The sequence below is a fragment of the Streptomyces sp. JJ38 genome (genome assembly GCF_019303475.1).
Lineage (GTDB): Bacteria > Actinomycetota > Actinomycetes > Streptomycetales > Streptomycetaceae > Streptomyces.
Map to the genome: position 1 here is coordinate 2304 of NZ_JABLSI010000009.1, position 57198 is coordinate 59501.

56 protein-coding genes and 5 tRNA genes (2 of these 61 running past the window's edge) are annotated in these 57198 nt (G+C 72.8%); 49 read left to right on the forward strand and 12 right to left on the reverse strand.

Features of this window, described 5'->3' with window-relative positions; genetic code table 11:
- The 3 genes from HPT28_RS06575 to HPT28_RS06585 all read right to left on the reverse strand — a co-directional run.
- A tRNA-OTHER gene (locus tag HPT28_RS06575) sits at positions 1-54 on the reverse strand (it extends 58 nt beyond the left edge of the window).
- Between the two features lies 1 nt (position 55).
- A tRNA-Cys gene (locus tag HPT28_RS06580) sits at positions 56-129 on the reverse strand.
- 37 nt (positions 130-166) lie between these two features.
- Positions 167-239: transfer RNA gene (locus tag HPT28_RS06585), tRNA-Gly, on the reverse strand.
- A 108-nt stretch (positions 240-347) separates the two neighbouring features.
- On the opposite strand from HPT28_RS06585, the gene HPT28_RS06590 reads away from it, so the two are divergent.
- Genes HPT28_RS06590 through HPT28_RS06600 form a run of 3 tightly spaced genes read left to right on the forward strand, consistent with a single transcriptional unit; the run spans position 348 to position 3093 of the window.
- Positions 348-1406 carry a chorismate-binding protein gene (locus HPT28_RS06590; protein ID WP_219089990.1) on the forward strand — a complete coding sequence of 353 codons (1059 nt, stop codon included), beginning with the start codon at positions 348-350 and terminating at the stop codon, positions 1404-1406.
- Positions 1407-1408: 2 nt separating this feature from the next.
- Positions 1409-2227 carry an aminotransferase class IV gene (locus HPT28_RS06595; protein ID WP_219090076.1) on the forward strand — a complete coding sequence of 273 codons (819 nt, stop codon included), beginning with the start codon at positions 1409-1411 and terminating at the stop codon, positions 2225-2227.
- A 38-nt stretch (positions 2228-2265) separates the two neighbouring features.
- Positions 2266-3093 carry a GNAT family N-acetyltransferase gene (locus HPT28_RS06600; protein WP_219089991.1) on the forward strand — a complete coding sequence of 276 codons (828 nt, stop codon included), beginning with the start codon at positions 2266-2268 and terminating at the stop codon, positions 3091-3093.
- Positions 3094-3179: 86 nt separating this feature from the next.
- On the opposite strand, the gene HPT28_RS06605 is transcribed toward HPT28_RS06600, so the two are convergent.
- Positions 3180-3698 (reverse strand): DsbA family protein, encoded by a 519-nt coding sequence (locus HPT28_RS06605; RefSeq protein ID WP_219089992.1) that lies wholly within the window; start codon positions 3696-3698, stop codon positions 3180-3182.
- 59 nt (positions 3699-3757) lie between these two features.
- Between HPT28_RS06605 and HPT28_RS06610 the strand changes: the two genes are divergently transcribed.
- Both HPT28_RS06610 and HPT28_RS06615 read left to right on the forward strand, forming a co-directional pair.
- Positions 3758-4213, forward strand: coding sequence for a hypothetical protein (locus HPT28_RS06610; RefSeq protein WP_219089993.1), 456 nt, complete (start codon positions 3758-3760; stop codon positions 4211-4213).
- A 68-nt stretch (positions 4214-4281) separates the two neighbouring features.
- The gene (locus HPT28_RS06615; protein WP_219090086.1) at positions 4282-4476 is read left to right on the forward strand and encodes a hypothetical protein; all 195 of its coding nucleotides are present in this window, start codon (positions 4282-4284) and stop codon (positions 4474-4476) included.
- 33 nt (positions 4477-4509) lie between these two features.
- Here the strand turns inward: HPT28_RS06615 and HPT28_RS06620 are convergent, their stop codons facing one another.
- Positions 4510-5070 carry a CGNR zinc finger domain-containing protein gene (locus HPT28_RS06620; protein WP_219089994.1) on the reverse strand — a complete coding sequence of 187 codons (561 nt, stop codon included), beginning with the start codon at positions 5068-5070 and terminating at the stop codon, positions 4510-4512.
- Positions 5071-5291: 221 nt separating this feature from the next.
- On the reverse strand, positions 5292-5705 hold the full coding sequence (locus tag HPT28_RS06625; RefSeq protein WP_219089995.1) for an SsgA family sporulation/cell division regulator: 414 nt from the start codon (positions 5703-5705) through the stop codon (positions 5292-5294).
- Positions 5706-5986: 281 nt separating this feature from the next.
- Between HPT28_RS06625 and HPT28_RS06630 the strand changes: the two genes are divergently transcribed.
- The 4 genes from HPT28_RS06630 to HPT28_RS06645 all read left to right on the forward strand — a co-directional run bounded on the left by HPT28_RS06630 (position 5987) and on the right by HPT28_RS06645 (position 9135).
- Positions 5987-6058: transfer RNA gene (locus HPT28_RS06630), tRNA-Val, on the forward strand.
- A 136-nt stretch (positions 6059-6194) separates the two neighbouring features.
- Positions 6195-6266: transfer RNA gene (locus HPT28_RS06635), tRNA-Val, on the forward strand.
- 176 nt (positions 6267-6442) lie between these two features.
- Positions 6443-8422, forward strand: a complete 1980-nt coding sequence (gene thrS / locus HPT28_RS06640) for a threonine--tRNA ligase (RefSeq protein WP_219089996.1) — start codon at positions 6443-6445, stop codon at positions 8420-8422.
- Between the two features lie 152 nt (positions 8423-8574).
- Positions 8575-9135: an HIT domain-containing protein gene (locus HPT28_RS06645; protein WP_219089997.1), complete on the forward strand. Its 561-nt coding sequence runs from the start codon at positions 8575-8577 to the stop codon at positions 9133-9135.
- A gap of 33 nt (positions 9136-9168) precedes the next feature.
- Here HPT28_RS06645 and HPT28_RS06650 read toward each other — a convergent pair whose 3' ends face one another.
- A complete protein-coding gene (locus HPT28_RS06650; RefSeq protein WP_219089998.1) occupies positions 9169-10836 on the reverse strand; it encodes a hypothetical protein in 1668 nt (555 codons plus the stop codon).
- Positions 10837-10929: 93 nt separating this feature from the next.
- Positions 10930-13128: an elongation factor G-like protein EF-G2 gene (locus HPT28_RS06655; protein ID WP_219090077.1), complete on the reverse strand. Its 2199-nt coding sequence runs from the start codon at positions 13126-13128 to the stop codon at positions 10930-10932.
- Positions 13129-13349: 221 nt separating this feature from the next.
- On the opposite strand from HPT28_RS06655, the gene pgsA reads away from it, so the two are divergent.
- From pgsA to HPT28_RS06730, 15 genes are all read left to right on the forward strand, one after another.
- Positions 13350-14084, forward strand: a complete 735-nt coding sequence (pgsA, locus tag HPT28_RS06660; RefSeq protein ID WP_219089999.1) for a phosphatidylinositol phosphate synthase — start codon at positions 13350-13352, stop codon at positions 14082-14084.
- Positions 14081-15001 (forward strand): phosphatidylinositol mannoside acyltransferase, encoded by a 921-nt coding sequence (locus HPT28_RS06665; RefSeq protein ID WP_219090000.1) that lies wholly within the window; start codon positions 14081-14083, stop codon positions 14999-15001. Before pgsA ends, HPT28_RS06665 begins: the two co-directional genes overlap by 4 nt.
- Positions 14998-16146: a glycosyltransferase family 4 protein gene (locus HPT28_RS06670; protein WP_219090001.1), complete on the forward strand. Its 1149-nt coding sequence runs from the start codon at positions 14998-15000 to the stop codon at positions 16144-16146. The genes HPT28_RS06665 and HPT28_RS06670 overlap by 4 nt, the downstream gene beginning before the upstream one ends.
- Before the next feature lie 11 nt (positions 16147-16157).
- On the forward strand, positions 16158-16742 hold the full coding sequence (locus tag HPT28_RS06675) for a hypothetical protein (protein ID WP_219090002.1): 585 nt from the start codon (positions 16158-16160) through the stop codon (positions 16740-16742).
- Positions 16743-16973: 231 nt separating this feature from the next.
- Positions 16974-17888 (forward strand): pyridoxal 5'-phosphate synthase lyase subunit PdxS, encoded by a 915-nt coding sequence (gene pdxS / locus HPT28_RS06680; RefSeq protein WP_308119112.1) that lies wholly within the window; start codon positions 16974-16976, stop codon positions 17886-17888.
- Positions 17889-17984: 96 nt separating this feature from the next.
- On the forward strand, positions 17985-18575 hold the full coding sequence (gene pdxT / locus HPT28_RS06685; RefSeq protein WP_219090004.1) for a pyridoxal 5'-phosphate synthase glutaminase subunit PdxT: 591 nt from the start codon (positions 17985-17987) through the stop codon (positions 18573-18575).
- A gap of 59 nt (positions 18576-18634) precedes the next feature.
- Entirely contained in the window at positions 18635-19387 is a 753-nt protein-coding gene (locus HPT28_RS06690) for a YebC/PmpR family DNA-binding transcriptional regulator (RefSeq protein WP_219090005.1), read from the forward strand.
- A 164-nt stretch (positions 19388-19551) separates the two neighbouring features.
- A complete protein-coding gene (ruvC, locus tag HPT28_RS06695) occupies positions 19552-20115 on the forward strand; it encodes a crossover junction endodeoxyribonuclease RuvC (protein WP_219090006.1) in 564 nt (187 codons plus the stop codon).
- A complete protein-coding gene (gene ruvA, locus HPT28_RS06700) occupies positions 20112-20735 on the forward strand; it encodes a Holliday junction branch migration protein RuvA (protein ID WP_219090007.1) in 624 nt (207 codons plus the stop codon). The genes ruvC and ruvA overlap by 4 nt, the downstream gene beginning before the upstream one ends.
- Before the next feature lie 36 nt (positions 20736-20771).
- A complete protein-coding gene (gene ruvB / locus HPT28_RS06705) occupies positions 20772-21890 on the forward strand; it encodes a Holliday junction branch migration DNA helicase RuvB (RefSeq protein WP_219090008.1) in 1119 nt (372 codons plus the stop codon).
- A 262-nt stretch (positions 21891-22152) separates the two neighbouring features.
- Positions 22153-22626 carry a preprotein translocase subunit YajC gene (yajC, locus tag HPT28_RS06710; RefSeq protein ID WP_219090009.1) on the forward strand — a complete coding sequence of 158 codons (474 nt, stop codon included), beginning with the start codon at positions 22153-22155 and terminating at the stop codon, positions 22624-22626.
- A gap of 112 nt (positions 22627-22738) precedes the next feature.
- Complete coding sequence (secD, locus tag HPT28_RS06715; protein ID WP_219090010.1) at positions 22739-24586, forward strand: protein translocase subunit SecD; 1848 nt, start codon at positions 22739-22741, stop codon at positions 24584-24586.
- Between the two features lies 1 nt (position 24587).
- Entirely contained in the window at positions 24588-25748 is a 1161-nt protein-coding gene (secF, locus tag HPT28_RS06720; protein WP_219090011.1) for a protein translocase subunit SecF, read from the forward strand.
- A complete protein-coding gene (locus HPT28_RS06725; protein WP_308119113.1) occupies positions 25745-26320 on the forward strand; it encodes an adenine phosphoribosyltransferase in 576 nt (191 codons plus the stop codon). Before secF ends, HPT28_RS06725 begins: the two co-directional genes overlap by 4 nt.
- A gap of 73 nt (positions 26321-26393) precedes the next feature.
- Positions 26394-28925, forward strand: coding sequence for a bifunctional (p)ppGpp synthetase/guanosine-3',5'-bis(diphosphate) 3'-pyrophosphohydrolase (locus HPT28_RS06730; RefSeq protein ID WP_219090012.1), 2532 nt, complete (start codon positions 26394-26396; stop codon positions 28923-28925).
- A 99-nt stretch (positions 28926-29024) separates the two neighbouring features.
- On the opposite strand, the gene HPT28_RS06735 is transcribed toward HPT28_RS06730, so the two are convergent.
- Positions 29025-30254 carry a DUF349 domain-containing protein gene (locus HPT28_RS06735; RefSeq protein WP_219090013.1) on the reverse strand — a complete coding sequence of 410 codons (1230 nt, stop codon included), beginning with the start codon at positions 30252-30254 and terminating at the stop codon, positions 29025-29027.
- A gap of 583 nt (positions 30255-30837) precedes the next feature.
- Positions 30838-31662 carry a peptidylprolyl isomerase gene (locus tag HPT28_RS06740; RefSeq protein WP_219090014.1) on the reverse strand — a complete coding sequence of 275 codons (825 nt, stop codon included), beginning with the start codon at positions 31660-31662 and terminating at the stop codon, positions 30838-30840.
- 147 nt (positions 31663-31809) lie between these two features.
- Between HPT28_RS06740 and HPT28_RS06745 the strand changes: the two genes are divergently transcribed.
- Genes HPT28_RS06745 through HPT28_RS06760 form a run of 4 tightly spaced genes read left to right on the forward strand, consistent with a single transcriptional unit; the run spans position 31810 to position 35928 of the window.
- Complete coding sequence (locus HPT28_RS06745; protein ID WP_219090015.1) at positions 31810-32523, forward strand: MBL fold metallo-hydrolase; 714 nt, start codon at positions 31810-31812, stop codon at positions 32521-32523.
- A gap of 11 nt (positions 32524-32534) precedes the next feature.
- Entirely contained in the window at positions 32535-33794 is a 1260-nt protein-coding gene (gene hisS, locus HPT28_RS06750; protein WP_219090016.1) for a histidine--tRNA ligase, read from the forward strand.
- A 59-nt stretch (positions 33795-33853) separates the two neighbouring features.
- Positions 33854-34510: a vitamin K epoxide reductase family protein gene (locus HPT28_RS06755; RefSeq protein WP_219090017.1), complete on the forward strand. Its 657-nt coding sequence runs from the start codon at positions 33854-33856 to the stop codon at positions 34508-34510.
- A 53-nt stretch (positions 34511-34563) separates the two neighbouring features.
- Positions 34564-35928, forward strand: coding sequence for a replication-associated recombination protein A (locus HPT28_RS06760; RefSeq protein ID WP_219090018.1), 1365 nt, complete (start codon positions 34564-34566; stop codon positions 35926-35928).
- An 85-nt stretch (positions 35929-36013) separates the two neighbouring features.
- Here the strand turns inward: HPT28_RS06760 and HPT28_RS06765 are convergent, their stop codons facing one another.
- Positions 36014-36727 carry a DUF2470 domain-containing protein gene (locus HPT28_RS06765; RefSeq protein ID WP_219090079.1) on the reverse strand — a complete coding sequence of 238 codons (714 nt, stop codon included), beginning with the start codon at positions 36725-36727 and terminating at the stop codon, positions 36014-36016.
- A 197-nt stretch (positions 36728-36924) separates the two neighbouring features.
- Here HPT28_RS06765 and rpsD point away from each other — a divergent pair, with 197 nt between their 5' ends.
- The 15 genes from rpsD to nusB all read left to right on the forward strand — a co-directional run bounded on the left by rpsD (position 36925) and on the right by nusB (position 51097).
- On the forward strand, positions 36925-37536 hold the full coding sequence (rpsD, locus tag HPT28_RS06770) for a 30S ribosomal protein S4 (protein WP_219090019.1): 612 nt from the start codon (positions 36925-36927) through the stop codon (positions 37534-37536).
- Between the two features lie 178 nt (positions 37537-37714).
- Positions 37715-38155 (forward strand): DUF948 domain-containing protein, encoded by a 441-nt coding sequence (locus HPT28_RS06775; RefSeq protein WP_219090020.1) that lies wholly within the window; start codon positions 37715-37717, stop codon positions 38153-38155.
- 7 nt (positions 38156-38162) lie between these two features.
- Positions 38163-38510: a DUF6167 family protein gene (locus tag HPT28_RS06780; protein ID WP_219090021.1), complete on the forward strand. Its 348-nt coding sequence runs from the start codon at positions 38163-38165 to the stop codon at positions 38508-38510.
- A complete protein-coding gene (gene alaS / locus HPT28_RS06785) occupies positions 38510-41188 on the forward strand; it encodes an alanine--tRNA ligase (protein WP_219090022.1) in 2679 nt (892 codons plus the stop codon). Before HPT28_RS06780 ends, alaS begins: the two co-directional genes overlap by 1 nt.
- Positions 41188-41652, forward strand: coding sequence for a Holliday junction resolvase RuvX (ruvX, locus tag HPT28_RS06790; protein ID WP_219090023.1), 465 nt, complete (start codon positions 41188-41190; stop codon positions 41650-41652). Before alaS ends, ruvX begins: the two co-directional genes overlap by 1 nt.
- 97 nt (positions 41653-41749) lie before the next feature.
- Positions 41750-43585, forward strand: a complete 1836-nt coding sequence (gene mltG, locus HPT28_RS06795; RefSeq protein WP_219090024.1) for an endolytic transglycosylase MltG — start codon at positions 41750-41752, stop codon at positions 43583-43585.
- Entirely contained in the window at positions 43582-44436 is an 855-nt protein-coding gene (locus HPT28_RS06800) for a shikimate dehydrogenase (protein ID WP_219090025.1), read from the forward strand. Before mltG ends, HPT28_RS06800 begins: the two co-directional genes overlap by 4 nt.
- Before the next feature lie 113 nt (positions 44437-44549).
- Entirely contained in the window at positions 44550-45734 is a 1185-nt protein-coding gene (gene aroC, locus HPT28_RS06805) for a chorismate synthase (RefSeq protein ID WP_219090026.1), read from the forward strand.
- A complete protein-coding gene (locus HPT28_RS06810) occupies positions 45731-46246 on the forward strand; it encodes a shikimate kinase (protein ID WP_219090027.1) in 516 nt (171 codons plus the stop codon). The genes aroC and HPT28_RS06810 overlap by 4 nt, the downstream gene beginning before the upstream one ends.
- Positions 46243-47337 carry a 3-dehydroquinate synthase gene (gene aroB, locus HPT28_RS06815; RefSeq protein WP_219090028.1) on the forward strand — a complete coding sequence of 365 codons (1095 nt, stop codon included), beginning with the start codon at positions 46243-46245 and terminating at the stop codon, positions 47335-47337. The genes HPT28_RS06810 and aroB overlap by 4 nt, the downstream gene beginning before the upstream one ends.
- On the forward strand, positions 47334-47813 hold the full coding sequence (aroQ, locus tag HPT28_RS06820; RefSeq protein WP_219090029.1) for a type II 3-dehydroquinate dehydratase: 480 nt from the start codon (positions 47334-47336) through the stop codon (positions 47811-47813). Before aroB ends, aroQ begins: the two co-directional genes overlap by 4 nt.
- A gap of 139 nt (positions 47814-47952) precedes the next feature.
- Positions 47953-48858, forward strand: coding sequence for an AAA family ATPase (locus HPT28_RS06825; protein ID WP_219090030.1), 906 nt, complete (start codon positions 47953-47955; stop codon positions 48856-48858).
- Positions 48859-48915: 57 nt separating this feature from the next.
- Positions 48916-50031: an aminopeptidase P family protein gene (locus tag HPT28_RS06830; RefSeq protein ID WP_219090031.1), complete on the forward strand. Its 1116-nt coding sequence runs from the start codon at positions 48916-48918 to the stop codon at positions 50029-50031.
- A gap of 71 nt (positions 50032-50102) precedes the next feature.
- Positions 50103-50669, forward strand: a complete 567-nt coding sequence (gene efp, locus HPT28_RS06835; RefSeq protein ID WP_219090032.1) for an elongation factor P — start codon at positions 50103-50105, stop codon at positions 50667-50669.
- Positions 50670-50671: 2 nt separating this feature from the next.
- Positions 50672-51097: a transcription antitermination factor NusB gene (nusB, locus tag HPT28_RS06840; protein WP_219090033.1), complete on the forward strand. Its 426-nt coding sequence runs from the start codon at positions 50672-50674 to the stop codon at positions 51095-51097.
- A gap of 257 nt (positions 51098-51354) precedes the next feature.
- Here the strand turns inward: nusB and bldD are convergent, their stop codons facing one another.
- Positions 51355-51855 (reverse strand): transcriptional regulator BldD, encoded by a 501-nt coding sequence (gene bldD, locus HPT28_RS06845; RefSeq protein ID WP_191208980.1) that lies wholly within the window; start codon positions 51853-51855, stop codon positions 51355-51357.
- A gap of 314 nt (positions 51856-52169) precedes the next feature.
- Here bldD and pyrR point away from each other — a divergent pair, with 314 nt between their 5' ends.
- The 6 genes from pyrR to carB form a co-directional block, all read left to right on the forward strand.
- A complete protein-coding gene (pyrR, locus tag HPT28_RS06850; protein WP_219090034.1) occupies positions 52170-52799 on the forward strand; it encodes a bifunctional pyr operon transcriptional regulator/uracil phosphoribosyltransferase PyrR in 630 nt (209 codons plus the stop codon).
- Positions 52800-52906: 107 nt separating this feature from the next.
- Positions 52907-53908 carry an aspartate carbamoyltransferase catalytic subunit gene (locus HPT28_RS06855; RefSeq protein WP_219090035.1) on the forward strand — a complete coding sequence of 334 codons (1002 nt, stop codon included), beginning with the start codon at positions 52907-52909 and terminating at the stop codon, positions 53906-53908.
- On the forward strand, positions 53905-55197 hold the full coding sequence (locus HPT28_RS06860) for a dihydroorotase (protein ID WP_219090036.1): 1293 nt from the start codon (positions 53905-53907) through the stop codon (positions 55195-55197). The genes HPT28_RS06855 and HPT28_RS06860 overlap by 4 nt, the downstream gene beginning before the upstream one ends.
- Complete coding sequence (locus HPT28_RS06865; RefSeq protein WP_219090037.1) at positions 55194-55805, forward strand: hypothetical protein; 612 nt, start codon at positions 55194-55196, stop codon at positions 55803-55805. The genes HPT28_RS06860 and HPT28_RS06865 overlap by 4 nt, the downstream gene beginning before the upstream one ends.
- Positions 55805-56947, forward strand: a complete 1143-nt coding sequence (gene carA, locus HPT28_RS06870; RefSeq protein WP_219090080.1) for a glutamine-hydrolyzing carbamoyl-phosphate synthase small subunit — start codon at positions 55805-55807, stop codon at positions 56945-56947. Before HPT28_RS06865 ends, carA begins: the two co-directional genes overlap by 1 nt.
- Positions 56940-57198 carry the 5' end (the start) of a carbamoyl-phosphate synthase large subunit gene (gene carB, locus HPT28_RS06875; RefSeq protein WP_219090038.1) on the forward strand. The gene runs 3056 nt beyond the window's last position, so only the first 259 of its 3315 coding nucleotides appear in the window; its start codon is at positions 56940-56942; the stop codon falls past the right edge of the window. Before carA ends, carB begins: the two co-directional genes overlap by 8 nt.

The following is a 57198-nucleotide window of genomic DNA, read 5'->3' on the forward strand; positions in this document are numbered from 1 at the left end:
AACCAGTGACCTCTTCCGTGTCAGGGAAGCGCTCTCCCGCTGAGCTAATCGTCCTTGGAGGTGGAGACGGGATTTGAACCCGTGTAGACGGCTTTGCAGGCCGTTGCCTCGCCTCTCGGCCACTCCACCAGGAGCCGTGGGGGCCAAAATACAGCCCCCACTGTCGAGCGGACGACGAGGCTCGAACTCGCGACCTCAACCTTGGCAAGGTTGCGCTCTACCAACTGAGCTACGTCCGCAGCGCCTCCGGGACCGTTGTTGCGGCCCGGCGACGTGTTGAACTCTAGCGGATTCCCGGGCCAGCTCAAATTCCGTTCACTCACCGTGCCCGTCCTAGACTCGAAGACGTGCTCGATTCAGCTCCACTCGCCCGCTTCGGCGGCCTCGTCGCCTCCGACCTGCGGGATGTCACCGACGACCCCGAGGCACTGGACTCCCGGGGCTGGTGGGCCGTCGTCGCCGACTTCGAAGGGCGGCTGCTGTGCGCCCGCTTCGGCGACGTGCGCCCCGACCCCGGCGCGCCCCCGGCGCTCTCGTGGCGCGGCCCGCACCGCGAGAGCTGGACGTCCTCCCTCGACCGGGCCGCCTACGTCGCCGCCGTGCGCCGCATCCGCGAGCACATAGCCGCCGGCGACGTCTACCAGGCCAACCTGTGCCGCGTGCTCAGCGCCCCGCTGCCCGAAGCCGGTGCCGCCGACATCGACGCGCTCGGCGCCCGGCTGGCCCTCGGCAACCCCGCGCCCCACGCGGGCGTCGTGCGGCTGCCGTCCCACGGCGTGGAGGTGGCCACCGCCTCCCCTGAGCTCTATCTGCGCCGCGCCGGCCGCATCGTGCACTCCGGCCCCATCAAGGGCACCGCCCGCACGCCGGACGGCCTTCTGGAGAAGGACTACGCCGAGAACGTCATGATCGTCGACCTCGTCCGCAACGACCTGGGCCGCGTGTGCGCCCCCGGAAGCGTCACCGTCCCCGCGCTCTGCGCCGTGGAGGAGCACCCCGGGCTCGTCCACCTGGTCTCCACGGTCCGTGGCGAACTGGCAGACGAAGCGGGCTGGGCCGGGCTGCTCGCCCACACCTTCCCGCCCGGGTCCGTCACCGGCGCGCCCAAGTCCAGCGCCCTGCGCGTCATCCGCGCGCTGGAACCGGCACCGCGCGGCCCCTACTGCGGCGGCCTCGGCTGGGTCGACGCGGACCGGGGCACCGGCGAGCTGGCCGTGGGCATCCGCACCTTCTGGATCGACCGCGACGCGCCCGGCGGCCCCGTGCTGCGCTTCGGCACCGGGGCGGGGATCACCTGGGGATCGGACCCGGAGGGCGAGTGGGCGGAGACGGAGCTCAAGGCGGACCGGCTGCTGGCGGTAGCGTCTGGGGTACACGAGCACGTCGAGGTGGGAGGTAGGCCGTGACGCTGATCTGGCTGGACGGCAGGCTGCGGGACGCGGACAGCGCACGGGTGTCGGTCTTCGACCACGGGCTGACCGTCGGGGACGGCGTCTTCGAGACGGTCAAGACCGTGCGGGGCCGTCCCTTCGCCCTCACCCGGCACCTGGAGAGGCTGACCCGGTCCGCGAGGGGGCTGGGCCTGCCCGACCCCGACCACGACGAGGTGCGCCGCGCCTGCGCCGCCGTGCTCGAGGCCAACCCCATGGAGCTCGGCCGGCTCCGGATCACCTACACCGGCGGCTTCTCTCCGCTCGGCTCCGACCGCGGCCAGGCGGGCCCCACCCTCGTCGTCGCCATCGGGGAGGTCCGGCGCCGCCCGGACACCACGGCCGCCGTCACGGTGCCCTGGGTCCGCAACGAGCGCGGCGCCCTCACCGGGCTCAAGACCACCTCCTACGCCGAGAACGTCGTCGCCCTGGCCCACGCCCACCGGGCCGCGGCCTCCGAGGCCCTGTTCGCCAACAGCGCCGGAGCCCTGTGCGAGGGCACCGGCTCCAACGTGTTCGTCGTCCTCGACGGCGAGTTGTTCACCCCGCCGGTGAGCTCCGGCTGCCTGGCCGGGATCACCCGGGCCCTCGTCGTGGAGTGGAGCGGCGCCAAGGAGACCGACCTCCCGTTCGACGCCCTGGACCGGGCCGAGGAGGTCTTCCTGACCTCCTCGCTGCGCGACGTGCAGGCCGTCCGCCGCGTCGACGGCCGCGAGCTGCCCGGCGCCCCCGGGCCCGTCACGGCCGAGGCCATGCGCACCTTCGAGGAGCGCTCCGGCGCCGATCTCGACCCCTGAGGGGTGCGGCCGGCGCCGCCAGCGGGTAGAAGACGTCGATGACGACCACGCTGCGCCCCACCGGGGCCGAGGAGCGGTCGGCCGACGGCGGCCGCTCGCGCACCTACGCCGTCTGTGTCAACGGGCGGCCCGTCGGCCGTCTCCGGCTGGCCGCGGAGGCTGTGCCACGGGCCCTCGGGCACCTGCGGGACCTCACGGTCGAGCCCGCCGAACGGCGCCGCGGCCGGGCCACCGTGGCCGCCCTGGCCGCCGAGGAGATCCTGCGCGGCTGGGGCTGCCGCCGTGTCCACTGCGAGATCCCGGCCGCGGCCGAGGCCGCCCGCCGCCTCGCGGTGGCGCTCGGCTACCGCGAGGGCCACCGCTATCTGGCCAAGGAGCCCGAAGCGTCCCCGCCGCCGCCCCCGGGCAGCGCCGCCCGTCCCATGTCGGACGCCGACTTCCTCCGTTGGCGGCCCGTCGAGCGCTCGGACCACGCCCGAACCTGGCAGGAGGAGGGGCTCTCGGCGGCGGAGGCGGCCGAGAGGGCCGAGCGCGACTACACCGCCCTGCTGCCCGAGGGACCGGCCACCGCGGGGGCCGTGCTGCGGGTCCTGGCCCACGACGGTGAGGACGTCGGCTGGCTGTGGCTCGGGCTGAACAGGCCCGGCACGAGGGGCGGCTATCTGTACACGGTCAGGGTGGCGCCCGAGCACCGGGGCCGCGGCCACGGCCGCACCCTGCTCCACCTCGCCGAGGACGCGTGCCTGGCCGCCGGGGCGCCGCTGCTCACGCTCAACGTCCGCACGGCCAACACGGTCGCCCGCGGCCTGTACGCCTCCTGCGGCTTCCGGCCCACCCGGCTCCACTTCGGCAAGGAGCTGCGTTAGGCCCGTGGGCCCCCGCGGCTGCGTCTGCGAGACCCCGGGCCGAACGTCCCGGGCGGGGGCGACGCGCGTCCGGTTCCGCGGCCGTCTCAGCCGCCCCGGGGCGCGCCCAGCAGCCGGTCCGTGATGGCCTCCACGCGCTCGCGCAGGCCCTCCTGGCTCCGGCCGCCGTCCAGCCGCTCGCCGCCGATCACGTACGTCGGCGTCCCCGTGACGCCCAGTGCCTTGCCCTCGGCCTGGTCGGCGTCGACCGCGAGCAGGTGGCGTCCGTCGATGAGCGCCGTCTCGATCTCCTCGCCGTCGACGCCCACGGCAGCGGCCACCTCCAGCAGCACCGGCTCGCCGCGCTCGCGCAGCTCGGCCGTGCGGGCCAGCAGCGCCCGGAGGTACTCCTCGCCCCGCCCCTGTTCGAAGGCCTCCTCGGCGGCCTGTGCCGCCGCGTACGCGTGCTTGTTCTTCGCCAGGGGGAAGTGCCGGAACCGGATCTCCAGCTCCGCCCCGTAACGCTCCCGGAGCCGGTCGACGTCTCCCAGCGCGGTGTGGCAGTCGGGGCACTGCAGATCGAACCAGACGTCGAGGACGGCGGCGGCCGCCGGAGTGTCAGTCATGCGCCCAGTCTCTCAGCCGGGCATGGCCTCGCCGTTCCCTCGGGGTGCAGGATGGATACATGCTGACGCTGACCGTGTGTGCCGCACTTTCCGCCGCCGGCCTGGCCGTGTCCTTCCTGACCGCCTGGCGCCGCCGCTTCGTCGCCGCCACCCGGCTCGCGGCCCTCTCGCTGCTGCCGATCGGTCTGGCGCTGTCCGGCCTGCTGGGCATGTTCGGCGACATCGCCCGCTCCGTCGGCTCCTGGGCCGCGGACCTCGTCATGGACCCGGAGGTGTGGGTCGGCTTCGGGGTGCTGGCGCTGTCCGTGGTGCTGTACGTCGTGGCCCGGCTCGCCGGGGCGCGTACCGCGCGCCGGCACACCGTCGAGGTCCCCGAGCGCGGCGGCGCGCCTGGGCAGGACGCCGGGCGCACCCCGCCCGCGGTCTCCGGGCGCCGCGAGAGCGCGCGGTCCAAGCCGGACGGCGGTGAGGACTTCTCGGACATCGAGGCCATCCTCAAGAAGCACGGGATCTGACGAACTGCCCCACTCGCCGGGCGTGTTGACCCGCGCACGGCCTGTGGTTGCGCCATGATCGCCGCGAGATGCCGTACTTCCCCCCGGGCACCGCCCACACCGCTCCACCCGAGTCCCCCGAGCAGCGCGCCGCGTCCGGCAGACCCGCGCCCGAGCCGCGTGGCTGCCTCTTCGCACTCTCGCAGCCGCCGCTGATGCTGTTCCTCGCGGTCATCGGCGCGCTGCTGCTGATCACCGCGGTGCACGACCTGTTCGTGCTCTGAGCCTCGTGCCCCGAACGCACCGGGGCCTGCCGCTCAGCCGCCCGCGGACTCGCGCTGTCGTGCCCGGTAGGCGGCGACGTGCAACCGGTTGCCGCAGGTGCGGCTGTCGCAGTAGCGGCGGGAACGGTTGCGGGAGAGGTCGATGAACGCCCGGCGGCAGTCGGGCGCGGCGCAGCGCCGCAGCCGTTCCCGCTCGCCCGCGACGAGCAGGAAGCCCAGCGCCATGCCGCCGTCGGCCGCCAGGTGGTCGGCCACGGAGGCGCCCGGCGCGAAGTAGTGGACGTGCCAGTCGTGCCCGTCGTGATCGGTGAGCTGCGGTGTGGTGCCCGCCTGCGCGACCAGGGCGTTGATCAGCTCGGACGCGGTGCGCACGTCGGGGGCCTCGAAGATCAGACCCAGCTGCTCCCGCACGTGGCGGATGGCCGCCACGTCCTTGTCGTCCAGCTCGTCGACCCCGCTGAAGTGGTTGCGTCGTACGTAGGCGCGCAGCTCGTCGACGTCACGCAGGGTGTCGGCCTGGCCGGTGTCGGGCGCGGTGTTGAGCAGGTCGACCACCACGTCGAGAGCGTGCCGGGTGTCGTGGTTGATCAGCACGGTCGGTCGCTCCCCAGGCCGGTGTTCAGGTCTGCTTCCATCGTCCGTCATCGTCCGTCGGACGCGACGGGCGATGCCGCTGCGTCATCGCCCGGAGACTCTAGCTGGTTCCCGACACGCCGATGCCGCCCCCACGTGACCGTGGCGGCGGCATCGGCGTACCGCGTGGGTGAGGGGTCCGAGCCGTCGCCCCGAGTCGGACGGCACGGAGTTCGAAGGGCTCAGCTCTCCGCGAGGATCTGCGAGAGCTCGGTGTCGAGGTCGAAGTGACGGTGTTCGGTGCCGGGGGGCACGGCGGAGTCGGTCCGCTTCAGGAACGACTCCAGGGCCCGTGCGGGGGCCTCCAGCAGAGCCTCGCCCTCCGGGGAACTGAGGGCGATGCACACGACGCCCTGCCCGTGGCTTCGGGAGGGCCACACGCGGACGTCGCCGGTACCGGTCGGGCGGTGGAGGCCCTCGGCCAGGAGATCGCGGGCGAAAACCCACTCGACGGTCTCCTCGGCACCGGTGTGGAAGGTCGCATGCACGGCGTAGGGGTCGGCCGTGTCATACCGCAGGCCCGCGGGTACAGGCAGGGAGGACTCGCTCGATACAACGAGGCGCAGGTGCAGCTCGCAGCTGACCGTGGTGTTCATAAGCGCCAGGGCCTTTCGCTCAGTGTGCGCTCGGGGGTTCGCACGTCGGCGAAATCGACATGCCACCTACCAGCCGGTTGTAAACCCCTCTGACCGATTTGTTCCGCTTCAAGTCGTTCGCCTAGCGGATCGGCTCCTGTGCGGGTTCGTCCAACCCGGTGAACGCACCCCTCGGCGCGGGAGCCGTGCGCTGGTCACACTGCGTGTCCGCGCTCCCGCCGCCCTCCGCCGACCATGGTCATCGGGCCCGCCGGGATGGGGTAGTGTTGGCGCCGCACCGCGGGCGATTAGCTCAGTGGGAGAGCGCTTCGTTCACACCGAAGAGGTCACTGGTTCGAACCCAGTATCGCCCACCGCGTTGCCCGGGCCCGGAACCACTGGTTTCCGGGCCCGTGGTGTCTGCGTCTCACGGCCGCCCGGGCGGCGTATTCCGGTTTGGTGGAAGTCCGGAGCCGCCTGTATGGTTCTCTCCGTGCCGCAGGGCACAGGGGGCGATTAGCTCAGTGGGAGAGCGCTTCGTTCACACCGAAGAGGTCACTGGTTCGAACCCAGTATCGCCCACTTCCACACCAGCCGGTCCGGCACAGCGGCGGACCGGCTTTCGTGTTTTCCGGCACCCCGTGCCGCCCAGCGGACCTCGCCGGAATCCGTTTCGCGCCGCACCCCGCGGGCTCGGTACGATTCGGGTCCGTCCAGGCGCCCGCCCGGCGGGCCCTCACAGTCAAGGGAGAGTTCCGGTGTCCGATGTCCGTGTGAACATCCAACGCGATTCCGAGTGGGAAGAGCGCGTGGTGACCACGGGTACGACGGCCGCCGCGCTCTTCGAGGGCGAGCGCACCGTCGTCGCCGCCCGTGTCGGTGGACAGCTGCGGGACCTGGCCTACGAGCCGGCCGACGGTGAGACCGTCGAACCCGTCGAGATCTCCAGCCCCGACGGTCTGGACATCCTGCGGCACTCCACCGCCCACGTCATGGCGCAGGCGGTGCAGGAGCTCTTCCCCGAGGCCAAGCTCGGCATCGGCCCGCCCATCCGGGACGGCTTCTACTACGACTTCGACGTCGACCAGCCCTTCCACCCCGACGATCTCAAGCGCATCGAGAAGAAGATGCAGGAGATCATCAAGCGCGGTCAGCGCTTCTCGCGCCGCGTCACCAGCGACGAGGACGCTCGCGAGGAGCTCGCCGGCGAGCCGTACAAGCTGGAGCTGATCGGGCTCAAGGGCTCGGCCGCGGAGGCGGCCGAGGGCGCGTCCGCCGAGGTCGGCGCCGGCGAGCTGACCATCTACGACAACCTCGACCCCAAGACCGGCGAACTGTGCTGGAAGGACCTCTGCCGCGGGCCGCACCTGCCCACCACCCGCACCATCCCGGCCTTCAAGCTGATGCGGTCCGCCGCCGCGTACTGGCGGGGCAGCGAGAAGAACAAGCAGCTCCAGCGCATCTACGGCACCGCCTGGCCCTCCAAGGCCGAGCTGAAGGAGCACCTGGAGTTCCTGGCCGAGGCCGAGAAGCGCGACCACCGCAAGCTCGGCGCCGAGCTCGACCTGTTCTCCGTCCCGGAGGACATCGGCTCCGGTCTTGCCGTCTTCCACCCGCGCGGCGGCGTCATCCGGCGCGTCATGGAGGACTACTCGCGGCGCCGGCACGAGGAGTCGGGCTACGAGTTCGTCTACACCCCGCACGCCACCAAGGGGCAGCTCTTCGAGAAGTCCGGTCACCTGGACTGGTACGCCGACGGCATGTACCCGCCCATGAAGCTCGACGAGGTGCACGACTACTACCTCAAGCCGATGAACTGCCCCATGCACAACCTGATCTTCGACGCCCGGGGGCGGTCCTACCGCGAACTGCCCCTGCGGCTGTTCGAGTTCGGGACGGTGTACCGGTACGAGAAGTCCGGGGTCGTGCACGGCCTGACCCGAGCCCGCGGCTTCACCCAGGACGACGCGCACATCTACTGCACCAAGGAGCAGATGGCGGACGAGCTCGACTCGCTGCTGACCTTCGTGCTCAACCTCCTGCGCGACTACGGCCTGGAGGACTTCTACCTGGAGCTGTCCACCAAGGACCCGGAGAAGTACATCGGCTCCGACGAGAACTGGGAGGAGGCCACCCGGACGCTGCGCGAAGCGGCGGAGAAGCAGGGGTTGGAGCTCGTTCTGGACCCGGGCGGCGCCGCCTTCTACGGCCCGAAGATCTCCGTCCAGGCCAAGGACGCCATCGGCCGGACCTGGCAGATGTCCACGATCCAGGTCGACTTCAACCTGCCGGAGCGGTTCGAGCTGGAGTACACCGCCGCCGACGGCTCCCGGCAACGTCCGGTGATGATCCACCGCGCCCTCTTCGGCTCCATCGAGCGGTTCTTCGCCGTCCTGCTGGAGCACTACGCCGGTGCCTTCCCGGCGTGGCTGGCGCCCGTCCAGGCCGTCGGCATCCCGATCGGCGACGACCACGTGCCCTACCTGGAGGAGTTCGCCGCCGAGGCGAAGCAGCGCGGCCTGCGCATGGACGTGGACTCCTCGGCCGACCGGATGCAGAAGAAGATCCGCAACGCCCAGAAGGCCAAGATCCCCTTCATGGTCATCGCCGGTGACGAGGACATCGCGAACGGAGCCGTCAGCTTCCGCTACCGCGACGGCTCGCAGAAGAACGGCATCCCGCGCGAGGAGGCCCTCGCGGAGATCGCCCGCGTCGTCGCCGAGCGCGTGCAGGTCTGACCGCGCGCGCCGGCGGCGAGAGCGCCGAGCGTACGACGGCCGTGGGGCCCCGTAACCTGCGACGGGGCCCCACGGCCGTCGCGGACCGGACGGCTCCGGGGCCGGAGGCAGCGCCCGGGGCCCGGCGACACGCCGGGCGGCGGGTACGCCATATGCTGGCACGCATGAGCAGCGAGCCGGAACAGCAGATCGGGGTGGGGGCGCCGGACGCCTTCCAGCGCTTGTGGACGCCGCACCGGATGGCGTACATCCAGGGCGAGAACAAGCCCTCGGGCCCGGAGCCCTCCGACGGGTGCCCGTTCTGCGTGATTCCGGAGAAGAGCGACGAGGACGGACTGGTCCTGGCCCGCGGTGAGCACGTCTACGCCGTGCTCAACCTCTATCCGTACACGGGTGGTCACTGCATGTCCGTGCCCTACCGGCACGTCGCGGACTACACCGAGCTGACGGCGGCAGAGACGGCCGAGCTGGCCGAGTTCACCAAGCGGGCCATGACGGCCCTGCGCAAGGCGTCGGGCGCGCACGGCTTCAACATCGGGCTCAACCAGGGCACGGTGGCCGGCGCGGGCATCGCCGCCCACCTGCACCAGCACGTGGTGCCGCGCTGGGGCGGGGACACGAACTTCATGCCCGTCGTGGGCCACACCCGCGTCCTGCCGCAGTTGCTGGCCGACACCCGGCGCATGCTGGCCGAGGCGTGGCCCGCGGGCTGAGGCGGGCCACGCTCACTGAGCCCTCCGGCGGGCTCAGACGGTGTACTGGTCGGCGTTGCCGGGCGCCGGGGCCTGCACCTGCCCGCTGAGGAAGGCCGAGCGGGCGCCGAACTTCTCGGTGTCCACGCCGTTCTCCTCCAGCACCTTGATCGCCGCGGAGTGCACGACCCGCAGCACCGGGGTGGCCGCGCGCAGGGCGTCGTCGGCCATGAAGCGGTGCCGCCAGGGCTGGTTGGCCCACGTGTGGCGCAGCCCGAAGGGCTCGGGCAGGGTGAGCTTGCCGCCGAGGAAGTCCAGGACCGGCGGGAACCACGTCAGCGGCGCCCGGGCCGCCAGCCGGACGACCTCCTTGGTCTCCACCAGCGGCAGCGGCACCGACTTCGTCTCCCAGAACTTGACGGGCCGGGCGACCTCCTTCGACTTCGGCGAGGGCTTGGTCGTGAACAGCGGGTGCACCGGGCCGAGGGCGTGACCGGTGACCTCGATGCGCAGGGTGTGGTGCAGCACCGTCACGGTGATCATCATCGTGAGGATGAGCTGGCCGTCCCACAGGACGAACTGCACCCCCAGGTAGTGCCGGCTGCCGCTGCCGAACTGCTGCTCGTTGCAGATCCGCTGGATCTCGAAGTCCTTCACCTGGAAGGACTCCACCTCCTGCCCGTCCGGCCGGGAGACCGCCGAGGCGCCCTCGCCCACGGGGGAGACGATCCAGTGCCGTATCGAGGGCTTGGGGAAGCCGCCGGTGTGCAGCGGGGTCCGCTCCAACAGCCGCAGCTTGGCCTCGATGGCCCGCACGACGTCCCAACTGCGGAACGGGTTGATGTCGTCCATGCCCGCTGCGGGTTTGAGGTCCTCGGCGAGGTGCCAGCTGCCCCAGCGGGTACCCATGCCGAGTATGCCCTTGGGGCCCGCGTAGAAGACGACGTTGCTGTTCTGCTCGGCCGCGACCTTGGTCAGCGCCTGCCGCAGTTTCTCCGCCTCCCGGTCGTGCGGGTTCTGCGGGACGGCCTCCGGGATGCGCGCACCGACGCCGCCGCCCCCCAGCAGGGAGGACCAGAAGCCGCGCAGGTCCTTGGCGTACGTCTCACAGATCCGCTTCGCCCACAGCCAGCCGATCACCGGAGCGGCGAGCATGGCGAGCAGGTAGACGCCGAGGAGGCCCCCGACCGGCAGCGCGACCCCCACCACCAGGACGAGCGCGGCGAAGGCCAGCAGCGCGGCCACCCCCAGGGCGCCGGCGCGGCGGTTCTGCGCCCCGGCCATGGTGCGGCGCAGCTGGAAGCCGGCGAGCCACAGCAGCACACCGGGCAGGAACAGCAGCCCGCAGACGGCCATCACCAGTGTCAGCTTGGCGTCGCGCGCCTTGCGGATACGGCCCGCCGCCAGGCAGTGGTCGACGACGGTCATGGCGTCGGTGCCGAAGGACTGGATGAGCGCGGCGCGGCCCCCGCCCAGCATCCGCACCCGCACCGCACGGGAGAAGGCCTCGCCGAGATTGGGCTCGAACAGGGAGAGTTTCGGCTCCTTGACCTTCGTGGCCTCGTTGGCCTTGACGAGGTCGGTCACCGGGCCGTCCCGGTAGGCGGCCGAGGCCAGGGCGTAGGTGGTCGTCGTCTGCCCTGAGCCGCCGCTCAGCGGGATCTGCGCACCCGGACTGAAGTCCACCTCCACGCCGTGCTTGCGGTCGTCGAACCCTGCCACACGTGCCCCCACTCCTGTCCGCGCCGGGCCACCGACCCGATCCCCGCCGGACCGGGCTGCGAAACGTCTGTCGGAGTGTCAGGGTATCGGTGCTCAGCCCCCGTTCTCCTCCGCTTCGCGGATCCTGTCCGCGATCTGTCCGGGCATGGCCTCATGCCGGACGTAGGCGCGGGAGAACCGGCCGCTGCCGTGGGAGAGGGAGCGCAGGTCCACGGCGTAGCGGCTGATCTCCAGTTCGGGGGCCTCCGCCCGCACCAGGGTGGTGGAGCCGGCGCTCTGCTCGGTGCCGAGGACCCGTCCGCGGCGCCCCGCGAGGTCGCTCAGCACCGCTCCCACGTAGTCGTCCGGCACCTGGATCGTCAGCTCCGCGTAGGGCTCCAGAAGATGGATCGAGGCAGCGGCCGCGGCCTCGCGCAGGGCGAGGGCGCCGGCGGTCTGGAACGCGGCGTCGGAGGAGTCCACCGAGTGGGCCTTGCCGTCCAGGAGCGTGATCCGCACGTCCACCAGCGGGTGGCCCGTCGTCACCCCCTTCGCGGCCTGCGCCCGCACGCCCTTCTCCACCGAGGGGATGAACTGCCGCGGCACGGCGCCGCCCACCACCTTGTCGGCGAACTCGATGCCGGTGCCCACCGGCAGTGGCTCGACGCTGATCTCGCAGATGGCGAACTGCCCGTGCCCGCCGGACTGCTTGACGTGCCGCCCACGCCCCGAGGACGGCGCGGCGAACGTCTCCCGCAGGGCGATGCGGTGCGGTTCGGTGTCCACCCGCACCCCGTAGCGCGAGCGCAGCCGCTCCAGCGCCACGTCCCGGTGGGCCTCGCCCAGGCACCACAGCACGACCTGGTGGGTGTCGGGAGACTGCTCCAGACGCATCGTCGGGTCCTCGGCGACGAGCCGGGCCAGCCCCTGGGAGAGCTTGTCCTCGTCGGCCTTGCTGTGGGCGCGGATGGCCACGGGCAGCAACGGGTCCGGCATCCGCCAGGGCGTCATCAGCAGGGGGTCGTCCTTGCCGGAGAGCGTGTCTCCGGTCTCGGCCCGGGTCAGCTTGGCCACGCAGGCCACGTCCCCGGCGACGGCGTGGGCCAGGGTGCGCTGCTGCGCCCCGAAGGGGGAGGTGAGGGCGCCCACGCGTTCGTCGACGTCGTGGTCCTCGTGGCCGCGGTCGGCCAGCCCGTGCCCGGAGACGTGCACGACGCTGTCGGGCCGCAGGGTGCCCGAGAAGACCCGCACCATCGAGATCCGGCCGACGTACGGGTCGGAGGTGGTCTTGACGACCTCCGCCGCCAGCGGCCCGGCGGGGTCGCAGCGCAGCGCCGGGCGAGGGGCCCCGTCCGGGCTGGTGACCGCGGGGAGCGGATGCTCCTCGGGCGTGGGGAAGCCCCCGGTGACCAGTTCCAGCAGCTCCAGGGTGCCGAGCCCGTGGCGGGCGCCGGGCGCGGCGGGAGCCGCGGCCAGGACCGGGTGGAAGGCACCGCGGGCGACGGCCTTCTCCAGATCCGAGACGAGCGTCTTGACGTCGACGTTCTCGCCGCCGAGGTAGCGGTCCATGAGGGTCTCGTCCTCGCTCTCGGCGATGATGCCCTCGATCAGGCGGTTCCTCGCCTCCTCGATCACCGGGCCCTCGCCGTCGTCCGGCTCCCGGTCGGCGCGCTCCGGGCCCGAGTAGTCGAAGACCCGGCGGGACAGCAGGCCGTACAGGCCTCTCACCGGGGCGTGGCCGTCCGCTCCGGGCGGCCCGTGCAGTGGCAGGTAGAGCGGGAGGACGGCGTCCGGGTCGTCTCCGCCGAAGGCATCCTGGCAGCGTCGCGTCATCTCCGAGAAGTCCGCGCGCGATGCCTCCAGATGGGTGATGACGATGGCCCGGGGCATGCCGACGTCCGCGCACTCCTGCCAGATCAGCCGGGTGCCCGCGTCCACGCCGTCCGCCGCCGAGACGACGAAGAGGGCGGCGTCCGCCGCCCGCAGCCCGGCCCGCAGCTCCCCGACGAAGTCGGCGTACCCGGGGGTGTCGAGGACGTTGATCCGGATGCCGTCCCACTCCAGGGGCACGAGCGACAACTGCACCGAGCGGTGCTGGCGGTGCTCGATCGCGTCGTAGTCCGACAGGGCCGCCCCGTCCTCCACCCGCCCGGCCCGCTGTACGGCTCCCGAGGCCAGGGCCAGCGCCTCGACCAGCGTTGTCTTCCCGGATCCGCTGGGGCCGACCAGCACCACGTTGCGCAGTGCGCTGGGGTGGTCGGCCGCCCTCGCCCCGCCGGGGGCTCCCGAGGGTGTACGCGCCTTGTCGCCCATGACATCCCGCCTCTTCAGCTCGAAGGTCGGCAGCGTGCTGTCCGCGGTGCAGTTCGAGCTTTGCACCGGGATCACCCCGCGTCCATACGGCGTACTCCCGCCCCGGGCGCTACCGGTCGGTACCGGGGGTGATCCGGGCGTCCCGTGGGCGTCCGGCGTGACTACGATGGGTCGGCCGGTGGCAGGAGGCCGCCGGGCCCGCACCGACCTCCGGGACGACCATGCTGAACAAGTACGCGCGTGCGTTCTTCACGCGTGTCCTGACCCCGTTCGCCGCGCTGCTGCTGCGGTGGGGGGTGAGTCCTGACGCGGTCACCCTCGTCGGCACGGCGGGTGTGGTGGCCGGTGCCCTGGTGTTCTTCCCGATGGGAGAGTTCTTCTGGGGCGTCGTCACCATCACGCTGTTCGTCTTCTCCGACCTCGTCGACGGCAACATGGCGCGGCAGCTGGGCCGCAGCAGCCGCTGGGGCGCGTTCCTGGACTCCACACTGGACCGGGTCGCCGACGCGGCCGTGTTCGGCGGCCTCGCGCTGTGGTACGCGGGCGACGGCGACGACCTGCTGCTGTGCGCGGTGGCGCTCTTCTGCCTCGCGAGCGGGCAGGTCGTCTCCTACACCAAGGCCCGCGGCGAGAGCATCGGCCTGCCGGTGAACGTCAACGGGCTGGTCGAGCGCGCCGAGCGGCTGGTGATCACCCTCGTCCTGACCGGTCTCGCCGGCCTGTCGGCGTTCGGCGTCCCGCACATCGACGTCCTGCTGCCGCTCGCGCTGTGGATCGTCGCCGTGGGCAGCCTGATCACGCTCGTGCAGCGCATGGTGACCGTCCGCCGGGAGGCCGCGGAGGCGGATGCCGCCGATGCCGCCGGCACCGAGGGGGCCGACGGGGCGGACGGCGCGGGCGGGCCCGCCCACCCGGCGGCGAACGGCACGGACCAGTCAAGGGGGAACCCGGCATGAGGGAACGGCTCACCGACGGGCTGTACGGGCTCGGCTGGGCCGCCGTCAAGCGGCTCCCGGAGGGCGCGGCCGTCCGGCTCGGGCAGCGCATCGCGGACACGGCCTGGAAGCGCCGCGGCCGGGGGGTGCTGCAGCTGGAGGCCAACCTGGCCCGGGTGGTGCCGGACGCCTCCCCGGAGCGGCTCGCCGAGCTCTCCCGCGCGGGTATGCGCTCGTACCTGCGCTACTGGATGGAGAGCTTCCGGCTCCCCGCCTGGAGTGAGGAGCGGATCGCGAACGGGATACAGGTCAAGGACCTCCACCGGCTCACCGATCCGCTGGAGCGCGGCCAGGGCGTCGTCCTGGCCCTGCCCCACCTGGCCAACTGGGACCTGGCCGGCGCCTGGGTCACCACCCGTCTGAAGGCACCGCTGGCCACCGTGGCCGAGCGGCTGAAGCCGGAGTCGCTCTACGACCGCTTCGTCGCTTACCGCGAGTCGCTGGGCATGGAGGTGCTCCCGCACGACGGCGGCACCCCGTTCGGGGTGCTGGCCCGGCGGCTGCGGTCCGGGGGCGTCGTCGCCCTTGTCGCCGACCGCGACCTGTCCGCCTCCGGCGTCGAGGTCGAGTTCTTCGGCGAGACGGCCCGCATGCCCGCCGGTCCCGCCCTGCTCGCCCAGCAGACCGGCGCCGTGCTGCTGCCCGTCAGCCTCTGGTTCGACGACTCGCCCGTCCTGCAGTGCCGGGTGCACCCCGCGGTCGAGGTGCCGAAGGAGGGCACCAGGAGGGAACGGACCGCCGTCATGACGCAGCACCTGGCCGACGCCTTCGCCGAGGCCATCGCCGCCCACCCCGAGGACTGGCACATGCTCCAGCGGCTGTGGCTCGCCGACCTGCCCGCGTCCGCCCCCGGGCGCCCGGGAACGGAGCACCGGTGAGGATCGGCATCGTCTGCCCCTACTCCTGGGACGTCCCCGGGGGCGTGCAGTTCCACATCAGGGACCTGGCCGAGCATCTGATCCGGCTCGGCCACGAGGTGTCGGTGCTCGCTCCGGCCGACGACGACACCCCGCTGCCGCCGTACGTCGTCTCCGCCGGCCGGGCCGTACCCGTCCCCTACAACGGCTCGGTGGCGCGGCTCAACTTCGGGCTGCTGTCGGCCGCGCGCGTGCGCCGCTGGCTGTCCGACGGCGACTTCGAGGTGCTGCACATCCACGAACCGGCCGCGCCCTCCCTGGCCCTGCTGGCCTGCTGGGCGGCGCGGGGACCGATCGTCGGCACCTTCCACACCTCCAACCCGCGCTCGCGGGCGATGATCGCGGCCTACCCGATCCTCCAGCCCGCGCTGGAGAAGATCAGCGCGCGCATCGCGGTCAGCGAGTACGCCCGCCGCACGCTGGTGGAGCACCTGGGAGGGGACGCCGTCGTCATTCCCAACGGCGTCGACGTCGGGTTCTTCGCCGACGCCGAGCCGAAGGCGGAGTGGCAGGGCGAGACGATCGGCTTCATCGGCCGCATCGACGAGCCCCGCAAGGGGCTGCCCGTGCTGATGCGCGCTCTGCCCGCCATCCTGGCGGCCCGCCCCGGGGCCCGGCTGCTGGTCGCGGGCCGGGGGGACGAGAAGGAGGCCGTCGCCGGGCTGCCGCCCGGTCTGCGGGACCGGGTGGAGTTCCTCGGCATGGTCAGCGACGAGGACAAGGCGCGGCTCCTGCGCAGCGTCGATGTCTACGTCGCCCCCAACACCGGCGGGGAGAGCTTCGGCATCATCCTGGTCGAGGCGATGTCCGCGGGTGCCCCGGTGCTGGCCAGCGACCTGGACGCCTTCGTGCAGGTGCTCGACGGCGGCCGGGCGGGCGAGGTCTTCGCGAACGAGGACGCCGACGCCCTCGCCCGGGGCGCGGTCACCCTCCTCGCGGACGGGCGGCGCCGCCGTGAGCTCACCGAGCGGGCAGGCCGGCACGTGCGCCGCTTCGACTGGACGACGGTGGGCGCGGACATCCTGGCCGTCTACGAGACGGTCACCGAGGGGGCGGGCGCCGTGGCGGCGGAGGAACGCCCCCGCACGTTCCGGCTCCGCGGATAGGGTGAGCCCCCGTGACCCTCCTCGCCTGGATCATCTGGACCACCGTCGCGCTGGTGCTCGTCGGCGTCTACCTGAGCTGGACCGCCGGCCGACTGGACCGCCTCCACGCCCGCATCGACGCGGCCCGGGCAGCGCTGGACGCGCAGCTGCTGCGCCGCGCCTCCATCGCCCAGGAGATCGCCACGGCCGGGGTGTTCGACCCCGCCGCCTCGATGCTCCTCTACCAGAGCGCCCACGACGCCCGCTCGGCCCCTGAGGAGCAGCGGGAGGTGGCCGAGAGCGAACTGAGCCAGGCGCTGCGCGCCGTGCTCGGCGACACGGAGCAGGTGGCGGCCGTGCGCGGGGTGCCCGGGGGAGAGGAGTCGGCCGCGGAGCTGGCCGAGGCGGTCCGCCGGGTGCCCATGGCGCGCCGCTTCCACAACGACGCCGTCCGGGCCGCGCGGGCGCTGCGGCGGCACCGTAAGGTCCGCTGGCTCCGCCTCGCGGGGCACGCGCCGTTCCCGCTCGCCTTCGAGATGGACGACGAACCCCCCAAGGCCCTGGTGGACCGGGCGAACGGCGATGACCGCGTCACCGGGCGCGGACCGGGCCACTGACCGCGGACCGGGCCACTCGCGCCGGATTGGACCTTTGCCGGTCACCTGGCGGCAGGGTTTTATCAACCGTGGAGCATGATCGGTCACGAAGTGGACTTCGTGGCCGATCCGGGTGAGCAGGGCGGCGGGCCTACGATGGGTCCGTCGGACTGTATGCCGCCATAGCCCGGTATACGGCCCTCGTCATCCGCTGCCGTTTCTGTCGTCTTTGAACGTCGAGTGAGGTCAACCGTGTCCAGCACGTCTCCCAGCACATCCACCGGCCCCGAGACCGGCACCGCGCGCGTCAAGCGCGGTATGGCCGAGCAGCTCAAGGGCGGCGTGATCATGGACGTGGTCACGCCCGAGCAGGCGAAGATCGCCGAGGACGCGGGCGCGGTCGCCGTCATGGCGCTGGAGCGCGTCCCGGCCGACATCCGCAAGGACGGCGGCGTGGCCCGCATGTCCGACCCGGACATGATCGAGGGCATCATCGACGCCGTCTCCATCCCGGTGATGGCCAAGTCCCGCATCGGCCACTTCGTGGAGGCCCAGGTCCTCCAGGCCCTCGGCGTGGACTACATCGACGAGTCCGAGGTGCTCACCCCGGCCGACGAGGTCAACCACAGCGACAAGTTCGCCTTCACCACCCCCTTCGTCTGCGGTGCCACCAACCTGGGCGAGGCCCTGCGCCGTATCGCCGAGGGTGCGGCGATGATCCGTTCCAAGGGCGAGGCCGGCACCGGCAACGTCGTCGAGGCCGTGCGCCACATGCGCCAGATCAAGGGCGAGATCGCCCGGCTGAAGGGCCTGGACAACCATGAGCTCTACGCCGCGGCCAAGGAGCTGCGCGCCCCCTACGAGCTGGTCGCCGAGGTCGCCGAGCTGGGCAAGCTGCCCGTCGTGCTCTTCTCCGCCGGCGGTGTGGCCACCCCGGCCGACGCGGCGCTGATGCGTCAGCTCGGCGCCGAGGGCGTCTTCGTCGGCTCCGGCATCTTCAAGTCCGGTGACCCGGCCAAGCGTGCCGCCGCCATCGTCAAGGCCACCACCTTCTTCGACGACCCGAAGATCGTCGCCGACGCCTCCCGCAACCTGGGCGAGGCCATGGTCGGCATCAACTGCGACACCCTGCCCGAGGCGGAGCGCTACGCCAGCCGCGGCTGGTGACACCCGTCCCGGCCCCCGTGTCGTGACCACCGCAGCGTGACCGGGCGGCCCGGGCCAACGGCCCCGGCCGCCCGCCGCTCGTCAGAGAGGTATCCCGTGAGCAATCCCCACATCGGCGTCCTCGCCCTCCAGGGCGACGTCCGCGAGCACCTGGCCGCCCTCGACGGCGCCGGTGCCACGGCGCGCCCCGTCCGCCGTGCGGAGGAGCTGGCCGCGGTGCACGGCCTCGTCATACCGGGTGGCGAGTCCACCACCATGTACAAGCTCGCCCACGTCTTCGGCCTGCTGGAGCCGCTGCGCGAGCGGGTCCGGGAGGGCCTGCCGGCCTACGGCTCCTGCGCCGGCATGATCATGCTGGCCGACAAGATCCTCGACCCGCGCTCCGGCCAGGAGACGATCGGCGGGATCGACATGATCGTGCGTCGCAACGCCTTCGGGCGGCAGAACGAGTCCTTCGAGGCGGCTCTCGACGTCACCGGGGTCGCGGGTGGTCCGGTGCAGGGCGTGTTCATCCGGGCGCCCTGGGTGGAGTCCACCGGCGCGGACGTGGAGACGCTCGCGCGGATCGACGGCCACCCGGTGGCGGTGCGCCAGGGCAACCTGCTGGCCACGTCGTTCCACCCCGAACTGACCGGCGACCACCGGGTACACGGGCTGTTCACCGCGATGGTGCGCGCGGCCCATTGACGCGCTGGCGGTAGGATCGGCGCGTTGGAACCTGTTGGTGACTTTGAAGGAGCGAGGCTGTGTCCGGCCACAGTAAGTGGGCAACCACCAAGCACAAGAAGGCCGTGATCGATGCCAAGCGCGGCAAGCTCTTCGCCAAGCTGATCAAGAACATCGAGGTGGCGGCGCGGCTGGGCGGGGCGGACCCGGACGGCAACCCCACGCTCTACGACGCCATCCAGAAGGCGAAGAAGCAGTCGGTCCCCAACAAGAACATCGACAGCGCGGTCAAGCGCGGTGCCGGCCTTGAGGCGGGCGGCGCCGACTACGAGACGATCATGTACGAGGGCTACGGCCCCAACGGCGTGGCCGTGCTGATCGAGTGCCTGACGGACAACCGCAACCGGGCCGCGTCCGACGTCCGCGTCGCCATGACCCGCAACGGCGGCTCCATGGCGGACCCGGGCTCGGTCGCCTACCTCTTCAACCGCAAGGGCGTCGTCGTCGTGCCCAAGGGCGAGCTGACCGAGGACGACGTGCTCGGGGCCGTGCTCGACGCGGGCGTCGAGGAGGTCAACGACCTGGGCGAGTCCTTCGAGGTGCTCAGCGAGGCGACGGACCTGGTGGCGGTGCGCACCGCCCTCCAGGAGGCCGGCATCGACTACGACTCCGCCGACGCCAACTTCGTCCCCACCATGCAGGTGGAGCTCGACGAGGAGGGTGCGAAGAAGATCTTCAAGCTGATCGACGCCCTGGAGGACAGCGACGACGTGCAGAACGTCTTCGCCAACTTCGACGTCCCCGACGACGTCATGGCCAAGGTCGACGCCTGACGGCCGGGGAACCGAGCCTGCCGTACGACGGGCCGCACCGGGGATGACGACACTCCCCGGTGCGGCCCGTCGCGTTGTCGGAGGCGGCGGATAACCTGCCGTACAGCCGACCGAAGATCCACCGGGGATCCACCGGGGCCGAAGTGCGAGAGGGGTGTGGCGCGTTGCGCGTGCTCGGCGTGGACCCGGGGCTCACACGGTGCGGCGTGGGCGTCGTCGAGGGGACGGCGGGCCGGCCGTTGACGATGGTCGCGGTGGGCGTCGTCCGCACCCCCGCCGAGGCCGAGGTGCCGCAGCGCCTGGTGGAGATCGAGCGCGGGCTGGAGCGGTGGCTCGACGAGCACCGGCCCACGGCCGTCGCCGTCGAGCGGGTCTTCAGCCAGCACAACGTGCGCACGGTCATGGGCACCGCCCAGGCCAGCGCCGTCGCCATGCTGTGCGCCGCCCGCCGCGGCCTGCCGGTCGCCCTCCACACCCCCAGCGAGGTCAAGGCGGCCGTCACCGGGAGCGGTCGGGCCGAGAAGGCGCAGGTCGGTGCCATGGTGACGCGGCTGCTGCGGCTGTCGGAGGCGCCCCGGCCCGCCGACGCCGCCGACGCCCTCGCCCTGGCCATCTGCCACATCTGGCGCGCCCCCGCCCAGGGCCGCCTCCAGCAGGCCCGGCGCCTGCACGCCGCGCCCCCACGCTCAGCGCCGCCCCCGCACTCCCTGAAAGGCCCCCGCCGATGATCGCGTTCGTCCAAGGACCCGTCGCCGCCCTCGCGCCGGACACCGCCGTCATCGAGGTCGGCGGCGTCGGCATGGCCGTCCAGTGCACGCCCGCCACCCTGGCCGGGCTCCGCACGGGCGAGGAGGCGCGGCTGGCCACCTCACTCGTCGTCCGGGAGGACAGCCTCACCCTCTACGGCTTCGCGGACGACGACGAACGCCAGGTGTTCGAACTCCTGCAGACCGCCAGCGGCGTGGGGCCCCGGCTGGCCCAGGCCATGCTGGCCGTCCACCGTCCCGACGCCCTGCGCCGCGCGGTGGCCGCGGGGGACGAGAAGGCCCTCACGGCGGTGCCCGGCATCGGCAAGAAGGGGGCGCAGAAGCTCCTGCTGGAGCTGAAGGACCGGCTCGGAGCCCCCGTCGGAGCGGCTCCGGCCCCCGCCGCCGGATCCGCGGCGCCCGCCCCCTGGCGGGATCAGCTCCACTCCGCGCTGCTCGGCCTCGGCTACGCCGCCCGCGAGGCGGACGAGGCCGTCTCCGCCGTGGCGCCGCTGGCCGACGAGCAGTCGGCCGGGGGAGGCCGGCCGCAGGTCGCCGCGCTGCTGCGGGCCGCCCTGCAGACCATGAACCGCACCCGCTGACGCGCCCGCCGCCGAGGCCCGACGAGAGATCCGAGCATGACCTGGGACGACCACAGCGCACAGGACCACGGCCACGAGCCGCCGGGCGAGGGGACGCCGCACGGCGGCGAGCGGCTCGTCGGGGCCGGCGCCGACACCGACGACACCGCGGTCGAGGCGGCGCTGCGCCCCAAGACGCTCGCCGAGTTCGTCGGTCAGCCCAAGGTGCGCGAGCAGCTCGACCTCGTGCTCCGCGCCGCCCGGCAGCGCGGCGCCACCGCGGACCACGTGCTCCTCTCCGGTGCCCCCGGGCTCGGCAAGACCACCCTCTCCATGATCATCGCCGCCGAGATGGGCGCCCCCATCCGGATCACCTCCGGCCCCGCCATCCAGCACGCGGGCGACCTCGCGGCGATCCTCTCCTCCCTCCAGGAGGGCGAGGTGCTCTTCCTGGACGAGATCCACCGCATGTCCCGTCCCGCCGAGGAGATGCTGTACATGGCGATGGAGGACTTCCGGGTCGACGTCGTCGTCGGCAAGGGGCCGGGGGCCACCGCCATTCCGCTGGAGCTCCCGCCGTTCACCCTGGTCGGCGCCACCACCCGGGCCGGGCTGCTGCCGCCGCCGCTGCGCGACCGCTTCGGCTTCACCGCGCACATGGAGTTCTACGAGCGCCCCGAGCTGGAGCGCGTCCTCCACCGCTCCGCGGGGCTGCTGGACGTCGAGGCGGACGCCGAGGGCGCGGCCGAGATCGCCTCCCGCTCGCGGGGCACCCCGCGCATCGCCAACCGGCTGCTGCGCCGCGTGCGCGACTACGCCCAGGTCAAGGCCGACGGCGTCATCACCCGGGAGATCGCCGCCCAGGCCCTGGCCGTGTACGAGGTCGACGAGCGCGGCCTGGACCGGCTGGACCGCTCGGTGCTCCAGGCGCTGCTGAAGCTGTTCAACGGCGGGCCCGTCGGCGTCTCCACCCTGGCCGTCGCGGTGGGGGAGGAGCGGGAGACCGTCGAGGAGGTCGCCGAGCCCTTCCTCGTGCGGGAGGGCCTCCTCGCCCGTACGCCCCGGGGCCGCGTCGCGACCCCGGCCGCCTGGGCACACCTGGGGCTGACCCCGCCCACGCCCGCCGCCGGGTCGCCGGCCGCCCCTCCCGGTCAGGGCGGGCTGTTCGACGGTTGACGTCGCCCCGGGCGCCGGCGTGCGTCAGGACGGGTGAAGCGGCGGCCGCCCCCGCAACCGGTTTCGGTGGCGGTTTTTCCCCGGACATCCGGCAGCGGAAGCGCCCGGTATTCGTGGTTCGCGGAACCGGGGTGCCATGCTGGACGTTGTTCCACCGGTGGGGCCTCCCTTAGACTCCGCCGATGCCGTCCCTGTGGCCGGCTCACCCATCCTCATACACCCCCCAGGTCGCTCGCGGCCTTGCAAAGGACATCTTTCCGCCGTGGATATCGCATTTCTCCTTCCTCTCCTCATCCTGATCGGCTTCATGTTCCTGATGACGCGATCGGCCAAGAAGAAGCAGCAGCAGGCCATGCAGATGCGTGATCAGATGCAGCCGGGTACGGGTGTGCGCACCATCGGTGGCATGTACGCCCGGGTCAAGGAGGTCGGCGACGACACGGTGACCCTCGAGGTCGCCCCCGGCGTGCACGCCCTCTACGCCAAGAACGCCGTGGGCGCGGTGCTGGAGGACGAGGAGTTCGACCGCATCGTCCACGGCGCCCACGCCGAGGGCGACGACGCCCCTGTGGTGCCCGACGACGCCTCCACTCTGACCGGTCCGGTGGGTTCCGCCGACGAGGACGGCGATGGAAAGATCGGGCTCAGCAAGGAGAGCGGCCCGGCCCCCGCCGACAACGCGGACGGGGAGTCCGAGGACACCGAGCGCGACGGCGAGGACGGCCAGAAGAAGTAGGCCCCCGTGCCGCCGGGCCTACCGGTCCGGCGGCGACGCACGTTCGCACACCACTTCGCGCGCCACGCGGCGACCACCGCGCGCGGGCGGCCGGACAGGGAGAAACGACAAGGTGGCAACACCGAAGAAGCGCCGGAGGGTCCCTGGGGCGCAGGGGAAACCGTGGCGGGCGCTGACGCTGATGCTGGCGCTGACCGCCGTCCTCACGGGCGGGATGTTCCTCTCGGGGGCGACGACGCCCCGGCTGGGCATCGACCTCGCCGGCGGCACCAGCATCACCCTCGCGGCCGTGGACCGGCCTGGCAAGGAGAGCGCGGTCAACGAGGCCAACATGAACACGGCGGTCTCGATCATCGAGCGCCGTGTGAACGGGCTCGGCGTCTCCGAGGCCGAGGTCAAGACCCAGGGTGACCGCAACATCATCGTCAACATCCCGAAGGGCACGGACGAGGAGCAGGCCCGGGAGCAGGTCGGCACCACCGCCGAGCTGGGCTTCCGGGCGGTGCTGAACGCCGTGCCCGCCGGCGCGCCCGTACCGGACCCGGCCGAGTCCCCGGAGACGGAGGACGGCGCCGCGGAGGACGGCGAGGAGAAGCCCGAGGACGGCGAGGAGAAGCCGGAGGACGACGGCGCCGCGGGCGAGGACAAGCCCGAGACCGCGCCCTCCGGGGACGCCGGTGAGTCGAACCAGCCCGACGCCCAGGGCGGCCGGCTCGGCCCGGTGACCGACGAGTCGCCCTCGCCCGACCCGAGCGCCACCGCCGACGCGGGCGAGGAGGGCGCCGCGGGCGAGAAGAAGCCCGAGCAGGACCCCGAGGATTCTCCGGAGCCGCCCGCGGCGGACGAGGGCGCCGCGGCCCTGATGCAGCAGCTCCAGCAGCTCGACTGCTCCACCAGGAAGGGCCGGGCCCAGGCCAGCCAGGCGGTGGCCGCCGCCGAGCCCTCCGAGCAGGTCGTCGCCTGTGACCAGGACGGCGCCTACAAGTACGTGCTCGGCCCCGTCGAGGTGCCCGGCACCCAGGTCGAGGGCGCGGACGCCGCCTTCGACCAACAGCGCGGCATCTGGCTCGTGACCATGGACTTCACGGACGGCGGCGGCAAGAAGTTCGCCGACGTCACCGGCCGCATCTCGGCGCTGCCGCAGCCGCAGAACCAGTTCGCCATCACCCTGGACGGCCAGGTCGTCTCCGCACCGTCGGTGTCCTCGCGGATCGCCGGCGGCCAGGCCGAGATCACCGGCAGCTTCAACCAGGACTCCGCCGCGGACCTGGCCAACGTACTGAAGTTCGGTGCGCTGCCGATCACGTTCGAGGAGGCCAACGTCCTCACGATCTCGCCGTCCCTGGGCGGCGAGCAGCTCAAGGCCGGGCTCATCGCCGGCGCCATCGGGCTCGCCCTCGTGGTGGTCTACCTGTTCTTCTACTACCGGGCGCTGTCGCTCGTCGCGATCGCCAGCCTGCTCGCCATGGGCGGTCTGACGTACGTGATCATGTCGCTGCTCGGCCCGGCCATCGGCTTCGCGCTGAGCCTGCCTGCCGTGTGCGGCGCCATCGTGGCGATCGGCATCACCGCCGACTCGTTCATCGTCTACTTCGAACGCATCCGGGACGAGGTCCGCGAGGGCCGCTCCATCCGCCCGGCCATCGAGCGGGCGTGGCCCCGCGCCCGGCACACGATCCTGATCTCGGACGTCGTCTCGTTCCTGGCCGCCGTGGTGCTGTTCTTCGCCGCGGTCGGCTCGGTCCAGGGCTTCGCGTTCGTCCTCGGCCTGACGACGCTGCTCGACGTCCTCGTGGTCTTCCTGCTCACGAAGCCGCTGACGAGCATCCTGGCGGCCCGGCCGTTCTTCTCCAGCGGTCACCGCTGGTCCGGGCTGGACCCCAAGCGGCTGGGAGCCCAGCCGCCCATCCGCGGGCGCCGTCGCGCGCCGTCCACCACGGCCGAGCCGAAGGAGGCCTGAGATGTCCCGTATCGGCGAACTCGGTGCCAAGCTGTACCGCGGCGAGGCCGCCTACGACTTCGTGGGCCGGCGCAAGATCTGGTACCTGGTCTCCGTCATCATGATCGCCATCTCGCTGGCCGGTCTGGGCGGCAAGGGCCTGTTCATGGGCGTGGAGTTCCAGGGCGGCGCCGTCTTCACGACGCCGCCGACCCAGGTGTCCATCGAGGACGCCCGGTCCATGGCCGAGGAGGCGACGGGCAACGACGCCCGGGTGCAGCGGCTCGGCAACGACGCCCTGCGCATCACGATCACGGGTCTGGACACGGAGACGTCCAACGCCGCCCGCGGCGAGCTGGCGCAGGACCTGGGCCTGGAGACCGGTGAGCTGAACGCCGAGCTGGTCGGCCCGAGCTGGGGCGACCAGATGACGAGCAAGGCGCTCACCGGCATGGTGATCTTCCTGGTGCTCGTCAGTGTGTACCTGGCGATCACCTTCGAGTGGCGGATGGCGCTGGCCGCCCTCGCCGCGCTCCTGCACGACCTCGTCATCACCGTCGGCGTGTACGCCCTGGTGGGATTCGAGGTCACCCCGGGCACGGTGGTGGGCGTCCTGACGATCCTCGGCTACTCGCTCTACGACACCGTGGTCGTCTTCGACAAGGTCAACGAGAACACCCGCACGCTCAACAAGCAGAACCGCTGGACGTTCGCGGAGCTGGCCAACCGCGGCCTGAACGCGACGCTGATCCGTTCGGTCAACACCTCGGTGGTCGCCCTGCTGCCCGTCGGCGGTCTGCTGATCATCGGCGCCGGGCTGCTCGGCGGCGGCATGCTCAAGGACATCGCGCTGTCGCTGTTCGTGGGTCTCGCCGCGGGTACCTACTCCTCGATCATGCTCGCCACCCCGATCGTGGTCGACCTGAAGAAGGGCCAGCCCGAGGTCAAGCGCCACGACCGTCGGGTCCTCTCCAAGCGCGCCAAGGCCGACCCGGGCGATGCCGAGGGCCGGGACGCCGTGGACGAGGACGGGGCCGAGGGCGCGGCGCACACCGCGGACGCCCAGGACGACCCGGAGCCCGCGGAGGTCGCCCCGGCCGGGGCCGCAGCCGCGACCGCGTCCCGTCCGGGCGGTCCCCGCACCGGGCGCGCCCGCGGCGGCTCGGCGGGGAGGCGCCGGTGACCGGCGTGACCGGCCCGGTGCCGCCCCAGCGCACCGAGGACCTGACGGGCCTGCTGCTGAGCCGCATCCGGGACGTGGCCGACCACCCGAAGCCGGGGGTGGTGTTCAAGGACATCACCCCGCTGCTGGCGGACCCGGTGGCCTTCGCCGCCCTCACCGAGGCCCTGGCCGCCCGGTGCGCGGAACTGGGGGCGACGAAGATCGTCGGGCTGGAGGCGCGCGGCTTCATCCTCGGCGCCCCGGTGGCCGTCCGCGCCGGGGTGGGCTTCGTGCCCGTCCGCAAGGCCGGAAAGCTCCCCGGGGCCACCCTGGGGCAGGCGTACGACCTCGAGTACGGCAGCGCCGAGATCGAGATCCACGCGGAGGACCTCCGTGACGGTGACCGGGTGCTCATCATCGACGACGTCCTGGCCACCGGCGGCACCGCCGAAGCCGGTGTCCACCTCGTCCGGCGCTCCGGCGCCGAGGTGGCCGGCATGGGCGTCCTGATGGAGCTGGGCTTCCTCGCGGGCCGTCCGCGCGTTGAGACGGCCCTGGCCGGAGCCCCGCTGGACGCCCTGGTCACGGTCTAGGGCGGTTCTCCCCGGCAGGGCTCGATACCATGGCAGTCCAGCCGTTTCCGGCCGGACCGTCCAAGGAGAGCTCTTGCCAGACGAGGCCCAGCGACTGACCGCCGCCGAGCGAGAGGACACGGGCGCCCCGGCGCGGCCGGGCGCCGGTTCCGCGCCGCGGGCGGAAGGGGCTGCCCCGACCGCCCGCGGCGCGGACACCGGGCCCGCCGCGCGGCCCGCCCCGTCGAAGGGCGACGGGTCCGGTTCGGCGGCCCCCGTCCGTGGCGCTACTCCGACGCGGGCCATCTCCGGCGTCTCCGGCCGCTACGGCTCGTCCAACCGCGTGCGGGCCCGGCTGGCCCGGCTCGGTGTGCAGCGCTCCAGCCCCTACAACCCCGTGCTGGAGCCCCTGCTGCGTATCGTGCGCGGCAACGACCCGAAGGCCGACACAGCCACGCTCCGCCAGCTCGAGCGCGCCTACCAGGTGGCCGAGCGCTGGCACCGCGGCCAGAAGCGCAAGAGCGGCGACCCGTACATCACCCACCCGCTCGCCGTGACCACGATCCTCGCCGAGCTGGGCATGGACCCGGCGACGCTGATGGCCGGCCTCCTGCACGACACCGTCGAGGACACCGAGTACGGCCTGGACACCCTCCGCCGGGACTTCGGCGACCAGGTGGCCCTGCTCGTCGACGGCGTCACCAAGCTGGACAAGGTCAAGTTCGGCGAGGCCGCGCAGGCCGAGACGGTCCGCAAGATGGTCGTCGCCATGGCCAAGGACCCGCGTGTGCTGGTCATCAAGCTCGCCGACCGGCTGCACAACATGCGCACCATGCGCTTCCTGCGCCGTGAGAAGCAGGAGCAGAAGGCCCGCGAGACGCTGGAGATCTACGCGCCGCTGGCCCACCGGCTGGGCATGAACACCATCAAGTGGGAGCTGGAGGACCTCGCCTTCGCGATCCTCTATCCCAAGATGTACGACGAGATCGTGCGGCTCGTCGCCGAACGCGCCCCCAAGCGGGACGAGTACCTGGCCACCGTCGTCGACGAGGTGCAGGGCGACCTGCGCGGCGCGCGCATCAAGGCCACCGTCACGGGGCGGCCCAAGCACTATTACAGCGTCTACCAGAAGATGATCGTGCGGGGCCGTGACTTCGCCGAGATCTACGATCTGGTGGGCATCCGCGTCCTCGTGGACACCGTCCGCGACTGCTACGCGGCCCTGGGCACCGTGCACGCACGGTGGAACCCGGTGCCGGGGCGGTTCAAGGACTACATCGCGATGCCCAAGTTCAACATGTACCAGTCGCTGCACACGACGGTCATCGGGCCCGGCGGCAAGCCGGTCGAGCTCCAGATCCGCACCTATGACATGCACCGCCGCGCCGAGTACGGCATCGCGGCGCACTGGAAGTACAAGCAGGAGGCCGTCGCCGGCGCCTCCAAGGTCCGCAGCGACACCGCGGGACGCGGCAAGGGCGGCGGCAAGGAAGCCGTCAACGACATGGCCTGGCTGCGGCAGCTCCTGGACTGGCAGAAGGAGACGGAGGACCCGGGCGAGTTCCTGGAGTCCCTGCGCTTCGACCTCTCCCGCAACGAGGTCTTCGTCTTCACACCCAAGGGCGACGTCATAGCGCTCCCCGCCGGGGCCACCCCCGTCGACTTCGCCTACGCCGTGCACACCGAGGTCGGCCACCGCACCATCGGCGCCCGGGTGGGCGGGCGGCTCGTCCCGCTGGAGTCGACGCTCGACCACGGCGACACCGTGGAGATCTTCACCTCCAAGGCGCCCGGCGCCGGCCCCTCCCGGGACTGGCTGAGCTTCGTCAAGTCACCGCGGGCCCGCAACAAGATCCGCGGCTGGTTCTCCAAGGAGCGCCGCGACGAGGCCATCGAGCACGGCAAGGACGCCATCGTCCGGCAGATGCGCAAGCAGAACCTGCCGATCCAGCGCATCCTCACCGGGGACTCGCTGGTCACCCTCGCCCACGAGATGCGCTACCCCGACATCTCCTCGCTCTACGCGGCCATCGGCGAGGGCCACGTCACCGCGCAGAACGTCGTGCAGAAGCTCGTGCAGGCCCTCGGCGGCGAGGAGGCCGCCAACGAGGACATCGCCGAGACCGAACCGCCGATGCGCCGCCGCACCAAGCGCCGCAGCAGCGCGGACCCGGGCGTCATCGTCAAGGGCACCGACGACGTGTGGGTCAAGCTCGCCCGGTGCTGCACTCCGGTCCCCGGCGACCCGATCATCGGCTTCGTCACCCGTGGCAGCGGCGTCTCCGTCCACCGTGCCGACTGCGTCAACGTGGACGCCCTCTCCCGGGAGCCGGAGCGCATCCTGGAGGTCGAGTGGGCGCCCACCCAGTCCTCGGTCTTCCTCGTCGCGATCCAGGTGGAGGCGCTCGACCGCTCCCGGCTGCTGTCCGACGTCACCCGCGTGCTGTCGGACCAGCACGTCAACATCCTGTCCGCAGCCGTGCAGACGTCCCGCGACCGGGTGGCGACGTCCCGCTTCACGTTCGAGATGGGCGACCCGAAGCACCTGGGCCACGTCCTCAAGGCCGTCCGCGGCGTGGAGGGCGTGTACGACGTCTACCGCGTCACCTCGGCCCGCCGCCCGTAGGCTCCGACGCCGCGCCCCGCACCGCCCGGAACGACGAAGCGCCCGGGGCGCGGCGAGCCGAAGCCACCGCGCCCCGGGCGCACGACCCGGCGTCGGCCGTCAGCCGCCGAGCTCCTCCATGCCCTTGAGGGCCTGGTCGAGCAGGGCCTTGCGACCCGCCAGCTCCTTCTCCAGCTTCTCCGCCTTCGCGGAGTTGCCCGCGGCGCGGGCCGCCTCGATGTCGGCGCGCAGCTTGTCCACGGCGTCCTGCAGCTGACCCGTCAGCCCCGCGGCCCGGGCCCGGACCTCCGGGTTCGTGCGGCGCCACTCGGCCTCCTCGGCCTGCTGGATCGCCTGCTCCACCGTGCGCATCCGGCCCTCGATGCGGGAGCGCGCGTCCCGGGGCACGTGCCCGATCGCGTCCCACCGCTCGTTGACGGACCGGAACGCCGACCGCGCCGCCTTGAGGTCGGTCACCGGCAGCAGCTTCTCCGCCTCGGCGACCAGCTCCTCCTTCCGCGCCAGGTTCTCCCGCTGCTCGGCGTCGCGCTCGGCGAACACCTCACTGCGGGCCTGGAAGAACACGTCCTGGGCGGCGCGGAACCGCTGCCACAGGTCCTCCTCGTGCTCCCGCTGCGCCCGGCCGGCCGCCTTCCAGTCCTGCATCAGCTCGCGGTAACGGGCCGCCGTCGCGCCCCAGTCCGTCGAGCCGGACAGCGCCTGCGCCTCGGAGACGAGCTTCTCCTTGCGCTGCCTGGCCTCCTCCCGCTGGGCGTCCAGCGCGGCGAAGTGCGCCTTGCGCCGCTTGGAGAACGCCGAGCGGGCGTGCGAGAAGCGATGCCACAGCTCGTCGTCCGACTTGCGGTCCAGCCGCGGTAGCCCCTTCCAGGTGTCCACCAGGCCGCGCAGCCGCTCGCCCGCGGCCCGCCACTGGTCGCTGCGGGCCAGCTCCTCGGCCTCGGCGACCAGCTCCTCCTTGGCCCGCCGCGCCTCCTCGGCCTGCCTGGCCTTCTGCGCCTTGCGCTCCTCCTTGCGAGCCTCCACCCGGGTGGTCAGCTCGTCCAGGCGCTTGCGCAGCGCGTCCAGGTCACCGACCGCGTGGTGCGCGTCCACCTGCTCCCGCAGGTGCTCGATCGCGGTCATGGCGTCCTTGGTGGACAGGTCGGTGGTCTTCACTCGTCGTTCCAGGAGGCCCACCTCGACGACCAGCCCCTCGTACTTCCGCTTGAAGTACTCGAGGGCCTCCTCCGGGGAGCCGGCCTGCCACGATCCCACGACCTGCTCGCCGTCGGCCGTCCGCACGTAAACGGTCCCCGTCTCATCGACGCGGCCCCACGGGTCGCTGCTCACAGCGCCTCCTCCACATGACACCGGCGGGGCACCACACGCCCCCGGCATCGTCCACGGTCTCGTCCGGCATCCGATGTTCACCGTGCTGGTCACCTGGCCGGAGCAGGCTCCCTGCACACCGCCAACATACCGGGGGCGGGGTCCGGCGTCTGTGGTTCGGTGACGGGGATGTGCGGGTCGCCGTCTTCCGTCTCCGGGCGCGTCGTCGCTCTGTCGGGCGCGGCCCGGGCTGGTCGTGCGGAGTCGGGTACCGCAGCGCGCGGGGGCGGGCCGGAGGGACGCGTGGTGCGGGGTGTCCGGGGCGGCCTGGTGGGCGGGTGCGGGGTCCGGCGTCCCGGGTACGGGGGTGGCGAGTGTGCGGGTGGTCGTCTTCCGTCTCCGGGCTCGTTGTCGGCGTGTCGGCTGCGGTGTCTGTCGGTGCGCAGCGGGGTGCCCTTCGGGGGCGGGGGAGCGGCCGAGTCCGTGGTGCGCAGGGACTCACCGGGGTGCCGACGGCGGCCGGGGTGGGCCGGGGCCTGTGGCACGGTACGCCCGGCTGCCCGCGGGCGGTGGGGTCACCGGGCGCGGACAGCCGGGGGCGGGGCTACTTCTCGGCGACCGTGGCCTTGTCGATCACGACGGTCGCGTTGGGGACGGTGGCCTGGATCTGCGGGTCCACCGTGGAGCCCGCGTCGGCGATCTTCTTCAGGACGTCCATGCCCTGGGTGATCTGCCCGAACGGCGTGTAGTCCGGTGGCAGTTTGCTGTCCTCGTAGACGAGGAAGAACTGGCTGCCGCCGGTGTTCCGGCCCTCGTCGAGCTGGGCGTTGTAGGTGTTGGCCATGGCGACGGTGCCCGCCGGGTAGACGCCGTCCTGGACCGCCGGGTCCTTCAGGTTCTCGTCGGGAAGGGTGTAGCCGGGCCCGCCCTTGCCCGTACCCGTCGGGTCGCCGCACTGGAGCACGAAGATGCCCTGGTCGACGAGACGGTGGCAGGGGGTGTGGTCGAAGTAGCCCTCGCCGGCGAGGAAGCTGAAGGAGTTGACCGTGCGCGGCGCCTTCTCGGCGTCCAGGGCGATCTCGATGTCGCCGCAGGTGGTGGCCAGGCTCATGGTGTAGGAGGCCGAGGCGTCGATCGCCATCTCCGGCTCCTCCTCCCACCGCTTGTCGCCCGGCTCGCCCTTCGCGGGCTCGGCGCAGGGGTCGGGAGCCTGCTGGGCGGTGTCCTCGGCGGGCTTGCCCGTGTCCGCCTCGCCCTCGAAGGCGCCGACGGCGGCGGCCACCCCGCCCGCGCCGAGCGCGACCACCAGGGCGGCGGCGATGATCCCGTTGCGCAGCCGGGCCTTGCGACGGGCGGCCTCGTGCCGCTGCTGCCGTCGCAGGTGCTTCTGCCGCGCGAGCTGCTTGCGCCGCTGCTCCTTGGTGACCACCGTCTCCTCCTTTGGCCCGCACCGCCTCGGTGCGGCTGCCTGCTGCTGTGACGTGCCCCGTACCGTATACGGGTTCGCGACGGGACCGGCGGCGCCGGTAGGCTCTGGTCGGACACCTCATCACCGTCGGACGACTGAAGGACGATCGTGCTCATTGCCGGGTTCCCCGCCGGGGCCTGGGGGACCAACTGTTATCTGGTCGCCCCCGCCGCCGGTGAGGAGTGCGTGATCATCGACCCGGGCCACCAGGCCACCCAGGGCGTCGAGGAGACCATCGCCAAGCACCGGCTCAAGCCGGTCGCCGTCGTCCTGACCCACGGGCACCTCGACCACGTCGCCTCCGTCGTCCCCGTGTGCGGCGCGCACGACGTCCCCGCCTGGATCCACCCGGACGACCGCTACATGATGAGCGATCCGGAGAAGGGCCTCGGGCGGGCCATCGGGCAGCAGCTCCTGGGCGACCTGACCGTCGGCGAGCCGGACGACGTCCACGAGCTGACCGACGGCGCCAGGCTGCCGCTGGCGGGCCTGGAGCTGACCGTCTCGCACGCCCCCGGCCATACCCAGGGGTCGGTGACCTTCTCGCTGCCGGAACAGGCCGACATCCCGCCGGTGCTGTTCTCGGGCGACCTGCTGTTCGCCGGCTCCATCGGACGCACCGATCTGCCCGGTGGCGACCCCGCCGAGATCCTGCGGTCGCTGGCGCGCGTCTGCCTGCCGCTGGACGACTCGACGGTGGTCCTGTCCGGGCACGGCCCCCAGACCACGATCGGCCGTGAGCGTGCCGCCAACCCGTTCCTGCGGGAGGTCGCCGCCGGCCGCGGAGCCGATGGCTTCATCGCTCCACGACGAGGAATGTGACGAAGACTTCCGTGAGCACCTTTTCCGCCCCCAAGGGCACGTACGACCTGATCCCGCCGGACTCGGCCGACTTCCTCGCCGTCCGCGAGGCGATCTCCGCGCCGCTGCGGCGCGCCGGGTACGGGTACGTCGAGACGCCGGGCTTCGAGCAGGTGGAGCTGTTCGCCCGCGGTGTCGGAGCCTCCACCGACATCGTCACCAAGGAGATGTACACGCTCACCACCAAGGGCGGCGACGAGCTGGCCCTGCGTCCCGAGGGCACCGCCTCCGTGCTGCGGGCGGCCCTCCAGGCGAACCTGCACCGCGGGGCGCTGCCGGTGAAGCTGTGGTACTCCGGCTCCTACTACCGCTACGAGCGTCCGCAGGCGGGCCGCTACCGGCACTTCTCGCAGGTCGGGGCCGAGGCGCTGGGCGCCGAGGACCCGGCGCTGGACGCCGAGCTGATCATCCTGGCCGTGGACGCCTACCGCTCGCTGGGGCTCAGCGACTTCCGGCTGCTGCTCAACTCGCTGGGCGACGCCGAGTGCCGTCCCCGCTACCGCGCCGCGCTCCAGGACTTCCTGCGCGCCCTCGACCTGGACGAGGCCACCCGCGAGCGCATCGAGATCAACCCCCTGCGGGTGCTCGACGACAAGCGGGAGGCCGTGCAGCGGCAGCTCGCCGGGGCGCCGCTCATGCGCGACCACCTGTGCGAGGGCTGCAAGTCCTACCACGAGCAGGTGCGGGAGCTCCTGACGGCGGCGGGTGTGGCCTTCGAGGACGACCCGAAGCTCGTGCGCGGGCTGGACTACTACACGCGGACCACCTTCGAGTTCGTGCACGACGGGCTTGGCGCGCAGTCGGCGATCGGCGGCGGCGGGCGGTACGACGGGCTCTCCGAGATGATCGGCGGCCCCGCCCTTCCCTCGGTGGGCTGGGCGCTCGGGGTGGACCGCACGGTGCTGGCCCTGCGGGCCGAGGGCGTCGCGCTGGAGACCCGGTCGTCGACGGACGTCTACGCCGTGCCCGTGGGCGAGGAGGCGCGTCGCGTGCTGTTCGGCGTGCTCACCGAGCTGCGCCGCTGCGGGATCGCCGCCGACTTCGCCTACGGTGGCAAGGGGCTCAAGAACGCCATGAAGTCCGCCGGCCGGTCCGGCGCCCGTTACGCCCTGGTGCTGGGCGAGCGGGATCTGGCCGAGAGCGTCGTCCAGGTCAAGGATCTCGACAGTGGTGAGCAGTCACCGGTGCCGCTGTCTTCCGTCGTCGAGGTCGTCCGGGCGAAACTGAGCTGACCCCTGACTCGTTGGGCCACAATGGACCAGCAGACCCGGACGATGGGACGACGAGCGCGATGATGACCCACACGGCACCCTCCGCCGAGAGCAGCGATGCCACCGAGGACGCGGAGCGGTCGCCGCTCACGCTGGCCGCGAGCCGGGCCTTCGCCTGGATGCTCGTCGTCACCGGCTTCGCGGGTCTGCTCGCGGCCTGGGTCATCACGAACGACAAGTTCAACCTTCTCGAGGCCAGGGTCGCGGGGAACGAGTACACCCCCGCCTGCAGCCTCAACCCCATCGTCTCCTGCGGCGACGTCATGGAGAGTGACCAGGCCGAGGCGTTCGGCTTCCCGAACCCGATGCTCGGCCTGGTCACCTACGGGGTGGTCATCGCGATCGGTGCCGGGCTGCTGGCCGGGGCGCGCTACCGGCCGTGGTTCTGGCGCAGCCTGCTGGGCGGCACCTTCTTCGGGGTGTCCTTCTGCACCTGGCTGATGTACCAGTCGCTGTACAACATCAACGCGCTGTGCCTGTGGTGCTGCCTCGCCTGGGTCGCGACGCTGACGATGTTCTGGTACACGCTCTGGTTCAACCTCAGGCACCGGCTCGTCCCGGCCCCGGAGGGGCTGCGCAAGCTGTTCCTGGAGTTCCACTGGGTCTTCCCCGTGGCCCACGTGGGGATCATCGGCATGCTGATCCTCACCAAGTGGTGGTACTTCTGGGTCGGCTGAGCCCGGTGCCCGGCGTGCGGGCGCTGTCAGTGGCGTGACCTAGGGTTGCGGCCGTGGAGCCCGATCTGTTCACCGCCGCCGCCGAGGAACGCCAGTCCAAGGACCCCGCCGCGAGTCCGCTCGCCGTGCGGATGCGTCCGCGCACCCTGGACGAGGTGGTGGGCCAGCGGCATCTCCTGCGCCGTGGCTCCCCGCTGCGCAGGCTGGTGGGGGAGGGCGACGGCGGCCCGGCCGGGGCGTCCTCGGTGCTGCTGTGGGGCCCGCCGGGCACGGGGAAGACGACGCTGGCGTACGTCGTCAGCCGAGCCACGGACAAGCGCTTCGTGGAGCTGTCCGCCATCACGGCCGGGGTCAAGGAGGTGCGGGCCGTCATCGACGGCGCCCGCCGCTCGTCCGGTGCCTACGGCAAGGACACCGTCCTCTTCCTCGACGAGATCCACCGCTTCTCCAAGGCCCAGCAGGACTCCCTGCTGCCCGCCGTGGAGAACCGCTGGGTCACGCTCATCGCCGCGACCACGGAGAACCCGTACTTCTCGGTGATCTCCCCGCTGCTGTCCCGCTCACTGCTGCTGACGCTGGAGCCGCTGACCGACGACGACCTGCGCGGGCTGCTGCGCCGGTCCGTCGCGGACGAGCGCGGGCTGGCGGCCTCCGTCACCCTGCCCGAGGACGCCGAGGCCCATCTGCTGCGCATCGCGCAGGGCGACGCCCGTCGGGCGCTGACCGCCCTGGAGGCCGGTGCCGGTGCCGCGCTGGCCAAGGGGGAGTCGGCCGTCACCCTGGCCACGCTGGAGGAGGCGGTCGACCGGGTGGCGGTGACGTACGACCGCGACGGTGACCAGCACTACAACGTGGCCAGCGCCCTCATCAAGTCGATCCGCGGCTCGGACGTGGACGCGGCGCTGCACTACCTGGCCCGCATGATCGAGGCCGGTGAGGATCCACGGTTCATCGCGCGGCGGCTGATGATCTCCGCCAGCGAGGACATCGGGCTCGCCGATCCCACGGCCCTCCAGACGGCCGTGGCCGCCGCCCAGGCGGTCGCGATGATCGGCTTCCCCGAGGCGCGGATCACCCTCAGCCAGGCGACGATCGCCCTCGCGCTCGCCCCCAAGTCCAACGCCGCCTACACCGCGATCGACGCCGCGCTGGCCGACGTCCGGGCGGGCAAGGCCGGGCCCGTTCCCGCGCATCTGCGGGACAGCCACTACGGCGGGGCGAAGAAGCTCGGTCACGGCGCCGGCTACCAGTACCCGCACGACCTGCCGGGTGGTATCGCGGCACAGCAGTACGCGCCCGACGGCGTGCACGGGGCGCGGTACTACGAGCCGACGCGCTACGGCGCGGAGGCCCGCTACGCGGACGTGGCCGAGCGCGTGCGGGCCCGGTTGCGCGGCGAGCAGGACGCCGCCCCGTAGGGGCGCGGGGAACCGCGCGCGAGCCCCCCGCTGCCCGCGTCGTGCGTGAAGCGGCATCCCTGCCCAGGCGGGGCACCGGACGGGCTCAGCACTCCTCGGCGGCGTCGAAGAGGCGGTGCATGGCGCGCCGCAGCCCCGCCACGTCGGCGACCGGGCCGGGGAAGGGGAAGTGCACGTCGAAGGGCTCGGCCTGTTCGCCCGCCGGGGCGCAGTAGCGCACGCGCAGCCCGAACCGGTCCAGGGCGAGGGGAACGGCGCGCAGGGCCGCGGCGGCGCAGCCCGCACCGCGCTCCCCGAGCAGGGCGCAGAGGCCGTGCACGCGCTCCTCGTGGGCGGCCGCGAGGTGCTGGAGCAGGTCCGCCTCGTGCCGGGCCAGCGGGTCGGGCCGGGCGGCGGCGAACTCCTCGGGCTCGACGTGCCCCTCGCCCCAGAGGTCCTCCACGACGGCCTCGCCGAACTCCAGCCGCAGCGCCACGCGCTCCGGGGCACCACCGGGCGGCTCCGGCGGCAGCCGGTCGGCCAGCAGCGCACTCGCGAGGGCGAGCTCGTCGTCCCCGCGGACCGTGGTGAGCCAGCCGCCGATCTGGGCGTGGCCGCGGACCCGCTGCGGGACGGAGACGGGGGCGACGTCCGTGATGTCCATCACGGCGACGACGTCGTCGTCCTGGGCGTAGGCGGCGGCCCGGGCGGCCGAGGACTCCGCCCCGACCAGCACGACCACGTCGCCGTCGGGCGTGACGGCCCGGGCCAGGGGCAGCGTCGAGCCGAGTCCGCCGGGCTCGGCCCCGGGAATGGCCAGGACTGCCGATACGCTGGAGTCCACGAGGGTACGTACGCGCTCGGCGGCATCAGGCCGGCCGGCGCTTTCTTCCGCGGGACGCGGCTGACCCACCGCGGCGTCGTCATCGGTGCCGGGCAGGGGGATCCCAGGTCGAAACACAGCGTTCTCCTCCGCTAAGGTAAGCCTCACCTAACTTACACGGAGGTCCGTTCAACGTGAACCAGTCGCGTCCCAAGGTCAAGAAGTCGCGTGCGCTCGGCATCGCGCTGACCCCGAAGGCCGTCAAGTACTTCGAGCAGCGCCCCTACCCGCCGGGCGAGCACGGCCGCGGTCGCAAGCAGACCAGCGACTACAAGGTCCGGCTGCTGGAGAAGCAGCGCCTGCGCGCCCAGTACGACATCAGCGAACGCCAGATGGTCCGTGCCTACGACCGCGCTCGGAAGGTCGAGGGCAAGACGGGCGAGGCGCTCATCGTCGAGCTGGAGCGCCGACTGGACGCGCTCGTCCTGCGGGCGGGCCTCGCCCGCACCATCTACCAGGCCCGGCAGATGGTCGTGCACGGCCACATCGCGGTGAACGGCCGCAAGGTCGACAAGCCGTCCTTCCGTGTCCGCCCGGACGACGTCGTACAGGTCCGCGAGCGCAGCCGCGACAAGTACCCGTTCCAGGTCGCCCGCGAAGGCGGGTACGCGCCCGACGGCGAGACGCCCCGGTACCTGGAGGTCAACCTCCAGGCGCTCGCGTTCCGCCTCGACCGCGACCCCAACCGCAAGGAGATCCCGGTCATCTGCGACGAGCAGCTGGTCGTCGAGTACTACGCCCGCTGACCCGGGTGCGAAGCTCCCCCGCACGCCGTGCGGGGGAGCTTCGCCGTCCCGGTGCCGGGGCGGGCGTGGCCTCCGCGGAATCCGACGGGTCCGCCTCGCCCAACAATGCGGTACGGGGCCGTCGGTTCGGCGCGATAAGGTCGGGACCTGGACTTGAACCCGACGGAAGCGGTGCAGCGTGACCGGTGCTGAGGTAGCCGGCCTCCTCGTGGCGGTCTTCTGGGCGATCCTCGTGTCGTTCCTCGCCGTCGTGCTCGTGAGGCTCGCGCAGACGCTCAAGGCGGCCACCAAGCTGGTGGCCGGCGTGACGGAACAGGCCGTGCCGCTGCTCGGCGAGGCCTCGGCCACCGTGCGCTCCGCCCAGACCCAGCTCGACCGGGTGGACGCCATCGCGGCCGACGTCCAGGAGGTCACCGCCAACGCCTCCGCCCTGTCCTCCACCGTCTCGACCACCTTCGGCGGCCCGCTGGTCAAGGTGGCCGCTTTCGGCTACGGCGTCCGGCGGGCGCTCGGGCGCAGGGGTGGGGCCGCGGCCGAGCCCCCCAAGACCGTCGTCGTCGGCCGCCGGGTGCCCCGTGCCCGGCGCGGCGGCCGCATCCGCCGAGGCGGGAAGGACTGAACCACCCATGTTCCGCCGCACGTTCTGGTTCACGGCCGGCGCAGCCGCCGGCGTCTGGGCCACCAGCAAGGTCAACCGCAAGCTGCGCACCCTGGCGCCCGACTCGCTGGCGGTGCGCGCCGCGGACCGGGCCGTCGTCACCGGGAACCGGCTCCGGGAGCTCGCTGCCGACGTCCGGACGGGGATGGCGCAGCGCGAGCACGAGCTCAACGAGGCCCTCGGTCTGAACGACGACCCGGACGCACCTGCGCCCACCTACCTGACCGCCACCCCCAGCCCCCGGACGCTGTCCGGGAGCCGTCCGCGGGCCGAGCGCGGCCTGCCCCACCGAACGACCGGAAAAGAGGACCACTGATGGAGTCGGCTGAAATCCGCCGCCGCTGGCTGAGCTTCTTCGAGGAGCGTGGGCACACCGTCGTGCCGTCGGCGTCGCTGATCGCGGACGACCCGACGCTCCTCCTGGTCAACGCCGGCATGGTGCCCTTCAAGCCCTACTTCCTCGGCGAGGTCAAGGCGCCCTACGACCGGGCCGTGAGCGTGCAGAAGTGCGTGCGCACCCCGGACATCGAGGAGGTCGGCAAGACCACCCGGCACGGCACCTTCTTCCAGATGTGCGGCAACTTCTCCTTCGGGGACTACTTCAAGGAAGGGGCCTGCAAGCTCGCCTGGGAGCTGCTCACCTCCTCCGTCGCCGACGGCGGCTACGGCCTCGACCCCGAGAAGCTGTGGATCACCGTCTACGACGAGGACGACGAGGCCGAGCGCATCTGGCGGGACGTCGTCGGCGTCCCCGCCGAGCGCATCCAGCGCCTGGGCAAGGCCGACAACTTCTGGTCCATGGGCGTGCCCGGCCCCTGCGGCCCGTGCTCGGAGATCAACTACGACCGCGGCCCGGAGTTCGGCAAGGAGGGCGGCCCGGCCGTCAACGACGAGCGCTACGTGGAGATCTGGAACCTGGTCTTCATGCAGTTCGAGCGTGGCGAGGGCACCGGCAAGGACGACTTCGAGATCCTCGGCGACCTGCCCGCCAAGAACATCGACACCGGGCTCGGCCTGGAGCGCCTGGCGATGATCCTCCAGGGCGTCCAGAACATGTACGAGACGGACACCCTGCGCGTCGTCATCGACAAGGCCACCGAGCTGACCGGCGTCCGCTACGGAGCCGCCCACGAGAGCGACGTCTCGCTGCGCGTCATCGCCGACCACCTGCGCACCTCGGTCATGATGATCGCCGACGGCGTCACGCCCGGCAACGAGGGCCGCGGTTACGTGCTGCGCCGCATCATGCGCCGCGCCATCCGCAACCTGCGCATCCTCGGCTCCCAGGAGCCGGTCGCCCGAGCCCTCGTCGACGTCGTCGTCGAGACGATGGGCCGGCAGTACCCGGAGCTGCTCACCGAGCGCCAGCGCATCGAGACCGTGGCCCTCACCGAGGAGGCCGCCTTCCTCAAGACGCTCAAGGCCGGCACCAACATCCTCGACACGGCCGTCACCGAGACCAAGGAGAAGGGCGGCACCGTCCTCTCCGGCGACCAGGCCTTCCTCCTGCACGACACCTGGGGCTTCCCCATCGACCTCACCCTGGAGATGGCCGCCGAACAGGGCCTCTCCGTGGACGAGTCGGGCTTCCGCCGCCTGATGCAGGAGCAGCGTGAGCGGGCCAAGGCCGACGCGCAGGCCAAGAAGACCGGCCACGCCGACCTCTCCGCCTACCGCGAGGTCGCCGACTCCGCCGGGGCGACCGAGTTCACCGGCTACCGCCACACCGAGGGCGAGGCCACCGTCGTCGGCCTGCTCGTCCAGGGCGTCTCCGCCCCCGCCGCCCACGAGGGCGACGAGGTGGAGGTCGTCCTCGACCGCACGCCCTTCTACGCCGAGGGCGGCGGCCAGCTCGCCGACACCGGCCGCATCCGCCTGGACGGCGGCGCCGTCATCGAGGTGCGCGACGTCCAGCAGCCGGTGCCGGGCGTCAGCGTGCACAAGGGCGTCGTCCAGGTCGGCGAGGTCACCGTCGGCTCGTCCGGCTACTGCGTCATCGACGTCGTGCGCCGCCGCGCCATCGCCCGCGCCCACAGCGCCACCCACCTCACCCACCAGGCCCTGCGCGACGCGCTCGGCCCCACCGCCGCCCAGGCCGGCTCGGAGAACGCCCCTGGCCGGTTCCGGTTCGACTTCGGTTCGCCCACTGCCGTGCCCGGCGGTGTCCTGACCGACGTCGAGCAGAGGATCAACGAGGTCCTGGCCCGCGAACTGGACGTCACGGCCGAGGTCATGTCGATGGACGAGGCCCGCAAGCAGGGCGCCATCGCGGAGTTCGGCGAGAAGTACGGCGAGCGCGTCCGCGTCGTGACCATCGGGGACTTCTCCAAGGAGCTGTGCGGCGGCACCCACGTGCACAACACCGCCCAGCTCGGCCTGGTCAAGCTGCTCGGCGAGTCCTCCATCGGCTCCGGCGTGCGCCGGGTGGAGGCCCTCGTCGGCGTGGACGCCTACCAGTTCCTCGCCCGGGAGCACACCGTCGTCTCGCAGCTCACGGACCTCGTCAAGGGCCGTCCCGAGGAGCTGCCGGAGCGGATCTCCGGCATGCTCACCCGGCTCAAGGACGCTGAGAAGGAGATCGAGCGCTTCCGCGCCGAGAAGGTGCTCCAGGCCGCCGCCGGGCTGGCCGAGGGTGCCCGGGACGTGCGGGGCGTGGCCGTGGCCGCCGGCCGCGTGCCCGACGGCACCGCCGCCGACGACCTGCGCAAGCTCGTGCTCGACGTCCGGGGCCGCATCCCCGGCGACCGGCCGGCCGTCGTCGCCCTGTTCAGTGTGGTGAACGGCCGTCCGCTGACGGTCATCGCCACCAACGAGGCCGCCCGCGAGCGCGGTCTCAAGGCCGGTGACCTGGTGCGGACCGCCGCCAAGACACTCGGCGGCGGCGGTGGCGGCAAGCCGGACATCGCCCAGGGCGGCGGCCAGAACCCGGCCGCCGTCGACGAGGCGCTGGCCGCCGTGGAGCGGCAGGTCGGCGAGAGCCTGGTCGGGTCCTGATGCGCCGGGGCCGCCGCCTGGCCGTCGACGTCGGTGACGCCCGGATCGGGGTCGCCTCGTGCGACCCCGACGGGCTCATCGCCACCCCGGTCGAGACGGTTCCCGGGCGGGACCGTCCCGCCGCCCAGCGCCGCCTGGCCGAACTCGTCGCCGAGTACGAGCCCTTGGAGGTGCTGGTCGGCCTGCCCCGCTCGCTCGGCGGGCAGGAGGGCCCGGCGGCGGCCAAGGTGCGCGCCTTCGCCCAGGACACGGCCCGCCGCGTCGCGCCGGTCCCCGTCCGGCTGGTGGACGAGCGGATGAGCACCGTCACCGCCGCGCAGTCCATGCGGGCGTCCGGGGTGAGCGCGAAGAAGGGTCGCGGCCGCATCGACCAGGCCGCCGCCGTCGTGATCCTGCAGAGCGCACTGGAGACCGAACGGGTGTCGGGTCGCCCGCCGGGGGAGTGCGTCGAAGTGGTTGTCTGATCGCAGTACGGTAACGTTCCGCGCGATGTGACGCCTTCCGATGTTCGAACCGCTGTACGGGCGCGAGGGTGTTGTCGGAGCGCTGCATAGGGGATCGATGACTGAGTATGGCCGGGGCCCGGAGCCCCAACCGTGGCACCCAGAGGACCCCCTCTACGGGAACCAGAACTGGGACGGGGCCGCCCAGCAGGGTGCCTGGGACGCCTACGGGGGCCATCAGCAGCAGTACCCCCGGCAGGAGGACCCGTACGGCGGCTGGCACGACCCGCAGGCCGCCACGGGGTCCTACCCCCAGCCGACGGCCGATCCGTACGGAGCCCAAGCCGGCTACCCCCAGCACGGCGCCTACCCGGCCCCGCCCCAGCACGGCTACGCCCCGCATCCCCAGCAGGGGCCCGAGCCCTACGCGGGGGCGCCCCAGCCCGGTGGCGGGCAGCCGGGAGGGCCGTACCACCCCGGCCCGCAGCACCATGGCGGCACGCCGTACCCCGCCGACCACCAGCACCAGCACCAGCCGTACCCCGGGCAGTACGACGGCCACGCTCCCGCCCTCCAGTACCCGGGACCGGACCAGCCGCGGATGGACGCGGGCCAGGCACCGGACCCCGGCTGGAACCCCGACTGGGAGACGGGCGCGGGCGCCGGCCGGGAGGATTCCCACCTCACCCACGCCTCCCACTCCGCCGTGGCGGACCCCGGCCCCCCGGAGTCGGCCGCCCCACGGCGGGGTGACGGCCGGCCGGGCCGCCGTCGTCCTGAGCCGGAGGACGACGACGGCTACGACGCGGACGACGCGGACGACGCGGACAACCACGAGCCGGCCACCCGGGCGGACCGCCGCGGAGCGGCCCGACGCCGCTCCGGCCGCCGGAAGAACCGGATGGCCTGCCTCGTGGTGGTGCTCGTCCTGGCCGGCGGCGCGGCCGCGGCCACCTACGCGGGTTACAGCTTCTACCAGAGCCGCTTCGCCGCGGCCCCCGACTACCCGGGCGCCGGCAGCGGCGAGGTCACCGTCGAGATCCCGCCGGGTTCGCTGCCGCCGGACATGGCCGAGATCCTCGCCGAGGCGGACGTCGTCAAGAGCGCGGCCGCCTTCGTCGAGGCGGCGAACGCCAACCAGGAGAAGGCGCGCTCCATCCAGCCGGGCATCTACACGCTGCGCGAGAAGATGTCGGCGGCCCAGGCCTTCGAGCTGCTGCTCGACCCCGCCAGCCAGGCCGGGATGATCGTCCCCGAGGGCCTGCGCGCCTCGCGGATCTACGCGCTGATCGACGAGCACACCGGCTCTCCCGAGGGCACCACCGAGAAGGTCGCCGAGACGGCCGACCTGGACCTGCCCGCATGGGCCGAGGGCAACGTCGAGGGGTTCCTCTTCCCCTCCAAGTACGCGGTCAGCGAGAACACCGAACCGCTGGACGTGCTGGGCGAGATGGTGGAGCGCGCCAAGTCCGAGTTCGCCCGGGTGGACCTGGAGGGCCAGGCCGCCGAGGTGGACAGGACCCCGTACGAGATCCTCATCATCGCCTCCCTCGTCCAGGCCGAGGCGCAGGAGAAGAAGGACTTCGGCAAGGTCTCGCGCGTCGTCTACAACCGGCTGAAGCCCGGCAACACCGCCACCAACGGCAAGCTGGACTTCGACTCCACCATCAACTACGCGCTCGACCGTTCCACGCTCGACGTCTCGGTCAAGGACACCGGGCTCGACCACCCGTACAACACGTACAAGAACGTCGGCCTGCCGCCCGGCCCCATCGACAACCCGGGGCACCAGGCCATCGAGGCGGCCCTGAACCCCACCGAGGGGCCGTGGCTCTACTTCGTCACCGTCAAGCCCGGTGACACCCGCTTCAGCGAGACCTACGAGGAACACCAGGCACACGTGAAGGACTTCAACGCGGAACAGGCCAGGAAGCGCGAGGAGGAAGGCGAGTGACCCACGGACCGCAGCGCGCCGCCGTCCTCGGCTCGCCCATCGCGCACTCCCTCTCCCCCGTGCTGCACCGTGCCGCCTACGCCGAACTGGGCCTGACGGGCTGGAGCTACGACCGCTTCGAGGTGGACGAGGCCGGGCTGCCCGGTTTCCTCGGGGGGCTGGGTTCCGGCTGGGCCGGGCTCTCCCTGACGATGCCGCTGAAGCGGGCCGTCATCCCGCTGCTGGACGAGGTGAGCGCCACGGCGGCGGCCGTGGAGGCCGTGAACACGGTGGTGTTCACCGAGGACGGCCGCCGGCACGGCGACAACACGGACATCCCCGGCATGGTCGCCGCCCTGCGGGAACGCGGCGTCGAGCAGGTGCCAAAGGCCGCGATCCTGGGCGCCGGGGCCACCGCCTCCTCCGCCCTGGCCGCCCTGGCCCGGATCTGCCCGGGCCCGGTGACGGCCTACGTCCGCAGCGAGGCCCGCGCCGCGGAGATGCGGGTGTGGGGCGACCGCCTCGGCGTCCACGTCCGCACCGCCCCCTGGGAGCGGGCTGCCGAGGCGCTGGCGGCGCCGCTGGTCGTCGCCACCACCCCGGCGGGTACGACCGACGCCCTGGCCGACGCCCTCCCCGGCGTCGGCCCGGACACGCCGGGCACGTTGTTCGACGTGTTGTACGAGCCGTGGCCCACTCCGCTGGCCGCTGCCTGGGCGGCCGCGGGCGGCCGGGTCGTCGGCGGGCTCGACCTGCTGGTGCACCAGGCGGTGCTCCAGGTCGAGCGGATGACCGGCTGCTCCCCGGCGCCGTTGGCGGCCATGCGGGAGGCCGGTGAGGCGGCGCTGCGCTCCCGCCCCTCGACACGGTAGTCTCCGCCCGTCCGGCGCTGCCCCGAAACGGCGTCCGGGTGCTGGACCGGCGCTCGGGGGGCGGCCCCGGCGTGGGAAGATCAGGGCAAGCACTGGCGGAATGAGGAGCACCGTTGAGCAGGTTGCGCTGGCTGACCGCGGGGGAGTCGCACGGCCCCGCACTCGTGGCGACGCTGGAGGGGCTGCCCTCCGACGTCACGATCACCACGGAGATGGTGGCGGACGCGCTCGCCCGGCGGCGGCTCGGCTACGGGCGCGGTGCCCGGATGAAGTTCGAGCGGGACGAGGTCACCTTCGTCGGCGGCGTCCGGCACGGCCGCACGCTCGGCTCGCCGGTCGCCATCATGGTCGGCAACACCGAGTGGCCCAAGTGGGAGCAGGTGATGGCCGCCGACCCGGTCGACCCGCAGGAGCTGGCCGAGCTCGCCCGCAACGCGCCCCTCACCCGGCCCCGGCCCGGCCACGCCGACCTCGCCGGGATGCAGAAGTACGGCTTCGACGAGGCGCGCCCGGTGCTGGAGCGCGCCTCCGCCCGGGAGACGGCGGCCCGGGTGGCTCTCGGCACCGTCGCCCGCTCCTACCTGAAGGAGACGACGGGCATCGAGATCGTCTCGCACGTCGTGGAGCTGGGCGCCGCCCGCGCCCCGCACGGCTGCGTGCCCGTCCCCGCGGACGTGGAGCGGCTGGACGCCGACCCGGTGCGCTGCCTGGACGAGGCAGCGAGCGCGGCGATGGTCGCCGAGATCGACCAGGCGCACAAGGACGGCGACACCCTCGGCGGTGTCGTCGAGGTCGTCGCCCACGGGGTGCCCGTCGGGCTCGGCAGCCACGTCCACTGGGACCGGCGGCTGGACGCCCGCCTGGCCGCCGCGCTCATGGGCATCCAGGCGATCAAGGGCGTCGAGGTCGGCGACGGCTTCGACCTCGCGCGGACGCCGGGCTCCAAGGCGCACGACGAGATCCTGACCACCCCCGAGGGCATCCGGCGCGCCTCCGGCCGCTCCGGTGGCACCGAGGGCGGGCTGAGCACCGGCGAGCTGCTGCGGGTGCGCGCCGCCATGAAGCCCATCGCCACCGTGCCCCGGGCCCTGGCCACCGTCGACGTCGCCACCGGGGAGCCGGCCCAGGCCCACCACCAGCGCTCCGACGTGTGCGCGGTGCCGGCGGCCGGCATCGTGGCCGAGGCGATGGTGGCCCTCGTACTGGCCGACGCCGTCGCGGAGAAGTTCGGCGGGGACAGCGTCACCGAGACCCGGCGCAACGTCCGCGGCTTCCTCGACCACCTGGCGATCCGGTGACGGGCCCCGCGATCATCCTCGTCGGGCCCATGGGCTCGGGGAAGTCGACGGTGGGCCGCCTGCTCGCCGAGCGGCTCGGTCTCGGCTTCCGCGACACCGACGCCGACATCGTCGAGGAGGCGGGCAAGCCCATCGCCGACCTGTTCGTCGAGGAGGGCGAGCCGCACTTCCGGGAGCTGGAACGCGCCGCCGTCCGCCGCGCGGTGGAGGGCCACGAGGGCGTCCTGGCCCTCGGCGGCGGGGCGGTCATGGCCGCCGAGACCCGCGCGCTGCTGTCCGGACGGCCGGTGGTCTTCCTGGAGATGGAGGTCGGGGAGGCGGTCAGGCGCGTCGGTCTGGACGCCCCGCGGCCCCTGCTGGCCATCAACCCCCGCCAGCAGTGGCGCACCCTCATGGAGGAGCGCCGCCCGCTGTACACCGAGGTCGCCCGCGTGGTGGTCTCCACCGACAACCGCACCCCGGACGAGGTCGCGGACGAGATCCTGGACGCCCTGGAGCTGAGGAAGGCATGAGCAGCACCGAGACCCCCACCCGGATCACCGTCGCGGGCACCGGCCACGAACCGTACGACGTGCTCATCGGGCGGCAGCTCCTGGCCGAACTGCCCGGCCTGGTCGGCGAGCGGGCCCGGCGGGTCGCCGTGCTGCACCCCGAGGCGCTGGCCGAGACCGGCGAGGTGGTGCGGGCGGACCTGGCCGAGCAGGGCTACGAGGCCATCGCGATCCAGCTGCCCAACGCCGAGGAGTCGAAGACCGCGGAGGTCGCGGCCTACTGCTGGAAGGCGCTCGGCCAGACCGGCTTCACCCGCACCGACGTGATCGTCGGCGTCGGCGGGGGAGCGACGACGGACCTCGCCGGGTTCGTCGCCGCGACCTGGCTGCGCGGGGTGCGGTGGATCGCCGTCCCGACCACCGTGCTCGGCATGGTCGACGCCGCCGTGGGCGGCAAGACGGGCATCAACACCGCCGAGGGCAAGAACCTGGTGGGCGCGTTCCACCCGCCCGCCGGAGTCCTGTGCGACCTGGCGGCGCTGGACTCGCTGCCGGTCAACGAGTACGTCAGCGGGCTCGCGGAGGTCGTCAAGGCGGGCTTCATCGCCGACCCCGTGATCCTCGACCTCATCGAGGCCGACCCGCAGGGCGCACGGCGTCCCGACGGGCCGCACACCACCGAGCTCATCGAGCGGTCGATCAGGGTGAAGGCCGACGTCGTCTCCGCCGACCTCAAGGAGTCGGGCCTGCGGGAGATCCTGAACTACGGTCACACCCTCGCCCACGCCATCGAGAAGAACGAGCGGTACAACTGGCGGCACGGCGCGGCCGTGTCCGTGGGCATGGTCTTCGCCGCCGAGCTCGGCCGCATCGCCGGGCGGCTGGACGATGCCACCGCCGACCGGCACCGCCGCGTGCTGGAGGCCGTCGGACTGCCCGTCACCTACCGCGGCGACCAGTGGCCCAAGCTGCTGGACACCATGAAGGTCGACAAGAAGACCCGCGGCGACCGGCTGCGCTTCATCGTGCTGGAGGGCCTCGCCCGTCCCGCCGTGCTGGAGGGCCCCGACCCGGCGATGCTCCTCGCCGCGCACGCGGAGATCGCCGCATGAGCGGGACGGACCAGGCCCCACGCCCGGTGCTCGTCCTCAACGGGCCCAACCTCGGCCGGCTCGGCTCCCGGGAGCCGGACGTCTACGGCTCGACCAGCTACGCCGGCCTCGTCGAGCAGTGCACCGCGCTGGGCGCCGAACTCGGCTTCGCCGTCGAGGTACGCGAGACCAACGACGAGGGCGAGATGGTGCGCTGGCTGCACGAGGCGGCCGACGGCTCCGTGCCCGTCGTCATCAACCCCGGGGCGTTCACGCACTACTCCTACGCCCTGCGCGACGCGGCGGCCCAGCGCACGGCCCCGCTGATCGAGGTGCACATCTCCAACCCGTACGCACGCGAGGAGTTCCGGCACACCTCGGTCGTCGCGGCCGTGGCCAGCGGCACCGTCGCCGGCTTCGGCCTCGGCTCCTACCGGCTCGCCCTGCGCGCCCTGGCCGAGCAGCTCACCGAGTCCGCCACCGCCAGGAGACCCTGAACGGCCGGAACGGGCACTTTCCCGCCCGCCCCGGCCGTTCACACCTCGGCCGGTCGCACGGCCGGAAGACGGTACCGTGCGGTGAACTGAACGGTGGGCGTGCGGAGATCGCGCGCTCCGGACGACGGAGTGGTACCGGATGCAGCAGTACGTGGGACCCGCACACGGCGGGCGCCCTCCCGCCCCTCCCGGCCACCCGCCGCCTCCTCCCGGGCCGTCGGCCGCCCGCGGACCCGGCTGGGCGGGTCCGCCGCCGCACGGTGCGCCGCCCGCCGTCCCGCCCCGTCCCGCGCCGGGCGAGCCGGCTCCCGCACCGCAGCCGACCGCCCCGCCGCATCCCGGTGGCGGCTCCCAGCCCGCGCCCCCGCCGCGCTCCGAGGGCACCGGCCAGGTGCGGCTGCCGGTCGGCGCCCCGGTGCAGATACCCACACCCCCGGCACGGCCCACCCCCGGCACGGCTCCGCAGGACGGTCCGTTGGAGGCCACCCAGGTCCCCGTCGCCGTCCTGCTCATCGGCCCGGCCGGAGCGGGCAAGACGACCGTCGCCCGCTACTGGGCCGAGCGCCGCCGGGTGCCCACGGCCCACATCAGCCTCGACGACGTCCGCGAGTGGGTGCGCGCCGGTTTCGCCGACCCGCAGCGGGGCTGGAGCGACGGCTCCGAGGCCCAGTACCGGCTGGCCCGCCGGACCTGCGGCTTCGCCGCCCGGAACTTTTTGGCCAACGGCATCTCCTGCATCCTCGACGACGCCGTCTTCCCCGACTGGCCGGTCGTCGGCCTGGGCGGCTGGAAGCGCCACGTCGGCCCCGGGCTCATCCCCGTCGTCCTGCTGCCCGGTCTCGACGTCGTCCTCGAACGCAACGCCGAGCGCAGCGGCAACCGCCGGCTCTCCGACGAGGAGGTGGCCCGCATCCACGGCCGCATGGCCGGCTGGTACAGCAGCGGACTGCCCATCATCGACAACACCCGGCACGGCGTGGAGGCCACCGCGCGGCTGTTGGACGAGGCCGTCGCCCGCAGCCTCGCCAGCCCGCCCTCCTGGTAACCCCCGTCCGGCCCCGCTCGGACGGCCCCCCGGCCCGCCGCGCCGTAGGCTCGGTGCATGTCCGAGGTGCACATGGCCCGACGCTCCCGCCTCCGCGAACGCTCCACGGCGACCGGGGCGGCCGACGGAACGGCCGTCCTGGTCTCCACCCCGGCCAACCTGCGATACCTCACCGGCACCGCCCCGCCCGATGCCGTCCTGCTGCTCGACCCGGACGGGTACGACACCCTGGTGACCCGCGCCAGCGGCGTCCCGCCCGCCCTGGGCGACGGAACGGACGCCCTGCGGGTGCGCGCCCTGACCGCACCCGGCGGTGACCCCGTCGTCACCGCCGCGGAGCTGGCGGGCCGGGGCCGCATCCGCGTCCTCGCGGTGGAGGAGCACCACCTCACGGTGGCCCGCCACCGGGCCCTGGCGGCCGTGGCCCCGCATCTGCGCCTCGCCGACCTGGGCACCGCTGTGGAGCAGCAGCGGCTGGTCAAGGACGAGGACGAGATCGCCGCCCTGCGCATCGCGGCCGAGATCACCGACCAGGCCCTCGGGGAGCTGCTGGAGTCGATCCTCGTGGGCCGCACCGAGCGCCACCTGGCCCTGGAGCTGGAACGGCGGCTGATCGACCACGGCGCCGAGGGGTCGGCCTTTCCCACCAGCGTCGGCACCGGGCGGAACTCCGGGCTCGCCGATCACGTCCCCACCGACCGCAGGGTGGAGGAGGGCGACTTCCTCACGGTGCGCCTCGGCGCACGCTACCGCGGGTACCGGTGTCGCATCGGTCGCACGTTCGTCATCGGCACGGCCCCGGCCGACTGGCAGATCCAGCTGTACGACCTGGTGTTCGGCGCCGAGCGGGCGGCACGGGAGGCGCTCGCCCCCGGGGCGCAGTACCGCGCGGTGGACCGCGCGGCGCGCCAACTCCTGGACGCGGAAGGGTACCCGGACGCCCTCGGCCGGGCGGTGGGCGCGGGGGTGGGCCTCGAAATCGGAGAGGACCCACTCCTGTCCCCCGAGGCCGTGGGTAAACTGGACGCTTGTGTGCCGGTCACCGTCGAGCCGGGGGTTCACCTCCCCGGGCGGGGCGGAGTCCGGATCGATGACACACTCGTCGTCCGTGCTCAGTCGGACGGCGGGCCGGAGCTACTCACCATCACGACCAAGGAGCTGCTCGCTCTGTAGCGTGCCGGCCGGTCCCCGGGCCGGGCGGGCCTTGGTCCCGTAAAGCAGCGTCTGTAGGAGATTCCGCGACCGTGGCCACCACGAACGACCTGAAGAACGGCATGGTGCTCAAGCTCGACGCGGGCCAGCTCTGGTCCGTTGTCGAGTTCCAGCACGTCAAGCCCGGCAAGGGCCCTGCCTTCGTGCGCACCAAGCTGAAGAACGTGCTGTCCGGCAAGATCGTCGACAAGACGTTCAACGCCGGCACGAAGGTCGAGACGGCCACCGTGGACCGACGCACGATGCAGTTCTCGTACATGGACGGCGAGTACTTCGTCTTCATGGACATGAGCACGTACGACCAGCTCCCCGTCGACCGCAAGACCGTCGGCGAGGCCGCCAACTACCTCATCGAGGGCTTCGAGGCCACGGTGGCGATGTACGAGGGCAACGTCCTCTTCGTCGAGCTGCCCGCCTCCGTCGAGCTGACCATCGAGCACACCGACCCGGGCGTCCAGGGCGACCGTTCCACCGGCGGCACCAAGCCCGCCCGCCTGGAGACCGGCTTCGAGATCGGCGTCCCGCTGTTCATCACCACCGGCGAGAAGGTCAAGGTCGACACCCGCTCCGGCGAGTACCTCGGCCGGGTGAACAGCTAACCGTGGCCGCTCGCACCAAGGCACGCAAGCGGGCCTTCCAGATCCTCTTCGAGTCGGACCAGCGCGGCGCCGACGTCGCCTCGGTCCTGGCGGACTGGGTCCGGCACGCCCGCAGCGACACCCGGCAGCCGCCCGTGAGCGCGTACACGATGCAGCTCGTGGAGGGGTACGCCAAGCACGCGGACCGCATCGACGAGCTGATCTCCTCGCACTCGGTCGGCTGGACGCTGGACCGGATGCCGGCCGTCGACCGCAACCTGCTGCGGCTGGGCGCGTACGAGCTGCTGTGGGAGGAGGAGACGCCCGACGCCGTGGTCCTCGACGAGTGTGTCCAGCTCGCCAAGGAGTTCTCCACGGACGAGTCGCCCGCCTTCATCAACGGCCTCCTCGGCCGGCTGAAGGATCTCGGCCCGACTCTGCGCGGCTGAAACCCGGCGGCGGACGGCTCACCGACACCCCGACGCAAGGCCCCGGAACCCGCTCGGAAGCGGGTTCCGGGGCCTTCGCCGTGGGCTGACCGGAAGACCGCCCGGGCAGCCGCACCCCGCCCGGCGGCCGCGCTCTGGGCCCGGCGGGGGCGGTGCGGCGCACGGTGGGCGGGTGTGCGACGGGGCTCCCTGTGCCTCCGCCCCCCGCCCGGAAGCCGGGCGGGGGGCGGAGGCACGTTTCTTCGGAGGTCTCGCCGTCAGGCGTCCTCGTGGGCGACCGCGCGGCGCGCGTCCGCGTCCAGCACGCCCCAGCTGATCAGCTGCTCGGTCAGCACCGAGGGCGACTGGTCGTAGATGACGGCCAGTGTGCGCAGGTCGTCCTGGCGGATCGAGAGCACCTTGCCGTTGTAGTCGCCGCGCTGGCTCTGGATCGTCGCCGCGTAACGCTGCAACGGCCCGGCCTTGTCGGCCGGGACGTGGGCGAGGCGCTCCAGGTCCAAAACGAGCTTCGGCGGCGGCTCGGCTGCTCCACCCGGCGTGCTGCCGGGCAGCAGTTCCTGCACCGGGACGCCGTAGAAGTCCGCCAGCTCGGCGAGGCGCTGCACGGTCACCGCGCGGTCCCCGCGCTCGTACGAGCCCACCACGACCGCCTTCCAGCGGCCCTGGGACTTCTCTTCGACGCCATGGAGGGAGAGGCCCTGCTGGGTGCGGATCGCCCGGAGCTTGGCTCCGAGCTGTTTGGCGTATTCGCTGGACATGTGGCTCCCCGGAAAGAGGCGTTGGTAACTCACTGTGAGGTTACGCAGCGTAATGTACGCCGTCAAGCCGGGGACGTCGACCACCTGTGCCGCATCGGCCCCACCAGCCTCGCCAGCCCCCGCTGACCAGCGGTGATGTGAAAGTCGGAGCGTCGGCCGTCCGGGGGGCCGTCCGAGCGGTTCCCGCGGCCGCCGCGCGACGGACGCCCCCGGGGCGGCGGCGGACGCCCGGCCGCCGCCTGGTACCGTTGACGCGCACCACCAGGCGTCCTTTAAAGCCCGTCCCGTGAGGCGGGGAAGGAGGTCCGTTACCCATGGACAGCAACACCGGCGGCACCAGCCAGGCCGCACCCGCCCGCCCCGTGCTCGAGGGGCCGGACATCGCGCGCGTCCTCACGCGCATCGCTCACGAGATCGTCGAGCGCGCCAAGGGCGCGGACGATGTCGTCCTTCTCGGTATCCCCACCCGCGGCGTCCACCTCGCCCGGCGGCTCGCGGCCAAGCTGGAGGAGATCACCTCCCGGCCCGTCCCGGTCGGCTCGCTGGACATCACGATGTACCGCGACGACCTGCGGCTGCGCCCCGCCCGCGCCCTCGCCCACACCGAGATCCCCGGAGACGGGATCGAGGGCTCCCTCGTCGTCCTCGTCGACGACGTGCTCTTCTCCGGACGGACGATCCGCGCCGCGCTCGACGCCCTGGGTGACCTCGGCAGGCCCCGCGCCGTGCAGCTCGCCGTGCTCGTCGACCGGGGCCACCGCGAACTGCCCATCCGCGCCGACTACGTGGGCAAGAACCTGCCCACCTCGCTGCGCGAGACGGTCCGCGTCCAGCTCACCGAGGAGGACGGCCGCGACGGCGTGCTGCTCGGCCTCCGCGAGGCGGCCGACGCGGGAGCGTCCCCCTCCGAGGACCGGAAGGCCGCGCCGGCCGACGACCGGTAGCGCCCACCGGCGCACCGACGACTCCCGCCGAGACACCCGGCCGGGCCCGCCACGCGCGCCCGCCCGGCCACCCGGCACGCCCGTCCCCACCCCACGGAAGGCAACAGATGAAGCGCCACCTCATCTCGGCCGCCGATCTCTCCCGCGACGACGCCGTCCTCATCCTCGACACCGCCGAGGAGCTGGGCCGCCTCGCCGACCGGCCGATCAAGAAGCTGCCCACCCTGCGCGGCCGCACCGTCGTCAACCTCTTCTTCGAGGACTCCACCCGCACCCGCATCTCCTTCGAGGCGGCGGCCAAACGGCTCTCCGCCGACGTGATCAACTTCTCCGCGAAGGGGTCCTCGGTCTCCAAGGGCGAGTCCCTGAAGGACACGGCGCTGACCCTGGAGGCGATGGGCGCGGACGCCGTCGTCATCCGGCACCACGACTCCGGGGCCCCGCACCGGCTGGCCACCTCGGGCTGGATCGGCGGCTCGGTCGTCAACGCCGGGGACGGCACCCACGAGCACCCCACCCAGGCCCTGCTGGACGCCTTCACGTTGCGCCGCCGCCTCGGCGCGGGCACCGGGAAGGACCTCAGCGGCCGCCGGGTCACCATCGTCGGGGACATCCTGCACAGCCGCGTCGCCCGTTCGGGCGTCCGGCTGCTGAGCACCCTCGGCGCCGAGGTCACCCTCGTCGCCCCGCCCACGCTCGTCCCCGTCGGCGTCGACGCCTGGCCGTGCGAGGTCTCGTACGACCTGGACGCCGTGCTCGGCAAGTCCGACGCCGTCATGATGCTGCGCGTGCAGCGCGAACGCATGAACGCCGCCTACTTCCCCACCGAGCGCGAGTACGCCCGCCGCTACGGGCTGGACGGCACCCGCATGGCCCGCATGCCCGAACACGCCGTCGTCATGCACCCCGGGCCGATGAACCGCGGTATGGAGATCACCGCCGACGTCGCCGACTCGCCCCGCTGTACCGCCGTCGAGCAGGTCACCAACGGGGTCAGCACGCGCATGGCCGTCCTGTATCTGCTGCTCGGCGGCGCGCTGCCCGGCGGAGCCCCCGCCGGGACGGCCGCCGACACCACCCACGAGAGCACCGCCGAGGAGACCAAGTGACCACCGAGAAGACCCTGATCCGCGGCGCGCGCGTCCTCGGCGGCCCCGCCCAGGACGTCCTCGTCGCGGGCGAGAGCATCGCGGAGGTCGGCACCGGGCTGTCCGCCGCCGGCGCGACCGTCGTCGAGGCCGAGGGGCTCGTCCTCCTGCCCGGCCTGGTCGACCTGCACACGCACCTGCGCGAGCCCGGCCGCGAGGACTCCGAGACGGTCCTCACCGGCACCCGGGCCGCGGCCAGGGGCGGCTTCACCGCGGTGCACGCGATGGCCAACACCTTCCCCGTCGCCGACACCGCGGGCGTCGTCGAGCAGGTGTGGCGCCTCGGCCGCGAGTTCGGCTACTGCGACGTGCAGCCCGTCGGCGCCGTCACCGTCGGGCTCGCGGGCAAGCAGCTCGCCGAGCTGGGGGCCATGCACGAGTCGGCGGCCGGGGTCACCGTCTTCTCCGACGACGGCAAGTGCGTGGACGACGCGGTGATCATGCGCCGCGCCCTGGAGTACGTGAAGGCCTTCGACGGCGTCGTCGCCCAGCACGCGCAGGAGCCGCGGCTGACCGAGGGCGCCCAGATGAACGAGGGCGTCGTCTCCGCCGAGCTGGGTCTCGGCGGCTGGCCGGCCGTCGCGGAGGAGTCGATCGTCTCCCGCGACGTCCTCCTCGCCGCGCACGTCGGCTCCCGTGTGCACATCTGCCACCTGTCCACCGCCGGCTCGGTGGAGATCGTGCGCTGGGCCAAGTCCAAGGGCTGGAACGTCACCGCCGAGGTCACCCCCCACCACCTGCTGCTCACCGACGAGCTGGTCCGCTCCTACGACCCCGTCTACAAGGTCAACCCGCCGCTGCGCACCCAGGACGACGTCCTCGCCCTGCGCGCCGCCCTGGCCGACGGCACGATCGACTGCGTGGCCACCGACCACGCCCCGCACCCGCACGAGGACAAGGACTGCGAGTGGGGCGCCGCCGCCATGGGCATGGTGGGCCTGGAGACGGCCCTGTCCGTCGTGCAGCACACCATGGTCGACACCGGGCTGCTGGACTGGGCCCAGGTCGCCGACCGGATGTCGTTCCGGCCCGCCCGCATCGGCCGCCTGACCGGCCAGGGGCGTCCCGTCTCGCCCGGCGAGCCCGCCAACCTCACGCTCGTCGATCCGGCATACCGTGGACAGGTGAACCCCGCGGGCTTCGCCTCGCGCAGCCGTAACACCCCCTACCGGGACCGCGAGCTGCCGGGCCGCGTCACGCACACCTTCCTGCGGGGCCGGGCCACGGTGACAGACGGGAACCTCGCGTGAACGCAACGGTACGGACTTACCTCGCCGACACCGCCCTCGCGGCCGAGCGCCAGTCGCAGGAGGTGACGGACTGGGCCTCCCGGATCGGGTGGACGGTCGGCATCCTGCTTGTCATCGCGCTGGTGTACTGGCTGATGCGCGAGGGCTGGAAGTGGCGCGCCACGCTCCAGCACGACCTGCCCGAGCCCGCCGCCGTCCCCGAGGACGCCGGAGCCGCGCAGCTGACGCTCGACGGCCGCTACCACGGCAGCACCACCGCGGGCCAGTGGCTCGACCGCATCGTCGCGCACGGCCTCGGCACCCGCAGCCGGGCGGAGCTGACCCTCACGGACGAGGGCCTCACCGTGCTGCGTCCCGGTGCCCGGGACTTCTTCGTCCCCACCGACGCACTGCGCGGCGCCCGGCTCGACAAGGGCATCGCCGGCAAGGTCCTCACCGAGGGCGGCCTGCTGGTGATCACCTGGCAGCTCGGCACCCGCACCCTGGACTCCGGCTTCCGAGCCGATCACCCCGCCGAACACGCGGCGTGGGTCGAGGCGGTCACCACCGTCACCACCTCCTCCGGCGACAGTGCCGTCGCCGGGCAGCACGACCGGGAAGGCGCATGATGACGACCTCCACCCGTACCACCGCACCGGCAGCCGCCGTACTCGTCCTGGAGGACGGCCGGGTCTTTCGCGGCCGTCCCTACGGGGCCGTGGGCGAGACCTTCGGCGAGGCCGTCTTCTCCACTGGCATGACCGGCTACCAGGAGACCCTCACCGACCCCTCCTACCATCGCCAGGTCGTCGTGATGACCGCCCCCCACGTGGGCAACACCGGCGTCAACGACGAGGACCCCGAGTCGCGGCGCATCTGGGTCGCCGGCTACGTCGTCCGCGACCCCGCCCGCGTCCCGTCCAGCTGGCGGTCCGTGCGCACGCTCGACGAGGAGCTGGCCGCACAGGGGGTCGTGGGCATCAGCGGCATCGACACCCGGGCCCTGACCCGTCACCTGCGCGAGCGTGGCGCGATGCGTGTCGGCATCTTCTCCGGAGACGCCGTCGAGACCGACGCGGCGCTGCTCGCCCGCGTCCGGCAGGCGCCGGAGATGAAGGGCGCCGACCTGTGCGGCGAGGTGGCCACCCGCGAGCCCTACGTCGTCCCGGCCGTCGGCGAGAAGCGCTTCACCGTGGCCGCCGTCGACCTCGGCATCAAGGGCATGACCCCGCACCGCATGGCCGAGCGCGGCATCGAGGTGCACGTCCTGCCGGCCTCGTCCTCGCTGGAGGACGTCTACGCCGTGCGCCCCGACGGCGTCTTCTTCTCCAACGGACCCGGCGACCCGGCCACGGCCGACCACCCCGTCTCGCTCGTGCGGGGCGTGCTGGAGCGCGGCACCCCGCTGTTCGGGATCTGCTTCGGCAACCAGGTCCTCGGCCGTGCCCTCGGCTTCGGCACCTTCAAGCTCAAGTACGGTCACCGCGGCATCAACCAGCCGGTGCAGGACCGTGCCACCGGCAAGGTCGAGATCACCGCGCACAACCACGGCTTCGCCGTCGACGCGCCGCTGGACGGCCCGTCGGACACGCCCTACGGGCGGGCCGAGGTCAGCCACGTGTGCCTCAACGACAACGTCGTCGAGGGGCTGCGTCTGCTCGACCGCCCCGCCTTCAGCGTCCAGTACCACCCCGAAGCGGCGGCCGGTCCGCACGACGCGGCCTACCTGTTCGACCGCTTCGTCACCCTGATGGAGGGCCAGCGTGCCTAAGCGCACCGATATCCAGTCCGTCCTGGTCATCGGCTCCGGCCCGATCGTCATCGGGCAGGCCGCCGAGTTCGACTACTCCGGCACCCAGGCGTGCCGCGTGCTCAAGGCCGAGGGCCTGCGCGTCATCCTGGTGAACTCCAACCCGGCGACGATCATGACCGACCCGGAGGTCGCCGACGCCACCTACGTCGAGCCGATCACCCCCGAGTTCGTCGAGAAGATCATCGCCAAGGAGCGGCCCGACGCCCTGC

Bases quoted from the DNA above. Each gene is read 5' to 3' on its own strand.
- HPT28_RS06600 (WP_219089991.1), top strand. From the start codon at position 2,266: ATGACGACCACGCTGCGCCCCACCGGGGCCGAGGAGCGGTCGGCCGAC.
- HPT28_RS06605 (WP_219089992.1), bottom strand. From the start codon at position 3,698: ATGACTGACACTCCGGCGGCCGCCGCCGTCCTCGACGTCTGGTTCGAT.
- HPT28_RS06610 (WP_219089993.1), top strand. From the start codon at position 3,758: ATGCTGACGCTGACCGTGTGTGCCGCACTTTCCGCCGCCGGCCTGGCC.
- HPT28_RS06615 (WP_219090086.1), top strand. From the start codon at position 4,282: ATGCCGTACTTCCCCCCGGGCACCGCCCACACCGCTCCACCCGAGTCC.
- HPT28_RS06625 (WP_219089995.1), bottom strand. From the start codon at position 5,705: ATGAACACCACGGTCAGCTGCGAGCTGCACCTGCGCCTCGTTGTATCG.
- HPT28_RS06645 (WP_219089997.1), top strand. From the start codon at position 8,575: ATGCTGGCACGCATGAGCAGCGAGCCGGAACAGCAGATCGGGGTGGGG.
- HPT28_RS06655 (WP_219090077.1), bottom strand. From the start codon at position 13,128: ATGGGCGACAAGGCGCGTACACCCTCGGGAGCCCCCGGCGGGGCGAGG.
- pgsA (WP_219089999.1), top strand. From the start codon at position 13,350: ATGCTGAACAAGTACGCGCGTGCGTTCTTCACGCGTGTCCTGACCCCG.
- HPT28_RS06665 (WP_219090000.1), top strand. From the start codon at position 14,081: ATGAGGGAACGGCTCACCGACGGGCTGTACGGGCTCGGCTGGGCCGCC.
- ruvA (WP_219090007.1), top strand. From the start codon at position 20,112: ATGATCGCGTTCGTCCAAGGACCCGTCGCCGCCCTCGCGCCGGACACC.
- ruvB (WP_219090008.1), top strand. From the start codon at position 20,772: ATGACCTGGGACGACCACAGCGCACAGGACCACGGCCACGAGCCGCCG.
- secF (WP_219090011.1), top strand. From the start codon at position 24,588: ATGTCCCGTATCGGCGAACTCGGTGCCAAGCTGTACCGCGGCGAGGCC.
- HPT28_RS06755 (WP_219090017.1), top strand. From the start codon at position 33,854: ATGATGACCCACACGGCACCCTCCGCCGAGAGCAGCGATGCCACCGAG.
- HPT28_RS06780 (WP_219090021.1), top strand. From the start codon at position 38,163: ATGTTCCGCCGCACGTTCTGGTTCACGGCCGGCGCAGCCGCCGGCGTC.
- alaS (WP_219090022.1), top strand. From the start codon at position 38,510: ATGGAGTCGGCTGAAATCCGCCGCCGCTGGCTGAGCTTCTTCGAGGAG.
- ruvX (WP_219090023.1), top strand. From the start codon at position 41,188: ATGCGCCGGGGCCGCCGCCTGGCCGTCGACGTCGGTGACGCCCGGATC.
- mltG (WP_219090024.1), top strand. From the start codon at position 41,750: ATGACTGAGTATGGCCGGGGCCCGGAGCCCCAACCGTGGCACCCAGAG.
- aroB (WP_219090028.1), top strand. From the start codon at position 46,243: ATGAGCAGCACCGAGACCCCCACCCGGATCACCGTCGCGGGCACCGGC.
- aroQ (WP_219090029.1), top strand. From the start codon at position 47,334: ATGAGCGGGACGGACCAGGCCCCACGCCCGGTGCTCGTCCTCAACGGG.
- HPT28_RS06825 (WP_219090030.1), top strand. From the start codon at position 47,953: ATGCAGCAGTACGTGGGACCCGCACACGGCGGGCGCCCTCCCGCCCCT.
- HPT28_RS06830 (WP_219090031.1), top strand. From the start codon at position 48,916: ATGTCCGAGGTGCACATGGCCCGACGCTCCCGCCTCCGCGAACGCTCC.
- bldD (WP_191208980.1), bottom strand. From the start codon at position 51,855: ATGTCCAGCGAATACGCCAAACAGCTCGGAGCCAAGCTCCGGGCGATC.
- pyrR (WP_219090034.1), top strand. From the start codon at position 52,170: ATGGACAGCAACACCGGCGGCACCAGCCAGGCCGCACCCGCCCGCCCC.
- HPT28_RS06855 (WP_219090035.1), top strand. From the start codon at position 52,907: ATGAAGCGCCACCTCATCTCGGCCGCCGATCTCTCCCGCGACGACGCC.
- carA (WP_219090080.1), top strand. From the start codon at position 55,805: ATGACGACCTCCACCCGTACCACCGCACCGGCAGCCGCCGTACTCGTC.